We start from the raw sequence: 43907 nt of genomic DNA, 5'->3' as shown, positions 1-43907 counted from the left end.
GAATGAAGATAGGAAAGTATGATTCGACATGGAAACGGTAGTTTGTGTATGATTTTTGTTTGGCGACTAAACCATATCACTTACTACCGTTTTTTTGTTTTTAGTTCCCGCTAATCCGCGATGAACCAGAAAAAAGCCCCTTTACTACTATCGCCCGAATAGGCATAAGGTATCCCTTTGAACGATTCTATGGTGACTAAGTTAGTGTTTTGTTCTGTCTCAGAAAATGAAGATACATAGGATGAAGCTGCGACAGATGAAGAGACAACAGGGCTTATTGGTTCTTTGAGACCTTGTAAAGTCACCCCGCCAATTTGAGTTTCAAAAACAGTGGGGGTAGGCGATTCTTCTTCGGGATCTGGGGTGAAGCTGAACTCCGTCGTATCATCACGACAGCCAAAAAGGGCAACCCCCAACATAACTGCAAAAATTTTTTTCATCACTCATCTCTTAAACATAGGAGTTATAGAGCATGATCATCACAAACACTTTAACGCCCAGATAACAGACTTTAAACAGTATGAGATTTGCAAGATGACCACGGCTTCACTTCAATCTTGCCATAAATGAGAAAATAGCCATTGAGCATGGTTAGGCTACTTAAAATATAGCTGATTGAGTATTCATACATCACATGGTCACTTTGAATCACGCTCGAACACAGATTTTAACTGTAACTTATTGTTGCATATTAAACCTAATCGGTTATGTATTACACGGGTTTTGTTGCTCAAATCGATGAAACTAAATCTATAACCTACGATCTGAGCAGCTACATCCACTACTTTTCGTAACCTTATGTCTAAGCCTCGCTACAAAACAACCAACTGGAAGCAATACAACCAATCACTCATTAACCGTGGTTCTCTGACGGTCGAAGGCGAGTTTGAGTTGTTCAAGTAAGGATTGACGCTCTTGCTTCCATTACGACTCACTTTGTCTTTTCGATGACTTCGGTTTTAACGAAACCTTAAGATATTACGGTTTCGTTGAATTGTTGGCATTTGGCATAAAATGTGCTGATCACTCAGCGATTCTGTCGTGCCTTAATTACCAAGAGCCTTTGTCATATGTTTTCTATCGATTGAATTTGTCGGTGGAGTGAGGGGAGTTTAGAATCATTTTGCGTAAGAAATTTCCCGCGTAAATTTACGCTCAAATGTACTGCATCACAAAAATATTAACTTATGGTTGGATTAATACTCATTGATGGCTACTGGTTTGGTTAAACGTTGCCATTAACCAACAGACAACAAAGCACCAACCAAACTGCAATGATATTTTTAGCAGTTAAATTGATGAGATATAAAAAATCCTCCTAGTTGCCTAGGAGGATTTTTAAAGCCGAGCGGTACGAATTATTTAATTTATGTTGTACCTTTATTAAGCCAACTGAGCGTTAGTTGTTCAGTAGAGTTAACAATAGTTTAAACATTATCTTGGTGTAACTGTTCGATCGAACAGGTTTTATATATTTTAATATTGGTTAGCTTAATTTCTCCATCAACCTACGGAGAAATTCCATGACTATTTCAATATATTCACACAATTTTCAAACGGTTCCTCAAGGCGATTACGTCTCCTTACTTAAGCTGCGTTACAAAGTGTTTTCGCAACGTTTGCAATGGGAGTTAAAAACGAATCAAGGTTTAGAAAGTGATGAATATGATATTCCTGATGCTCATTATCTGTACGCAAAAGAAGATAATGGTCACCTAGTTGGATGTTGGCGTATTTTACCGACCACAACCAACTATATGCTCAAAAATACTTTTCCAGAGCTGATGGGAAACCAAGTCGCTCCCGTTGATCGCTCTATTTATGAGTTGAGTCGTTTTGCCGTCGATAAGGATTATTCAGCGCAGTTAGGTGGGGTGAGTAATGTTACTTTACAGATGTTTCAATCGCTATACCATCACGCGCAGAAGCATCATATAGAGTCGTATGTAACGGTTACGTCTGCCAGCGTTGAAAAGCTGATCAAACGAATGGGGATTCCTTGCGAACGCTTAGGTGATAGAAAGGTTCATATGCTCGGAAGCACCCGATCGGTCGCGCTGCATATCCCCATGAATGAGGTATACCGAGCAAGTGTAAATGCTTAGTGCGTTTTATAAATAAGGATTAATGTAACCGCCTAAAATGGCTTTAGTAATTGCTTGGTAGCGATTCGTCGCTCCAAGCTTTCTACACGCATTGCTGATATGGAATTTGGCTGTTCGTTCTGAAGTATCAATGATGATTGCAATTTCCCATGCACTTTTTCCTTCAGCTGCCCAAGTTAAGCATTGAATTTCACGGGCTGTTAATTTTGCTCGTGGTTCGGCGTCTTTATGGCAACGGGCAATGTTATAAATATTGTGTGCCAATAGCGGAACGATCAACTGAGAGGTTTGAATGCTTTGTTGGTTAAGTTGATAAGATTTAATGTCAGAGGTTGCAAAGCTGATCATGCCAAATTCCCCACGTAGTCCGTGGATGGGGATACTGAACCCTGCTTTTAGACCATTACAGCGTGCTTCTTCAAAAATTGTTCGGCCATCTTTATTAGCATACTTTGCATCATCCCAACTGATGGGTAAGAAGTTGGTCATGCTGTATTTCACTATGGGATCTACGTGCATAAAACCAGATTCATCATATTGCTGACGCCAACAATTTGGGTAATTGTCGGTTAAGAGTGTTTCACGGCTTCTCAATGTGGGATGCAAAGATAGACCAAATAAAAAGAATTCATGGTCAATCAGGTTATTAAGAGTAAGCAACACATTTTCCAGTTCCATGTGGCTGGTAATGTGCTGGTTTTCTTGAATAAGCCGAAGGATCTTATGCATTGATAGTTATTCTTATAGAATGGGGCAGAATAGTGATATTTATACCAAAAAAATTGGTAGTAGTACGGTCAAATGATAAAACTATTTATATTAAAATCTAAAAACAGTCATCCCACAGAGTAAAAGAAAAAAGCAAGGTGAAATATTGAGCTATATCACCTGAATAATGACTTCATTCTCACGAGCAAAAGTATCAATTTCTTCAGGGGGCTTGGCATCGGTAATGATCAAGTCCACATCAGCAATGGTACCAAGTTTGACCATCGCGTTACGCCCAAACTTACTGTGGTCCACACCTAAATAGACGCATCGGCTATTTTCGATGATTGCTCGTTTTACTCGAACTTCATGATAATCGAAATCAAGTAGTGAACCATCGTAGTCAATACCGCTGATCCCTAAGATGCCGAAATCAAGACGAAATTGTGAGATGAAATCTAGCGTTGCTTCACCCGTAACACCACCATCCTTATTGCGTACCTCTCCACCAGCTAAAATTACGTTGAAATCGGGTTTTGCCATTAGGATGGTTGCTACATTAATGTTATTGGTCACGATGCGTAAGTTTTCGTGATTGAGCATCAAGGCGCGGGCTATTTCTTCTGGTGTGGTTCCGATATCGATAAACAGCGTTGCACCATCAGGTATGTGTTTGACAAGTTCGATGGCAATTTGCTGTTTTTCTTGCTGATATGTTATTTGTCGAGTGTGATAAGAAGAGTTTTCTGAACTGGAAGCAATGGTTGCTCCACCATGATTACGACGCAATTTGTTGGCATCAGCCAACTCATTAAGATCTCGCCGGATGGTTTGCGGGCTAACATTAAAACGTTCAACTAAGTCATCAGTGCTGACAAAACCGTGAGTTTGAACTAATTCGATGATTTCTTGATGGCGTTTACCTGCTTTCATCCTAAATATCCTTATATGCTCGTCTGACTTGATTGTATGCTCCAATCTTGAACAGTGTACGTTTTACTTGAGCAAATTCAATCACTAGAGTGACGTTATTTGCGCGTTTTAAGCGACAATTCACATTAAACGAACATTCTTAGCCAAAGTTTACCTCATAACTTACCGTTGCTTTTAGGGTTGAGTCACGCGTTCGATAGTTGTCGAACGTTTGTTCTTGAGCTTTATTTGCGAAAGGATAACACCAGAGACAACCATCAATCCGCCGATAAAATGGTAGCTTTGCATGGTTTCTCCCAATAGCGTTGCCGCTAGAGAAACAGCAACAACTGGCAGTAAATTCATAAACATGGCACTGGAATCTGCACCGATAATATCTATCGCTTTCACCCACATCCATGGTGCGAGTAGCGAGGCACCGACAGCGGCATAGGCGATTAATGGAAGAGAGCCATTAGTGGGGAGTAATTGATCACTGCTGAGCCATAATGGGATCAGCATGAAAACAGCAAATAAGCCTTGCATATAAATAAGTGTCCAGTTGCTAAGTGGCATTTTCCAACGTTTAAGAAGAACACAATACAATGCATAAACGATGGCCGCTGCGACCATTAAAGCGTCACCTTGGGTGATATCTTGGTGTATAAAAAAGCTCATGTCACCCTGGCCAAGCATAAACGTGAGTCCAGAAAGAGAAAGCACTCCACCAACAATGCTTAATCCAGAAATACGCTTATTGAGCAAGGGAACACTGATAAAGACGCTCAGTAGAGGAACCAGTGATGTAATGAGTGACATGTTGGAAGCGGTTGTGGTCAGTCCTGCGTAATAACCTAGCGACTGGTTGAGCACCATACCTAGCATCGCAAGAAAAGCTAGTTTGCTTAGGTATGGCTTGATGATGTTCCACTGACGTATCACCGTCGGCAGGCAAAATGGTGTTAGTATTAGCATGGCAACAAACCAACGATAGAAGCTCATTGCACTTGGCTCAATGGTTTCGGCCGCAAGCTTATTGATGATGGAATTACCACCCCAAATAAGGACAGTGAAGAGCGGGAGAAGATATACCATGTGAGTCTCGTCGCAAAATGTGGCTAGGAATATAGTGTGGCAGGTCTATATGATTATATATATCTCTAAAACGACATTGCGAGCGATAGGAAGACAAGTTTGAAAAAAGCAGCGCGGAATCTTCACCCTTCTTTATCCATTGATAGAGCACCATCGGACGTGTTTATGAATTTCGAGGCGTTCTTATCGAACACTGAAACCCGTACTCACAGCCACCCTTGGGGTCAAGTGCAACTGATTTCGGGTGGAATACTTGAGATGGAAGCGGAAGATACTCGCTTTCTTGCACCACCGCATTTAGCGATTTGGGTCCCCGCTGGAGTAAAACACTGTAGCTATAATCGCAAACCGATTGAATATTGCTCGTTGAATATCGAACATGCTATGACTCGTCATTTCCCCAAGCAGACTAGCCTTATTAAAGTCACGCCTATCGTTTCTGCCATAATTGAAGATTTTCGTGCACGTGATATCAACGTTGCTCAAACACCAGCTGATAAGCGGTTAGTACAGGTATTGTTGGATCAACTCGCAACTCAAGAAACGCAGCATCACTTTTTGCCATCGACAGACAATAAATATTTGGCACCAATTTTAGCTGCGGTTGAAGAAAACCCCACCGATGATACCACTCTCTCTCAATGGGCCGAAAAAGTACACACCACAGAAAGAACCTTAGCAAGGCATTGCCAGACGGAGTTGGGCATGAGTTTTACTGAATGGCGTTTAAGAGTGCGCTATTTATATTCAATGGATTTATTGCGTACCGGCCATTCAGTGAAAGAAGTGGCGCTAACCTTAGGCTACAACCAAGCTAGCCCTTTTATTGCAATGTTTAAAAAATACTCCGGCCAGACACCGGAGCAGTATAAAAATCGACTACTGTAGTCATTGTTTATGCCATCAATAATTTATGTCTTTGAGTTAGATGCCAATTTGTTGTTTCCATAGTTTGGCATAAAGTCCTTCTTTCGCAACCAGCTCATGGTGAGTTCCTCTTTCACATACTTGGCCTTTGTCCAAGACAAGAATATTGTCAGCATGACGAATTGTGTTTAGGCGATGTGCGATACTAATTACGGTGCGGCCTCGACAAATTTCCTCCATATTGCTCATGATGGCTGCCTCCGAGTTATAGTCGAGTGCAGACGTTGCTTCATCGAGCAGCAAAATTCGAGGATTCACCAGCAGTGCTCTTGCCAAGGCAATACGCTGACGCTGACCACCGGATAGAGCCGATCCTTTCTCACCCACTGGCTGATTAAATCCGTGGGGAAGCCCCTCAATAAATTCCAAAGCGCCAGCGAGTTGTGCTGCATGGCGAATTTCGTCATCAGAAGCTTGTGGCTTACTTAGCCTGATATTATCTGCCACGCTACCGGAGAAGAGAATACTTTCTTGCAAGACCACACTCATATTTCGGCGTAAAGAAACGGGATCTGCTATAGCGAGATCCATTCCATCGACCAATACTTGCCCATGTTGAGGAATATACAAGCGTTGCAGTAGGCGGGTAAGTGTACTTTTACCTGAGCCTGATGGCCCTGTGATGCCGATAAATTGCCCCGGTTTAATCTCCAGAGATAGGTTGGCTAATACTTCAGGAGCATCTTCATGGTAACGGAAACGAATGTTATTAAATTCTATGCCTCCATTGAGTTCAGGGACGGAGGCTAACCCTTGTTTGCTATTTTCTCTTGGCTCGTCAAGAATATCGCCCACTCGCCTTAACGCAATGAGAGTATGCTGAAAGTCTTGCCAAATTTGCGCAAGTCGAAGTACGGGTTGAGTCACATGGCCAGCTAACATGTTGAAAGCGACCAGTTGCCCTGGTGTTAGCTCACCATTTAACACTTCGTTGACTCCCCACCACAGTAATAATGCAGCCGTGAGTTTTTGAACAAGTGCGATGCCTTGTCCTGCAATTAATCCTGATTTTTGAGCATCAAAACTGCGGTTAAGTTGTTGGCTGAGTATCCGTTGCCATTGATGTAGGAACCTATGCTCAGTTGCAGTGGTTTTAATGGTTTCAATGCCTGTGACAGCTTCAGTAAGAAAGGTTGTGGAATCGGCATCTGATTCATATTCAGACTCAACTTTTTTCCTTATTAAGGGACCTGCTATAAGCCAAAGTAAGAAATAGATCACTAACGATCCAATAACTAACCAAGTCAGAGTGCTGGCATAGTGAAACATGACAGCAATAAAAACAGTTACAAAAATTAAATCGAGCAATAGCATTAACGTCGAGCCGGTCAAAAACTGACGGATCTGTGCCATTTCACGTACTCGTGCGATAATTTGCCCTGTTTGTCGCTGTTTAAAGTAAGTTAAGGGGAGGCCAACCAAGTGACGATAAAGGCGACCTGATAGCTCGGCATTAACTTGGCTAGCAAGATGGCCAAAAACGGTGTTTCGTAAGTAGCTATAGGCAGGCTCAGCCAAGGCTAGTGCGAGCATAGCCATTGCAAGCACATGTAAACTAGAGAGACTGCGGCCTACCAGTACCTTGTCGATAACATTCTCAAACAGCATGGGGCTGACTAATGCGAATATTTGTAGCGCAATAGCATAGAAGAATACATCGCGCATTTGGCTCTTTTGTCGTAAGATTGACGGCGCAAACCAACTAATGCCAAATTTGACTTCTTTGCTGCTTAGTCTCTCATCAGCTACTAATATCACCTTATAATTCAATAAGTGATTCTCTGAATGGAGTTCTCTATGCTGCTCTGATTGAGTCGCTGGGTCGTACAAAAAACATGATCCATCAGTAGCTTGTGTGATTACTTGCCAATGATTGTCGATTTCAATCAATACAGGCAGAGGGAGAGTATTTAGATCCGTTGCTTGTATCTTTGCTACCTGACTTTTTAAGCCAATATAGTCTGCTGCTTCCCTTATTTGCATCTCACTTAAGTTGGAATGATCTACACCTAATACATGCTTAAGTTGTGTACAGGTCGACTTTCTATGAAAATGGTTGCCAGCATAAACTATAGCTTCTATTCCGTAGTTATCTTGAGTGATAAGATCACCATTTTTTTGGGACGATATATTCATACTTATCTCTCCCTTAGTGCTTCAGCTTGGTATTCACGAATTGGGCTGAGTAGGTAGTCGATAATGCGACGTTTATCTGTTTTAATCTCGGCAACAACGGACATTCCTGGTGTAAGCTCAACGCTTTGCCCATCAATTAAGATATTGTTTTGTTTTAGTTGAACTTGTGCTGGGAAAACAAGTCCTAAGCGTTCATCTGTGGTTGAATCACGCGAAATACTCAACAGTTCTGCTTCAATAGTACCGTAACGGGTATACGGAAATGCATCTACTTTCACCGTTACTGACTGTCCAGGATAAACAAAGCCTACATCTTTATTGAGAATCTGTACTTCTGCTTGCTGTACCGCATTTTCAGGTACAATAATCATCAAGTTTTGCGCAGGTTGAAGCACTGCACCTAGAGTATAAATACTGAGCTGCTGTACTGTACCATCCACAGGTGAGCGGATGATCTCTAGTTGCTCACGCTCGCGAAACTTAGAAAGTTCCTGATCCAAAGCAACTAATTGCAACTTAGCCTGCTTCCGTTTTTCGAGCCATTCTCTTTGTTTTTGTGCTTTGAAACCGGTCAGTCTTTCTTCGAGACTGTGATATTGCGACTTTAGAACGTCTAATTCTGCTCGTTGTTGAGAGACTTGGCGCTGTGCTTCCAAGAGTTCTTTTTCTTGTTCGAGATATTCTACATGCCCAATCACCTTAATCGTGTTTAGCGTTTTTCGTGCGGCCAGTCTTTGGCTAATATTTCCAGTCAAAAGAGTTAAGGCGTTGATATCGCTCTGGCGAGCCGCCTGCGATGTTTTATTCACTTGCATTTCAGCATTGATGCTGGCGATAATTGATTCAAATTCCCGTTTTTCACTGAGATAATTTTCATTGACCAACACCTGCTGTTCCAGTGGTAATACTGTAAACATGGGATCATGAGAGAGCTGTTTATTATTGATTAAGGCACGGTAACGGATGAACTCATTAGTTTGAAATTCAGATTGGGTGATCAAACGCGTAATGTCTTGATTCACGCCTAAGGTATCAAGAGTGAGAAGTGGTGCGTCCTTTTTAACACGTTGACCGTCTTTAACATGAATGTTGAGAACTCGGCTTTGTTCATAAGACTGAATTACTTGAGAACGACCAGACACAACGAAACGGCCAGTTGCTGTAGCTTGTACATCCAACTTCCCCCAATAAGCCCAAAGCAATGCAGCAAGGACTCCTAGGCTGAGAGTGATGGCCGTTATACGAGCAAACGGTGAAGGAGGGCGCTGTGATAGAGCAAGATGTGCAGGTAAAAACTCGTAATGGTTTTCAGTGGTTTGGTTTATCTTAAAATTGTTCAAGAAGCGCTTGATTACGTGGATCATGCATTAGGTTCCTCTTGTTTGAACTCTTGCTGAAGCTGCCATAATTGTTTGTATTGTTTACCAAGTTTTAATAACTGCTGGTGGCAACCTTGTTCGACGATATTTCCCTGATGAAGAACGATAATTCGGTCGCAATCTCGTACGGTAGATAATCGATGAGCGATAGTGATAACCGTACGCCCTTTAGCAATGTTCGCCATATTGGATTGAATCAATGCCTGTGATTCATCATCAAGTGCACTAGTTGCTTCATCTAAAATGATAATTTTGGGGTCAGAAAGGAGTGTTCGTGCAATCGCAAGTCGCTGCCTTTGTCCACCGGAAAGAGACTGACCACCTTCTGCCAATATCGTGTCATAGCCTATCGGTAGCTTCATAATAAACTCGTGAGCTCCGGAAAGTTTTGCCGCTTTGATAATCTCTTCCAAACTTGCTTCAGGCTTTGATTGGGCAATGTTCTCGCTAACACTTTTATTAAATAAATAATTTTCTTGCAACACGATGCCGACTTGCTGCCGTAATTGCTGAATACAGATTTGATTTAATGGAGTGCTATCAATAGTGATCACACCTTGTTCTGGGTTGTAGAGTCGCAGTAGTAATCGGGCTAAGGTACTTTTGCCTGATCCTGACGTGCCTACAACTCCGAGAGTTTCTCCAGCTCGAATATCCAGAGACAAATCATTAATCGTCGGAGGAATATCGGGTTGATAGCGAAAGACGATATTTTTGAAAGAGATAGCACCATGGATTTTGGCAATGTCATTACCGGTATGCTGTTCTACTGGCAGATTGAGCATATCTGCTAATTTTTCTAATGCTACACGGGTTTGAATAAACTGCCCCCATAGTTCAACCATGCGTGATAAAGGTTGGGCGATGTGGTTTGTCATCATGTTAAAGGCGATTAGTTGGCCGATGGTCATCTCTAATGACAATACTTCTGTTGCTCCCAACCACAAAACACCTACACTCGTTATTTTTTGTATGAGTTGGACAACATGGTTCGAACGATTGTTTAGTTGTTGAACTACGTAGCCGGTGGAGACCATTTTTTCAGTCTGTTCATCCCAGCGACGTATAAATTTTGGTTCCACAGCTAAACTTTTTAGAGTTTCACTGCCAGCAACTGTTTCTGTTAGAAATGAGGTATTTGCTGCAGCGTGTGAAAATTGTTCCTCAACAGCCGTTTGCATTCTAGGAGTTAGCCACCAAGCGAGCAATACGTAAAAAGGAATAGTTGCGATAAATAACCAAGTTAAGGATGCTGAAAGTAAGCTCATGACGTATAGAAATACGAACATGAACAAAAACTCGACAGTTAAGGTAAACATGGAACCAGTTAAAAACTCTCGAACTGTGTCGAGTTCGCGTACACGAGTTACGATGGCACCCACTTGACGTGATTTGAAAAATATCAGTGGAAGGCCAAATAAGTGTTTTACCAACTTTAATCCAAGTTGAATATCAATCCGATTGGCGGTATGCGCATATTGATATTCGCGTAACCCGCGCAGTACCACTTCGAGAATGCCAGTGATAACAAGTCCAAAAACGAGCACATCAAGAGTTGACCAAGCTTGGTGAACCAGAACTTTGTCCATCACCACTTGGAAAAAGAGTGGTGAGATCAGTGCAAGTATTTGCAACACAAAAGAGAAGAGAAAAATCTCGCTTAAGATACGTTTATGTTGAAGAAATTCAGGAATGAACCATGTTATATCGAAACGTGATTGGGACTGTTTAATTTTAATCCATTTTTTATTCCAAATGGCGTTAAGTTCATCAGAAGAGATAACTTCAGGTGTTTCTTTATTAGCTCTTTGTATTAAACATTTATCTTTATTAGATTTTGCTAGTATAAAAGGTGCATTATTGGTATCGAATAAAATGGATGGCGTATTGATTCTTTCTATGTTCTGAAATTGTGAGAATTTTGTTTTAATTTTAACCTTGTTTTCTTTTTCTATCTTATTTAATTCTTCACTGAAATTATTAGCTTTTGTCAAATTAGGATTTTCTTTATTTTTTCTGTCACTACTAATAATACTTAAGTATAGGTGTATACATATCAGCGTTAACTCTTCATTTTTGGACATAATAAATATCTTAGTCAATGCTTTTTGCAGCAAAATTAAAAAGGCTCGGCATGCTATCACTGCTTGTTATCTTGATCAATCGTCAATCGCGAAGAATTTCTGAACTAGGAATTGTTTTAATTGTTCATTTTTTGTTCAAATTGAGTTTTTTTTGGTGATGCGAGTCACCAAACAAAGAAATGAATGTAATCGTTACATAAATATGTAATTGGATGAATAACACGTAAATAATATGGAGTTTTTACTCTAATATAATGTGTTTCTGTGAGTTGATATATATGATTCAACGATGTATTATTTTTATGAAAAATAAACGTTAAAATTTATTCAAGGCTAAATTTTGATGTTTTGTTTTTTAATTATGTTTGAGAATGGAGATGTTTTTCTTTTAAGGAAACGATTTCCATCATGTCTATATAAAATAAGTAGAGGAAATTTATGACTGAGAAGTTTGTTCAAACAGTATCTAGTGTTAACTACAATAAAGGTGTTTTCTCCCTTTATTTTGTAGGTCAAGATCAGAAAAATATGGCTAACGGTGTGATGGCTGAAAATGATAACGATCTTGAACTTAAGCAAGTTGTCCATATGCCAGCCTCTGGTTTTATGTATATGGTATCGATGGTTAAGAACATGTTAGAAGATCCAAGAATGGAAGCTGAATTTGACAAGCTTGTTGCAGCCGGTTTTCTACCTGCAGGTGATGCTGCGGTAAACCAGGAGGAAGAATCACCAGCGGAAACTCTCGTGGAAGAAAAAGCCGCGCCGAAAAAACGCACTTCCCAAGCAAAAAAATAACAGCATATTGGTTGATATAGAGCAGATGTCTATTACACATCAACCAGCAAATCTCACAATAGCGCAAATGCAACAGATGATAGGTGGTGTTGTGCTGCTCAGCCAGCACTCCCCCCTTCATCGCCGATACGTGGTTGCAGAATGGCAGCAGCGTATTCTGCCTGCTTTTGAGCTAAACCAGTTTTGCTATTACGAAGATGAGTGCGGACGCCCAATTGCATTTTGTAATTGGGCGTTTGTCTCTGAGCAGATCCGAGATGAGCTGTTATCTGGAGTGCGTGAAATATCTCCATCCGACTGGCGTTCAGGCCAGCATATCTACATTCCAGAGATGATTGCTCCATTCGGGCATGGCAGAGAGGTCGTTAATGATCTTCGTCGCCGTGTATTTTTACCGTGGAAAGGGCAGAAGGTTTGCACTGTCCGCGGCAAAGTGGATGCTCAAAATGACCGCTGTATTAGAAAGATACAGTGGTTTTCTATTTAACTCCTAAAGAAGAGTTTGGCTTATGGGAAAACCATTTTGGAGAAGTGTTGAATACTTCTTTACAGGAAACTACACTGCCGATGATGGCAACAACAAAATTGAGGCTATCGGTTTGGGTGGAGTAATCCATGCCTATGGTGGTGATGATCATGTCACTGTCGGATCGATTGGCGCCAAGGTTTATACCGGCAGTGGTAACGATACGGTCGTAGGGGGGGCTGCATATCTAAAAGTGGAAGACACAACTGGACACCTTTCTGTAAAAGGTGCAGCCGGGTATGCAGACATTAATAAAAGTGGCGATGGCAATATGTCATTCGCCGGTGCCGCTGGTGGTGTATCGATTGACCACCTAGGTAATCATGGTGACATCAGTTATGGCGGCGCAGCGGCTTATAATGGCATTACCCGCAAAGGTTTGAGCGGCAACATCACCTTTAAAGGCGTAGGCGGTTACAACAGCCTTTACTCCGAAGTTTTACACGGTGACATCCATTTCTCCGGTGGCGGTGCTTATAATACTATTACACGTGAAGGCAGTGGTAGTAGCATTGATGCTAAAAGTATCGAATATGCGAAAGCGGAAGACATTGTTCTCACCGCGGCGCAGATGCACGGTTTGTCGATTGATAACGGCAACAAGTTCCATGCGGTTACCGCTGTAAAGTCAGAGCGAGAGCGAAATACTTATCTGTTTGCTATCGCAGATGGTACGTACACCAAAATCAACAAAGTTCGTCTCTATAACGATTCAGAAACGGGCAAACTCAAATATTACACTGAAGCTTGGTTCAAGCACGGTAATCATTTAACTGATCTGGCTCGGGTAATCGTATCCTATTCAAAAGGCTTTAAAGCCAACCCGATCAAGGGGGGTTATGCTCTTTCTAATATCGAAGTTGAGCATCAGCAGGCAGTCACGATTCAAGCTGTTCAAAAAGACCTCACTGAGAATAAATGGGTTACTTATGACGAAGGTGCGGGTATTGATGCGAAAGATGTTACTTTATTAGATGCAAAAATGGGTGGTTACGCAATAAGCGAAGGCTTAATTGATGTAACGGCCGTTAAATCAAATGTGCTACCCAATACATATATATTTGCCAAAGCCTTTGGGCGCTATACTAAAATAGTGACAGTTGAACTTAGGAATGATGAGAAAACAGGGAGCTTACAGTATCGTGCTCAAGCTTCTTACAGGTTTGATGAGTTTGGAAAACAAGCTCCAGACCTAGCTAATGAGTACCTAAATTCTTCGAGCGAGTATAACCAAATAGGTGTTGGCGCCTATTCATTGAGTGATCTTCGTTATAATGTGAAAACAGTAAGAAGCACCAGACACACCGTGGCCGATATCAACGAGGACGAGTACACCGCTCAAAACTTGTATAAACCAGCTACCGATAGCGGTGAAAGCTCTGGTGATGTGCGTTTCAATGGTGCGGGTGGCGGCAACGTCATTAAGTCCAATGTGACTCGCGGCAATGTCTACTTTAATGGTGGCGGTATCGCTAACGTCATCCTCCACAGTTCGCAATTTGGTAGTACCGAGTTCAACGGTGGTGGCGCAGCAAACGTGATTGTCAAAAGTGGCGAGGAAGGGGATCTAACCTTCCGCGGTGCGGGTTTGGCGAATGTGTTGGTTCACCAAAGTAAGCAAGGCAAGATGGATGTTTACGCGGGTGGTGCGCTAAACGTATTGGTTCGTATTGGCGATGGTCAATACCTTGCGCATTTGCTGGCTTTAGGCAATATTTCTGTGCACAAAGGCAATGGTAACAGCCGTGTCGTCATGTTCGGTGGTTACAACACCCATACCCAAATTGGTACTGGCAACGGCTTGTGGTTGGCGGCGGGCGGCTTCAACGTGATGACGCAAGTGGGTAAAGGTGATGTGGCATCGGTACTGGCTGGCGGCGCGAACGTGCTAACTAAAATGGGTGACGGCGATCTAACCGCTGGTATGTTGGGCGGCGCAAACGTGATTACCCACATCAGCGGCGATAACGAAACCTCGAACACCACAGCGGTAGCCTTAGGCGGTGCCAACATTCTCACCAAAAAAGGCAAAGGGAATGCCCTTGCTGTGATGGGCGGTGGCGCAAACGTGCTGACACATGTGGGTGATGGCACAACAACAGGCGTAATGGTCGGCGGTGCGAACATCCTCACCAAAGTGGGTAACGGTGACACAACAGGCATTATGCTTGGTGTTGGTAACGTACTAACGCATGTTGGTGATGGTCAAACTCTTGGCGTGATGGGTGCCGCGGGTAACATCTTCACCAAAGTGGGTGATGGAACCTCTATTGCGGTCATGATTGGTGCCGGCAACATCTTTACCCATGTGGGCGAAGGGAATGCTTGGGCGCTGATGGGCGGTTTGGGTAACGTCTTTACCAAAGTCGGCAACGGTGATGCGCTAGCTTTAATGGTGGCAGAAGCCAACGTCTTCACTCACATTGGTGATGGCATGTCGGTCGCACTGATGTTAGCCAAAGGTAACGTTGCGACAAAAGTAGGTAATGGAACCACACTGGCTGCAATGGTTGGTAACGCCAATATCTTCACTCACGTAGGCAGTGGCAGCACGTTTGCTGCAATGATCGGTCAAGCCAACATCATGACCAAAGTGGGCAATGACCTCACCGCGGCTCTGATGGTCGGTAAAGCCAACATCTACACCCATGTCGGTGATGGAACCAGCCTAGGAATATTCGCAGGCGAAGTGAACGTGATGACTAAGGTCGGTAACGGCACAACCTTGGCGGCGATGTTCGGTAAAGCCAACATCATGACGCATGTCGGCGATGGTCTAACGGGCGTGTTAGCACTGGGCGAAGCCAATATTGTCACCAAAGTGGGTGATGATTTCATGGGTGTTGTGGCGGCAGCAAAAGCCAACGTCGTGACTCATGTTGGTGATGCAACAACCGCGGCTGTGTTGGCTGGTAAAGGCAATATCCTAACCAAAGTGGGCGAAGGCACCACGGTAGGGTTGTTGATTTCCGATATCGGCAACGTGATGACTCATGTCGGAGATGGCACGACCATTGGTATTGCCAAGGGCAAGGCAAATATCATTACCAAAGTCGGTGATGGTTTGGGCGTCAATGTCGCTTGGGGGCAAGCAAACGTGTTTACCCAAGTGGGCGACGGTGATCGCTATAACTTTGCCAAAGGTGAAGCCAACGTCATCACCAAAGTGGGGGATGGCCAAGAAGTCTCCGTGGTGCAAGGTAAAGCCAACATCATTACTCATGTGGGCAATGGCGACGACTACACCGGAGCTTGGGGTAAAGCGAACGTCATTACTAAAGTGGGTAATGGCCGTAACGTGGTACTGGCAAAAGGTGAAGCCAATATCGTGACCCAAATAGGTGATGGTGACAGCTTTAACGCTCTTTGGAGCAAAGGCAACATTGTCACCAAAGTGGGTAATGGTATGCAGGTGACGGCAGCAAAAGGCAAAGCCAATATCACCACCACCGTCGGTGATGGCTTGAGCGTGACAGCCGCCTATGGTGACGCCAACATCAATACCAAAATCGGTGATGGTGTATCCGTTAACGTTGCTTGGGGCAAATATAACATCAACACCAAAGTGGGTGATGGCCTGAATGTTGCCGTGATGAAAGGCAAAGCTAACGCCAATATTCATATTGGTGATGGCCTAGGCATTAATGCTTCTTACGCACAAAATAACGTCGCAATCAAAATCGGCAACGGTGATTTCTACAGCTTGGCCGTTGCGTCAAGCAACACCAGTAGCAACAAGCTCTCGGCACTGTTTGATAATATCAAGCAAACCGTACTTGGTGTCGGTGGTAGCCAAGCGATCAACTACTTGGTTCAAGGTGATGAAGCATCGTCATCCGGTACGCAAAAAGGCCGTGGTGTGATTGCAACACCTGAAATCACTAAGTTGGATGGCTTCCAAATGGATGCCATTGAAGAAGTGGGCTCGGACTTGGGTGATAGCCTAACTAGCAGCATAACCAAGGTGGATACACCTGATCTCAGCAACGTAGAAGATGCACTCAATGTTGATTTACCTTCAGAGCCTACTGAAATTCCAAATCTCATTGTCAATGGTGACTTTGAACAAGGTAACTACGGTTGGCTAGCAACGCATGGGATCGAAGCTTCTTTGGCGGGAAGTGAATACGGGGTGGAAGGTGAAGGTCATGGCCTACGAGTTGCTGAACTGGCCACGAATACCAACACAATTCTCTACCAGTATTTGGATGACCTAGCAGAAGGCGAAGTTATCGCTTTGTGCTTTGATTTCTCGGCATATCCTGATCTTCTAGATAGTGATGGTATTAAAGTTATCTGGAACGGTGAAGTGGTCTTTTCATCGTCTGGTGATGAATCTGGTTGGCAGCAAAAACACTTAAAACTTACCGCCCGTAATGGCAGTAACCGAATCGAATTCCACGGTACAGGCGCACAGGACCACCGAGGGTATATTATAGATAACGTGGTGGCGAAATCACTAACATCACCACAAACTATGGCGGTGAATGAGTTCGCATCGCAAGATCAAGCTTCGCAGAATGCCCTATCAGATAAAGAGCGCGCAGAAGCGGATCGCCAACGTCTTGAACAAGAAAAGCAGAAACAGCTCGATGCTGTCGCGGGTTCACAAAGTCAGTTGGAGTCGACCGACCAACAAGCCTTAGAAAATAACGGTCAAGCTCAACGTGATGCGGTGAAAGAAGAATCGGAAGCCGTGACCGCCGAGTTGACAAAACTGGCGCAAGGTCTCGATGTGCTTGATGGCCAAGCAACGCATACTGGTGAGTCAGGCGACCAATGGCGCAACGATTTTGCCGGTGGTCTGCTCGATGGCGTTCAACGCCAGCTCGACGACGCCAAGCAGATCGCCAATGACAAGATTGCTGCAGCGAAGCAGACGCAGTCTGACAATAACAGCAAAGTCAAAGAGTCCGTTGCGAAGTCTGAAGCGGGTGTCGCAAAAGGTGAGCAGAATCGAGTGGGAGCAGAGCAAGACATTGCTGATGCTAAAGCCGATGCAGAAACGCGCAATGCCGATGCTGTGGCGAAAAGCAACGATGCGAAACAGGCCGAATCTGATGCACACAGCGCAGCAAACGACGCACAATCGCGTGGTGATCGCGATGCGATGAACGCCGAAAATAAAGCCAACCAAGCGCAGAATGATGCGAAAGGTACGAAGCAAAACAAAGGCGACCGCCCTGACCGGGAAGGAGCGGCTGGCAGCGGCCTTTCGGGTAAGGCTCATAGCGTGGAAGGCGCTGGCGAAACGGGCAGTCATGTAAACACAAACAATTCTACAAGTGCCGATGGCCGATTTAGTGAAGGTTTGAGCGAACAAGAACTAGAAGCCCTAGAAGATGCAATGAATGCGGTTGATCGTTTGCAAATTAACGCAGGAATTCGCGGAAAGAACCGTGGTAACACGGTCACCTCGATGTTCACCGAAACAAACGTTGACAGCATTGTGGTGCCAACCACAGTCTCTCAGGATGTGGCTCGAAAAGAGCTCCGCATTTCAGGAGTGAACTTAGAAGCGTTAGGTGACATTTCCCAAGAACTTGCAGAATCGTTGGTGGCTGCACGTGCAGAAAAAGTGGCGAATCTTTATCGATGGCTAGACAGTGATAACGAAGTGGCGACAGATAAATATGTTCCTGTCCCTGGTTTTGAACGTGTCGACGTTGATATGTCAGATGAAACTAAGCAGCGCATGATTCAATTTGTTGGCGGCTACATCGAAAACACTGACAACCAAGTACCAAAAGATCAAGTGCAAGCATTAGCCACTTTGTTTGTTGAAGCGACGCTCCATTATGACTGGGACAAGCGCGTCGAATTTCTCACCAAGCTTGAGAGCTATGGTTATAGTTTTGAAGCACCAAACGGTGAGAAAAGCATTGTTTCGTTCTGGTCTGGTAGAAACTTTAAGGAATACCGACACGTACTCGACAATGCCCAGGCTGATGGCAAAAAGGTAGTGTACGACATTGATGTTAAGGGTAATGCGTTTGCAATCGAGCTGAACAAGCAATTAATGCGTTGGGGTGGCATGTTCCTTGACCCAGATAACGCTGAGCAAAATCAATTGAAATCGTCAATTGATGCAGCAACGTTCAGCAATACGGGTTTCTGGAGTTCAGTCTATGCTACGGGCGCACAAAATGATGTTTATGTCATCGCGGAAGGTGGCATGCGTCTTGGTAACTATTTTTGGAATGTTGAGCTTCCTGCGTTGCGTCAATTGCAACACGAAGGATTAGTGGGCGAAATCCGACTGTTGGATAAACCAGTCTCAGCATACAAAGATATGCCTGCAGAAGAGATTGGGCACAGACTCACCGATGCAGGTGTTGCCGTTAAAGTACGCTTTGATGCGTTGAGTCACGAGAGACAAGCTGAGCTTTTGGCCGACAATCCAGATGGTTACGAAGCCGATACGCTGGTTGAACTGGATGTGAAGCTAAGCGCGATCGATAGCATGTTGCGTGAATCTCTACCATTCTATTCACTTCGTACTGAGCGCAACCTCTTAGTGCAAGAAGGCGAAGAAGGTTTTGAAGTTCGCTCGTGGCCGGGAACCGATGGAAAGAGCAAGACCATTCTGCTTGATAACCCAGAAGATGCAGCTCAACAAAAATCCATTGAGCGCTTTATCTTGGCAAACTTTGACAACTTCGAGCAGATGCCAGATGAGCTTCTCTTAGTGGATAACAAGGTGCTCTCGCATCACGATGGCCGCACGCGAATTTTAGCGCAAAAAGAAGACGGTGCTTGGACGTACAATGCCAATGTAGAACTGATGTCTGTGACTGAGCTGCTCGATGCTGCTCATGTAAGCGGTAAAGTTCGCGGTGAAAGTTACCAACAAGTGATCGACGCTCTGGCTGAGTATCATGTGAGTACGGCGGAACACGCAGACTATGAACTGACATCTGTGGAAAAACTGCTCAACCTACGCAAACAGATTGAAGGTTATGTACTCGGACATCCGGATTCTGGCCGTGTGGAAGCAATGAACTCATTGTTAAATCAGGTGAATTCCCGTCTGGAAGCCGTCTCTGTTCTTGCGGTATCTGAGCAAAGCATCAAAGCTCACGATAGCTTTAGCCGTCTGTATGACCAGCTTGATAACGCCAACTTGAAAAAGAGTAAACATCTGTATCTGGATGGAAACGGCGATTTCGTCACTAAGGGCAAAGGAAATCTTGCCAGTATCGATCAGCTAGGCGGCAGCGAAGCTGTTCTAGAAAAAGTGAAATCGGCAGTGAGTAATGAGTATGGTCAAGCCGTTGCTGATACGATCTTCGCAGGGCTCTCTGCAAACGATCTGGCAAAAGATGGTAAAGGCATTGACATCGCAGGTTTAAACAAAGTGCACAAAGCGCTTGAAGATCACTTGTCGCCAGTGAGCGCAACCATGTACATCTGGAAGCCGAGTGATCACAGTACGTTAGGTCATGCAGCACTACAGATTGGCCAAGGTCGAACACAGCTAGAAGGTCAAGCCGCAACTGACTTCAACAAACAGAATTACGTGAGTTGGTGGCCACTAGGTCGCAAGTCATCCAATATCCGCAATATCTTCAATGTGGCGACAAGAAATCAGCCTGATCTTAAGCTTCGTAGGAGCGATTTCAGTCAGCCCGCTCATCAAAATGATGCGCTTGAGCGCGACATGGTATCAGAAGAAAACGATGGCTTTGGTTTGTACGATGGTGAGACAAAACTGAAACGCTTTATCGAAGAACTCAATGCTGCTAAAGGTATTGATGCCTCATACAAAGACATTTCTGGAGGTTACGCGAGTGTGCTACTGTGCAACCCAAAAATGCTTGAATCGACAGGTATTCCAGCGAATGTTTTCCAACCATATGTTGACCAGTGGAATGACATAAGTTACGACATGATGGATGTGGCAAATCGTTTTGCTGAAGAGCTACAAAAACAAGCTCAAGTGAGTGGCGATCCTGACCTTTTGGAACAACGAATCGGCAATGTGGTTCGTCAGTTTGCAGAAAGTGCACTGGAAGATATCTACGACTTTAAGGCCAGCCAAGCAGATGAAGGCCGAGTGTTCCGCATTAACCTAGAAGGGTTGGATGTGGCGGCGATGCAAGCTGAATGGAACCGTCTAAGCAACGATCCGGATGCTCGCTATCAGTTGTTGACCAAAAACTGCTCAAGTACAGTCGCAAAAGTGTTGAAAGCGGGTGGGGCTGACAAACTTATCGGCCATGCATGGCGACCTAAGTTTGGTGTTTGGACACCGACAGAGTTATTCAACTTTGGTCAGGCACTGCAAGAAGCTCAGCTTGAAATTGCCGCGAAGAAGCAAAGTCATCAAGTGAGTGATGTCCTTGATACCTTGTCAGGCAACGAGAAGCAGAAAGAAAACGTGGCGATTGAAAATGATGGTACACCGCCGCGCGACAAAGAATCTCTTAGCCCGTTGACTCGATTCCTCAATAATGAGTTGTATGGTGAGAAAGAGGCTCGTCGTAAGATTGACGATATCACGCAAACGCTGCTTGACTATGCGGTAGAAAAAGGTGAATCGCAGAAAGTTACCCTGAAAGGGGAAGCGGGCCGTCTAACGGGGTATTACCATCAGGGTGCTGCGTCAGACGAAGGTGAAACGAGCGCAACAAGCGGCAAAGTCGTGTTGTTCCTGCATGGTTCTAATTCTTCTGCTGAAGAGCAAGCGAGCACGATTCGCAGCCACTACCAGAAACAAGGTATCGACATGCTGGCGGTAAACCTGCGTGGCTATGGTGAAAGCGACGGCGGGCCAAGCGAAAAAGGCTTGTATCAAGATGCTCGCACCATGTTCAACTATCTAGTGAATGATAAGGGTATTGACCCAAGCAACATCATCATTCACGGCTACTCAATGGGTGGTCCAATTGCTGCAGATTTAGCCCGTTATGCCGCACAAAATGGCCAAGCCGTTTCTGGCTTATTACTTGACCGCCCTATGCCAAGTATGACCAAAGCGATGACCGCTCATGAAGTGGCGAATCCTGCGGGCATTGTGGGTACTATCTCGAAAGCGGTTAACGGTCAATTTTCGGTGGAGAAGAACCTAAAAGGCTTGCCAAAAGAGACACCAATTCTGCTGCTCACAGACAACGAAGGCTTGGGTGAAGAAGGTGAGAAGCTACGAGCCAAACTTGTGATTTCTGGCTACAACGTTACGGGTGAACAAACCTTCTATGGTCACAAAGCAAGTAACCGTCTAATGAGTCAATACGCGGATCAAATTGTCTCGGGTCTGTTCAATGCTGCGCAAGTAGCTGTGGAAGCGGGCGAAGTTCTTAAAGGATTAAAGAGCGACTTTAAACGCTTTGGTGACGCACTGAAACCAGATACTAGCGTACCGGGTAAATCGAAAGACATTCGTACCACCCAAGATTTCCTAAATGGTTACAAAAACGACCATGCGAAGGCGATTGTTGACGGCTTCCGTTCAGATATGAGCATCAAGCAACTGGTGGATCTGTTTGTTAAAGGCAACTGGAGTGCAGAGCAAAAAGGGGCGCTTGCTTGGGAAATTGACAGTCGTGCACTGAAAGTGACGTTCCAGGACAACTCTGAGAAGTACAACCGACTGTTCCGTGAAATTGCCTCTGCTGGCGTAGTGGATGCGAAAGCGACGGAACAACTTGCGCCACAGTTAATGCTGTTGAACCTATCGAATGATGGTTATGGTGGGCGTTGTGATCCACTTTCTAAACTCATTCTGGTCGCTAAACAGCTGGAAAACGATGGGCAAGTTGGTGTTGCAAGACAACTGCTGGAGAAGATGTACTCAGCGGCAGCAGTACTGAGCAATCCAACGCGTTATTCAGATAGTGAAAAAGTCAACGCAAGCAAATTGCTTGGCAGCTTGGCGGCTATTCATACGAAGAACCCTATGTATGATACGTCGATGAAAGTGTGGCATGAAAAGCTAGAAGAGAAACAGGCACTGACTGTGAACGGTGTGGTTGAGAAGATCACTGATGTTTCGGCTAATGGTAAACCGGTGTTGTTAGAACTGGATGCACCTGAGCATGCGATGGCTGCTTGGGCAAAAGGTTCAGGTGACGAGCGAGTTTACGGCTTCTATGATCCAAATGCTGGCATCGTTGAATTTTCGTCAGCAGAGAAGTTTGGCGCCTACCTAACGCGTTTCTTCAGCAAATCCGATCTGGACATGGCTAAAAAGTACAAGCTGAATAAAAATGAAGCAGGTGAAGCGATCTTCAACCGCGTGGTGGTGATGGACGGCAATACGCTAGCGGGCTATAAGCCAACACTTGGCGATAAGACCACTATGCAGGGTATCCTTGATTTACCTGTGTTTGACGCAACACCGATTCAAAAGCCGGAAGTGAGCGATGTTCCTGAGGGCGAAGTTCTTAAAGGAGTAAATAGCGACTTTAAACGCTTTGGTGACGCACTGAAACCAGATACTAGCGTACCGGGTAAATCGAAAGACATTCGTACCACCCAAGATTTCCTAAATGGTTACAAAAACGACCATGCGAAGGCGATTGTTGACGGCTTCCGTTCAGATATGAGCATCAAGCAACTGGTGGATCTGTTTGTTAAAGGCAACTGGAGTGCAGAGCAAAAAGGTGCGCTTGCTTGGGAAATTGAAAGTCGTGCACTGAAAGTGACGTTCCAGGACAACTCTGAGAAGTACAACCGACTGTTCCGTGAAATTGCCTCTGCTGGCGTAGTGGATGCGAAAGCGACGGAACAACTTGCGCCACAGTTAATGCTGTTGAACCTATCGAATGATGGTTATGGTGGGCGTTGTGATCCACTTTCTAAACTCATTCTGGTCGCTAAACAGCTGGAAAACGATGGGCAAGTTGGTGTTGCAAGACAACTGCTGGAGAAGATGTACTCAGCGGCAGCAGTACTGAGCAATCCAACGCGTTATTCAGATAGTGAAAAAGTCAACGCAAGCAAATTGCTTGGCAGCTTGGCGGCTATTCATACGAAGAACCCTATGTATGATACGTCGATGAAAGTGTGGCATGAAAAGCTAGAAGAGAAACAGGCACTGACTGTGAACGGTGTGGTTGAGAAGATCACTGATGTTTCGGCTAATGGTAAACCGGTGTTGTTAGAACTGGATGCACCTGAGCATGCGATGGCTGCTTGGGCAAAAGGTTCAGGTGACGAGCGAGTTTACGGCTTCTATGATCCAAATGCTGGCATCGTTGAATTTTCGTCAGCAGAGAAGTTTGGCGCCTACCTAACGCGTTTCTTCAGCAAATCCGATCTGGACATGGCTAAAAAGTACAAGCTGAATAAAAATGAAGCAGGTGAAGCGATCTTCAACCGCGTGGTGGTGATGGACGGCAATACGCTAGCGGGCTATAAGCCAACACTTGGCGATAAGACCACTATGCAGGGTATCCTTGATTTACCTGTGTTTGACGCAACGCCGATTCAAAAGCCTGCGGGTGGAGTCGCGAACGATCTCGAAGCATTGGGTGATGAAACCAAGGTCGTGGTTGATTTATCGCAAATCTTTACAGCGCAAGAGCTGAAAGAAAGAGCAAAAGTTGTTGCTAAACCGATTGGCGCATCCTACCAAGGTATTCTCGATCAACTCGACCTTGTTCATCAGGTTAAAGGCCGTGATCAAATCGTAGCGAGCTTTGAGCTTAACAAGAAGATTAATGCCTACATCGCTGAACACCCGACTTCGGGGCGTAATCAAGCGCTAACGCAGTTGAAAGAGCAGGTCACCAGCGCGTTGTTTATCGGTAAGATGCAAGTTGCCCAAGCGGGTATTGATGTCATCGCACAAACAAGACCAGAGCTTGCCGCTCGTATCTTTATGGTCGCGATTGAAGAAGCCAACGGTAAACACGCAGGTTTGACAGATATGATGGTTCGTTGGGCCAATGAAGACCCATACTTGGCGCCGAAGCATGGTTACAAAGGCGAAACATCAAGTGACCTTGGCTTTGATGCAAAGTACCACGTAGATCTTGGTGAGCATTACGCAGATTTCAAACAGTGGCTAGAAACGTCTCAGTCGAATGGGTTGTTGAGTAAAGCAACGTTGGATGGATCCACTAAAACGGTTCATCTTGGCTATAGCTATCAAGAACTTCAGGATTTGACGGGTGTTGAATCGGTGCAAATGGCGTTCTACTTCTTGAAAGAAGCGGCGAAGAAAGCGGATCCGATTTCCGGTGATTCAACTGAAATGATATTGCTGAAGAAATTCGCTGATCAAAGCTATCTGTCTCAACTTGATTCCGACCGAATGGATCAAATTGAAGGCATCTACCGCAGTAGTCATGAGACGGACGTTGACGCTTGGGATCGTCGTTACTCAGGTAAAGGCTACGATGAGCTGACGAATAAGCTTGCTAGTGCAACGGGTGTTGACGAGCAGCTTTCGGTTCTTTTGGAAGATCGTAAAGGCCTCTTGATTGGTGAAGTACATGGCAGCGACGTCAATGGCCTGCGCTTTATTAATGAACAGATGGATGCACTGAAAAAACAGGGAGTTACTGTCATAGGCCTTGAGCATTTACGTTCAGACCTTGCGCAGCCGTTGATTGATCGCTACCTAGCTACGGGTGTGATGTCGACTGAGCTAAGCGCAATGCTGAAAACCAAGCATCTCGATGTCACTCTGTTCGAAAATGCTCGAGCTAACGGTATGCGCATTGTCGCGCTGGATGCAAACAGCTCTGCACGTCCAAACGTTCATGGAACAGAACACGGTCTGATGTACCGTGCTGGTGCTGCGAACAACATTGCGGTGGAAGTATTACAAAATCTGCCTGATGGCGAAAAGTTCGTTGCCATCTATGGTAAAGCGCATTTGCAGTCTCACAAAGGTATTGAAGGGTTCGTTCCAGGTATCACACACCGTCTCGATCTTCCTGCACTTAAAGTCAGTGATTCGAACCAGTTCACAGTGGCACAAGACGATGTGAGTCTACGAGTTGTCTACGATGATGTTGCTAACAAACCGAAGATCACGTTTAAGGACAGTTTGAGTGGTGCAAATACCGCTCTTCACAACCAAAATGTGAATGACTGGGAGAGTGTTGTTGTGACTCCAAATGCGGGCGGTGGCGAAACCCGCTTTGACGGCCAAATCATCGTGCAAATGGAAAACGATGCTGTCGTTGCAAAAGCGGCTGCGAAACTTGCAGGTAAGCACCCAGAAAGCAGTGTAGTGGTGCAGCTCGATTCAGACGGCAACTACCGCGTGGTGTATGGCGATCCGTCTAAACTGGATGGAAAGCTACGTTGGCAGTTAGTAGGTCATGGTAGTCGTCGTTCAGAAAACAGCAATACTCGCTTAAGCGGCTACAGTGCCGATAAGCTTGCAGTGAAACTGGCAAAATTCCAGCAGACATTTAGCCAAATGGAAAATGTTAGCATCAAGCCAGATCATATCAGTGTGGTGGGTTGTTCTTTGGTAAGTCATGACATGCTGAAAGGCTTTGGTCATCAATTTATCACTGCTATGGATAGCAATGGTCTTCGTGTGGATGTCTCTGCTCGAAATGCACTTATTCGCATAACTGAAATGGGGCGCAAACTATCTTTGGATGGTAGAGGTGGCTGGGTTCACAAAGCGGTAAATAGTAAAGTTTCGCTGAGCTGGAATGAGCAGGGACAAGTTATTTCCCGAGATGAACGCATTCGTAATGGTGTCGCTGAAGGGGATATCAATCTTTCTCGTGTTGGTGTCAGCGACGTTGACGAGCCAGCTCGTGGTGCAATCGGTGACAACAAAGATGTGTTTGATGCGCCAGAAAAACGCAAAGCGGAGACAGAGATCTCATCTTCTTCTGCAAACAACAAACTCAGCTACTCAGGTAACATTCAAGTCAACGCGGGTGATGGTGAGTTTACGGTAGTGAACTGGGGTACATCGAATGTGGGCATCAAAGTCGGCACGGGTGGCTTTAAGTCGTTGGCCTTTGGTGACAATAACGTCATGGTTCACATCGGCAATGGTGAGAGCAAGCACAGCTTCGATATTGGTGGTTATCAGGCACTAGAAGGTGCGCAAATGTTCATGGGTAATCGCAATGTGAGCTTCAACAAAGGTCGAAGCAATGATCTGATTGTGATGATGGATAAGTCAATTCCGACTCCGCCATTGGTCAACCCGTTTGACGGTGCCGCTCGTATTTCGGGTGTGCTACAAAGCATTGCCACTTCGGGTGAGGGCAAAGATTGGCTCGCGGCTCAAGAACAGCAATGGACATTGTCTGGCGCGAAGAAGTTCGTCAAAGATATGTCTGGTTTGGATCAGAGCAGCAGTGTTGATTACACCAGCTTGGTTGAACTGGACTCGCAGAATGAGCGCAGTAGCCGTGGCTTGAAGCACGATGCGGAAGCTGCTCTGAACAAGCAGTACAATCAATGGCTAAGCGGCAACGGTAATAATGACACCAGCAAGCTCAGCCGTGCAGATAAGCTGCGTCAAGCCAATGAGAAGCTTGCGTTTAACTTTGCCGTGGGTGGTCAAGGTGCGGATATCCAAGTGACGACAGGTAACTGGAACTTCATGTTTGGTGACAACATCCAGTCTATTTTGGATACCAACCTAGGTTCATTGTTTGGCCTCATGACACAACAGTTCTCTGCCACGGGTCAGGCCAAAACGACCTTCACCTACACGCCAGAAGATTTGCCTCGTCAGCTTAAGAATAAGCTATTAGGTCAGTTAGCTGGTGTGGGTGCAGAGACCACGCTGGCGGATATTTTTGGCGTGGATTACACCGCGTCAGGTCACATTGTTTCGCGTAATGGTGAAGCTGTTGATGGCGTGGCGATTCTCAAAGAGATGTTGGAGGTCATTGGTGAGTTCAGTGGTGACCAACTGCAAGCCTTTGTTGATCCTACCAAGCTAGTAAATAGCCTAGAGGCGGGTATCAACATGGGGGCGGATGGCATTAAGTCTTTTGCTGAAACTCATGGACTGAAAGAGAAAGCGCCAGAAGAGGAAGAGAGCAAGCCTTCGGTTTCTCTCAATGGTGAGACCTTGAACAGTACGCAAGGTGCGACTGTGGCTGATGGCAGCACTGAAACAACAGAAACACCAGATCGTGCCTTCGGCTTTAACTCACTTAACCTGCCTAACTTGTTTGCCACTATTTTTAGTCAAGACAAGCAGAAAGAGATGAAATCGCTGGTGGCAAATCTTAAAGAGAATCTCACCGCTGATCTGCTGAACATGAAGGAGAAAACATTTGATTTCCTTCGTAACAGTGGCCATCTCCAAGGTGATGGTGACATCAACCTCTCCCTAGGAAACTACAACTTCAACTGGGGTGGTGATGGTAAAGATCTCGGTGCGTATCTAGGAGACAACAACAACTTCTGGGGTGGACGAGGCGATGATGTGTTCTACGCAACAGGCACGTCAAACATCTTCACGGGCGGCGAAGGCAATGACATGGGCGTTCTGATGGGACGTGAAAACATGATGTTTGGTGGTGATGGCAACGACACGGCAGTGGTTGCAGGACGCATTAACCATGTCTTCCTTGGTGCCGGTGATGACCAGTCGTTTGTCTTTGGTGAAGGTGGGGAAATTGACACTGGTGCAGGCCGCGACTACGTGGTCACGTCTGGCAACTTCAACCGTGTGGATACGGGTGACGATCAAGACTACTCCGTGACGATTGGCAACAACAACCAAGTAGAGCTAGGCGCTGGCGATGACTTTGCCAATGTCTTCGGTAACTACAACCGTATCAATGCAAGCGCTGGCAACGATGTTGTGAAGCTAATGGGCTATCACGCTGTGTTGAATGGCGGTGAGGGCGAGGATCATCTTATCGCAGCGGCCATCTCTAAGTTCAGTCAATTCAACGGTGGCGAAGGGCGCGATCTGATGGTGTTGGGTGGTTATCAAAATACGTTCAAAGGTGGCACAGATGTGGACAGTTTTGTCGTAAGTGGCGATGTTATCGACAACCTTGTGGAAGACATTCGTAGCGAAGACAACATTGTTTTCAATGGTGTCGATTGGCAGAAACTATGGTTTGAACGCAGTGGTTATGACCTGAAGCTGTCGATTCTACGTGACCTTGAGGGCGATACTGATCAGGCGAACTTTGAACATATCGGCTCAGTAACTTTTAGTGATTACTTTAATGGTAATCGAGCACAAGTTGTGATTACGATGGGTGAGAAAGATACTGAAGGTGAGCGAGAGTGCACAGTTCTGTCTGATAACGCGATTGATGTGTTAGTTCAAGCCATGAGTGGCTTTGAGCCTCAGGCTGGTGATAATGGCTTTATCGATAACCTCGGTAGTAAATCTCGTGTCGCAGTGACAACAGCGTGGTCTGATGTGTCTCAAGTAAAAAGCGTTATAGCGTAACTAGTCGTATTTAATTTAAAACAATAATATGAGCCGTCTTCTTTTTTGAAGACGGCTTTTTAATTTGAAGCTAAATGTTTAAGTAGCTAGTTGTTTTTGCTTAAGGGGCCATTACTGCAATGCCTAGTATTGAAAGGACAACTGATCGGCGAAATACTATATGCCTTTAACTGCAAGCACATAATCTAGCGCACCGATAATGGCAGCTACCTGTGCATTGTTACACTCTTCATCGGTGACGGTTGGGCTATCTGGGTATACTTCAGTTGTAGTCCCATATTGACAATTGGTCATACCGCCACATAAACCTAATGCTTTCATCGGATAATTGATGACACCTTCTTGTACCACTGGTGACCCAATAATGTCGCCATGCTCATCGGCTGGGGCAATATGAGTGACTTTTTTTACTGATTCAATCACTGCTGCTTGAAACTCTGTTACTGGATTTTCACTATCACCAACGGTGTAGAAGCCATCTGGAATAGAGTCTTCAATATATTCAATACCATCACGTGCTGCGAGTGCTGGGCGAAATTCACTTTCATCAGTATTGGTGGTTTCGTGTAAATCGATATGAACCAAGACCTCTCCGATGCTTTCAACCAATGCCATTAGGTTGGCGGATTCTTCTGCGGGGCTATTAGCATAAAATGAGCGATTTGGATCCAGTGCATTGGGGTTCCAACGGTTGATGGTTTCGTATCCCCAAGGGCTTACGCAAGGCGTGCAAACAATATTAAAATGAGTTAAGTAGCGCTTGGCTTGAGTGGCTAAAAATTTCAATGCACCATGAACGCCGCTAGTCTCATAACCGTGAACACCACCCGTAATCAAGATAGTGGGTTTATCATTGCTCCAGTCTCGGCTCTTGACACAAAACAGTGGATAACGAGCGGTATCGTAAGAAAGAGCGCCGTATTGCTCAACATCAAAGTCGTTTTGAAGAGCGAGAATTTTAGGGACGACTTCGTGTTGGTATTCACGTTTAATTGTGGTTTGTGCTCGCCACGCTTGACGCTCTGCATCGCCCCATTTTTGTCCTGGGGTGCCAATCGAGTAGTGGGTGTTAATTTGCATGACATTCCTTACGGTCACTGTAATGTAGCTTTGAGCTTAATAGCCGAACTTAGCGGATGCAACCTTATTGATACTTGCGCTATCAACGATTTCTGGGCTGGTGCTGAATGTGCAATTTTTTGCATTGTGATTGTTTATCACGCCCTCATATTGGTGTTACATTTCGTTACTTCATAGTATTAAGTGAGAACAAAATATGGCAGGCGCAAGTTTATTAACCTTGTTGGATGATATTGCCACCGTACTGGACGACGTGGCACTGATGTCAAAAATGGCCGCGAAGAAAACGGCGGGCGTATTAGGTGACGATTTAGCATTGAATGCTCAACAAGTGTCTGGCGTAGCGGCTGAACGTGAAATACCCGTTGTATGGGCGGTTGCAAAAGGTTCATTTCGCAACAAGCTGATATTGGTTCCCGCAGCACTGTTGATGAGCTCGTTAATCCCGTGGTTAATTGTGCCCTTGCTGTTATTGGGTGGGCTGTTTCTCTGTTTTGAAGGCGCTGAAAAGATTTTGGAGAAGTTTTTTCATTCCCATAACAGTCATCAGCCAAGTTCTGATGAGGCGGAATTGGGTAGCACCTCCATTGAAGAGTATGAGAAACGCAAAATCGCTGGTGCAATTCGTACGGACTTCATCTTGTCGGCTGAGATCATCGTGATAGCGCTGGGTACAGTACAAGGGCACGATATGATCACTCAGATCTTAGTGGTGAGCTTAATTGCCGTCATCATGACAATCGGCGTGTATGGGCTGGTTGCTGCCATCGTTAAGCTTGATGACTTAGGTTTTTATTTAGAACGTATTTCAAACGGTAGCGGGTTAAAATTTCGTCTTGGCAAAGGGTTAATTAGTTTCGCACCAAAATTAATGAAAGGACTGACTATTGTTGGAACTGCCGCGATGTTTTTAGTCGGTGGTGGTATTGTGGTGCACAATGTGCCGTGGGTGCACCATGCGCTGGAACCGATAGTTTCTGCATTACCCAATCTTTCTTTATTGACCGCCCTTGTCCCTGTGGTGTTGAATGGCGTTGTCGGTTTGTTGGCTGGTTTAGCGGTGGTTGTGGTGTGGAGTATTGCCAACCAATTAAGACCTTCACGCTAAAATATTTTTGTGGTGAAGATAATGAACCTAAATGGTGATTTGCTATTAGATGAATAAACTAGCGTTTTTCTTTTTTTGGCAATTACTACCATGCAGTGTGAATTCTATAATCAGCACCAGTGCCGCTCTTGCACTTATTGTCCGCTGCCTTACGCCACTCAAATTGCTAACAAAGATTTCGCACTGAAATCATTATTTTCTGCAAACATGCCAGAGCAATGGCTTGAACCTGTCATGAGCCAAGACACAGCTTTTCGTAATAAAGCGAAAATGGTTGTGCTTGGTGCTGCGCATGCGCCGATTCTCGGTGTAGAAACGTTATCCAATGGTGAGTCAATCTCCGTTTCACTGGTTAATTGCCCGCTTTATCCTCAAGACATGCAAGCGTTGCTAGCGTATTTGCAAGAGTGGATTCGTACATCGGGTATTCCTCCTTACAATAAAACAAAGAAAAAAGGAGAGCTGAAATTCGTCTTGTTAACTCGTAGCGCACACAGCGGTGAATTTATGTTGCGTTTTGTGCTTCGAAGCCGAACTGCGATGGCACGAATTGAGAATAACTTAGCGCGCCTTATTGCTGAGTTTCCATCAGTGAAAGTGGTTTCGGTCAATCTTCAACCGATCCATATGGCGCGACTTGAAGGTGAAGAAGAGATCTTTTTGACAGCTAGTGAACACCTTGTTGAACAATTTAACCAGGTCCCAATGGTGATTCGTCCCAAGAGCTTTTTTCAAACTAATCCGCAGGTTGCTGAACAATTGTACGCGACAGCAAGGGAGTGGGTGAGCGACATTAAACCCGCCTACATGTGGGATCTCTTTTGTGGTGTGGGTGGGTTTGCCCTGCACTGCGCGAGTTCTGAGACGGCCGTTACTGGAATTGAGATAGAACCAGAAGCGATAGCCAGTGCTAAGCGTTCGGCGCAGGCAATGGGGGTCACCAATTTAGATTTTGCTGCACTGGACTCCGCGCAGTATTCATTAACTCAATCACACGCGCCAGAATTGGTGTTGGTTAACCCCCCACGGCGTGGATTAGGAATACAATTAGTTGAGCAGTTGGTTGCTTTATCACCAAAGCATATTATCTACTCAAGCTGTAACCCGGAAACGTTATTAGCGGATATGCAGGGCATGCCTGATTATGTGCCAAAAAAATTGCAATGGTTTGATATGTTTCCACATACTGACCACAGTGAAGTGATGGTGTTACTTGAGTATCAACCTAAACTCACACCCTGATCGTCGAGGCAAAGTGGTAGAGAAAAGGGAAGCTGCTGCTTCCCTTTTTCGTCTTTGTAATGTTATTTAACCGTCCAAGCGACGGTTTCACCACCTCGAATCGGCACTACGGTGTCTGAGCCAAAAGGCATGCTGTCAGCCACAGACCATGGTTCGTTGACGAGCGTTACGGTATCGCTATTGCGTGGTAGGCCGTAAAAATCTGGGCCATTATGGCTGGCAAACGCCTCAAGATTACCAAGCTGATTCACTTGCTCAAAAACTTCCGCATAGAGCTCAAGTGCAGCGTGGGCAGTATAGGAACCTGCGCAACCACAAGCCACTTCTTTTTTGCCTTTTGCATGTGGCGCTGAATCGGTACCAAGGAAAAATTTCTTACTGCCAGATGTTGCTGCTTGAATTAATGCAAGCTGGTGGGTATTACGTTTTAAGATCGGTAAGCAGTAGAAATGAGGACGAATACCACCGGCAAGCATGTGATTGCGGTTATACATTAGATGGTGCGCGGTGATAGTGGCTGCCACATTGTCGTTCGCATTTTTCACAAATTCTACCGCTTCGGCAGTCGTGATATGTTCCAACACAATTTTGAGCTTAGGGAAATCATTAACGATAGGAGCAAGAACCGTATCGAGGAAGGCTTTTTCTCGGTCAAAAATATCCACATCGTGAGCCGTCACTTCTCCATGGATCAGTAATAGCATGCCAACATCTTGCATCGTTTCTAACACCGGATAAATGTTTTTCGCACAAGTGACACCAGAGTCTGAGTTTGTCGTAGCACCAGCAGGGTAGAGTTTAGCGGCGACAATGGCACCGGATGCTTTCGCTTTACGGATTTCATCGGCAGTGGTGTTATCGGTGAGATAAAGCGTCATCAGTGGTTTGAAAGAATCGCGTGGTTTTTGCGCCATAATACGTTCTTGGTAGGATAACGCTAATTCAGTGGTAGTAATTGGTGGGACGGTATTTGGCATTATCAGTGCGCGGCCATTGTAACGGCTGATATCTCGAACAGTATCTGTCAGTACATCACCATCACGTAAGTGTACATGCCAGTCGTCAGGACGAGTGATCGTAAGTGTTTTCATTGAATGCTCCCACCGGAAAAATTGGCTGATTGGAGCCTAAACATATTCTTCATTACTGTGCGCGCAATCGCTTACGTTTAGGCGATAGGATGATAGAGGAAAAGGGGAGGGATTTCATCTTTTTATTTCCAGCCAGAGGAATCACATCTCTTTGTAGAGTTAGTCACGTTGACGGTTTTGCATTATCATCACCGCATAAAATAGAAATAAAAAACGTATAAGGATCAGCCATGTCGTCAGCGCAACTTTCTCAAATCAATATCTACCCTGTTAAATCGGTGGCGGGAATTTCGCAATCAACCGCTTGGGTTGAAAAGCAAGGTCTCGCTTTCGATCGACGTTTCATGATGGCATTGGCTGACGGCTCAATGGTCACCGCTCGCAAATATCCGAGTATGGTAAAAATCAGTTCAACGCTGGTGGCAGATGGTTTGATTTTTACTGCGGCTAACCAATCTCCGTTAAAGCTGCGTTATGCAGACTTTAAAATGCAGCCTGCTTCAGCGCAGGTGTGGAGCGATAACTTTACTGCTTATACCACTACCGACGATGCCGACGATTGGTTTAGTGAGGCTTTAGGCCAGCGAGTAGAGTTGTTGTTTACTGGTGAACAGTCTAATCGAGTACGAGAAAAAATTGGCCATAACGTCAGTTTTGCTGACGGTTATCCAGTTTTGGTGATTAGCCAAGCATCATTGGATGAGCTAAACCGTCGTAGCCCCGAACAGCATAGTATGGATCAATTTCGGACTAACCTCGTGGTGACGGCCAATGAGCCGTTTGCGGAAGATGGATGGAAACGAATTCGTATCGGAGATGTTGAATTTGAATCCGTAAAGCCTTGTGAACGATGTATTTTGACGACAGTTGATGTCAATAAGGGCGAATTCCGACCAACCAAAGAGCCGCTCAGAACCTTATCTCAATTTCGTGCCAATGAACGCGGTGGCGTGTTTTTTGGCCAAAATTTAGTGGCGAAAAATGATGGGATGATTCGGGTTGGTGATACTGTTGAAGTACTTGAATATAAAGAAAAAGAAATTTATCTCGATCACGGTATGACTCATCATCTTATGACATGTGTTGAGCGTGAAGAGATCGCCCGTGACTTCATAACCTTCTGGCTTGAGCCGAAGCAGGGTGATGTTCCTCATTATCAACCCGGTCAGCATTTACCGATCGAAGTGGTGATTGATGGTGAAAATGTGGCACGACGCTATACGTTGTCTTCAAGTCCATCGCGTCCCGGGCGCTTAGCTATCTCTGTGAAGCGTATTGATGGTGGACGAGTTTCTAATTGGTTGATTGATCATTTACAAGTGGGTAGTACGCTAAGCACCCAGTATCCAGATGGATCATTTCATTTATCTGGCCATCAACAGCAGCCATTATTACTGCTTTCCGCAGGAAGTGGTGTTACGCCAATGCTTTCCATGTTGCGTTACCTTGCGGATCATCAAAAAATTCAAGATGTGGTCTTTTATCATCAATGTCGTAGTGTTGAAGATATTCCATGCCGCGAAGAGCTCGAGTTATTGAACCAACAACATGATGGACTAAAAGTACTCCTTTCATTGACCCAAGCCCCGCAAGATTGGTTTGGGTTAAAAGGACGACTCTCTTTATCTCATATCAAGCAGATCAAAGATGTGGCTGAGCGTCAGGTGTTTGTATGTGGGCCGGATGGTTTTATGCAAAAAGCGAAAAACTTGTTATTGAAGAAAGGGGTAGCGGAAGAGTCTTATCACCAAGAAGCATTTGGCGTGGCGCAAAAAGTGACGGCTGAATTTAAAACGTTGCGGCTAAGTGTTAATGGTAATCTGTTTGAAGGCAACAACCAAACGACTCTGCTTGAGCAAGCCGAAGCGGCCGGAATCCCAATTGCGAATAGCTGTCGAGCTGGTTTTTGTGGAGCCTGTAAGGTAACGGTTGAGTCAGGCAAAGTGCATCAACCAGAAGTACCAGCATTACAAGATCATGAACGTCATATGGGCATCGCGTTAGCGTGCAGCTGTGTGCCTGAAACTGATTTGGAAGTCGTAAACTAACTCCTTTCAGTTTGAAACTACATTAACTATATTCGCTGCCTGCAACGCCAGACCGTTTGGTATGAATGCGCTTAACCAGCCCGGTTTATAAAAATGCCTCTTGGGTCAAATGACCACAAGAGGCGTGACGTTGCTAGTGATTTTTATTTAGAGCATGTTAGGAGACCTAAATAAAGTTAGTCACAAAATCGGATAAGTACGAATTAATTACTGTTCACTTCGCTTATTTTATTTCAGTGTGTGATTTTCATTCCAATTTAACCGTTTCTGTTTTGTCATTAAATCCTCGCTGTGAGGTTCGTCCATTTTTATCGCGTATGACACGTTTGGAATTGCTTTCCTTGCTGGCGGGCATCATGTCTGCTGCGGGTAGTTTGATGTGGTGAAAATCGTTGATACGTTTGCCTTGTGTGGATTGATGCGCCTTGAGCAACGCAGTAATCGTAAAAAAAACTGATTTATAGCAAATACTGTTTCAAATGAGCGCGTAGTATAGGATGCAATTAACTGCGTATATCATTATTGAAATACGCTGATGTTTTCACTTCTTGAGTATTTGCTATGGAAAATCTTGTCGACCGTTTTCTGCGTTATGTTACTTTTGATACACAATCAAATCCTGCCAATTCACAATGTCCAAGCTCGTCAGGTCAAAAGCCTTTCGCTCATAAGTTGTGTGATGAGTTGATAGATTTAGGTCTAACTGAAGTGAGCGTAGACGATCACGGTTATGTGATGGCTAAGTTAGAATCAAACGTGGATTATCCCGTTCCTGCCATTGGTTTTATCGCGCATATGGACACTGCTCCTGATGCTTCTGGAAAAAATGTTAAACCACAACTTGTTGAAAATTATCAAGGTGGCGATATTGCGCTTGGAAAAGGTGATGAAGTGTTGTCGCCTATTCAGTACCCAGACTTGCACCAATTGCATGGTCATAACTTAATTACGACCGATGGCACCACACTGCTTGGTGCAGACAATAAAGCCGGTATTGCCGAAATTATTACCGCGATAGAGGTGTTGATTGCGGATCCGAGTATTGCTCATGGTGATATTTGTATTGGTTTTACACCAGACGAAGAAATTGGTCGCGGTGCTGATTTATTCAATGTGGCAAAATTTGGGGCGCAATGGGCTTACACCATTGATGGAGGGCCAGTTGGTGAGCTTGAATACGAAAACTTTAATGCAACCAGTGCCGATGTGATTTGTCACGGTATTAATGTGCATCCTGGAACTGCAAAAGACAAAATGGTCAATTCGATGAACATTGCTGCGCAATTTCAGTTGATGATGCCAATGGATGAAACACCTGAAACAACTGAAGGTTACCAAGGTTTTTACCATCTGAAATCTGCGGAGATGAGTGTTGCTCGTTCAGAATTGGGTTATATTATTCGAGACTTCGACCGTGAAGGTTTGGATGCTCGTAAAGCATTTATGCAAAAAAAAGTAGCAGAACTGAATGATCGTCTTGAAAAAGGTCGTGTTGAACTGGTGTTAACGGACAGTTATTTCAACATGAAAGAGATGGTCGAGCCTCATCCACAAGTGATTGAACTTGCAAAACAAGCGATGATTGACTGCGATATTGAACCATTGATTAAACCAATTCGTGGCGGTACTGATGGCGCAAGGCTCTCATTTATGGGACTACCATGTCCGAACATCTTTACTGGTGGCTATAACTTCCACGGCATCCATGAATTTATCAGCGTAGAAGGGATGGAAAAGGCGGTCAATGTGATCGTTAAACTGGCGGAAAAAACAGCACTAACCAGTCAACCAAATTAAGACATACCTTCTTTAGCGTTTCCGAACGAGCACTAAAGAGGGGTATCCCATTACAAAGCTTTGACAGGGCGCATATTAATTGTGCCCATATCCTTTTTTATCCTTTCATTCAGTTATAATGCAAATCAATAATAAGCGAAATAACGCTAACAGATGGTCGTCGTTCGATACAGTAATGAAGGGGATTAGTATGGAGAAAGCAGTCGCGGTTTGGGACTTTCTTCTCACGCATAAATTGGTATTCACCACGTTAATAATGGTGCTGATCATTTTGATTCGTCGTTTGGTGCTATCCCAGATTCGAGGTGATGTCGCTTTCATTACAGAGGAACAACGTAAATGGATGTCACGAACCAAGAATGGAATATTTGGTTTGACGATCGTCATCTTGTTCGTGTTATGGCAGTCCGAGATCAACCAATTTGCATTGTCAGTGACTGCTATTGCGGTTGCGATTGTTGTGGCATCGAAAGAGATTATCCTCTGTTTTACGGGCTCAATTCAGCGTGCAAGTTCTCGTTCATTTCGAATAGGTGATTGGATTGAAGTGGGAAAATTAAGTGGTGAGGTGATCGAGCACAACTTAATGGCAACGGTGATTCAAGAAATTGACCTTAACCATGGTCAATATCACTATACGGGCAAAACAGCGACTCTTCCTAATAGCATGTTTTTTACTTTCCCAGTCAAAAATCTTAATTTTATGAAGCGTTATGTGTTTCATAATTTCTCGATTGTGGTGCCAAACTTCGTTAACTTGTTTCCGCTTCTACCAATCATGCATGAGAAAATTGAAGCGCATTTTGCCCATTTTATTGATGTTGCACGGCGCTACAATAATATGATCGAAAAACACGCGGGTGTAGATTTGCCCAATGCAGAGCCCCATATTCAGATCAGCAGCACTGCTGCAGGTGAACAAGTCGTTCACTTTATGATTTTCTGCCCAACCGAAAGAGCCAACCATCTTGAGCAGTTGATCCGTGAAGATTTCATGCAAGAGTACGAAAAAGCCTTTCCTCGAGAAATGAATGGTGTGGCTAATACGTTGGTGGATTAGCCACACCATAATTGTATCGATTGAAGCGAGTCATATGACTCGCTTTATTTAACGTTTAATTGAATGTGTTTTTGTCACTGAGATACCAAGTCTTTTTGCGAGTCGAGTTAAATTAGCTCGATCGATTTGTAGCTGTCTTCCGGCTTCTGCCCAGTTAAAATCGGCTCGAGTTAACGCTTCACTGATTACCTTTCTTTGGAATTCATCTGTGGCTTCACGTAAGCCTACGCGCCAGTTAATGTTGGCCTCTTCTGTTTGCGGTATTTGTTCATTTGAAGTGTTGAACGAAATGCCATTATCCAGTTCACCAATATCGTGGCAGGTTACAGTAACTAGGTTAGATGCATTTTTCTTAGCACGAGCCTTTAGTGCTGCACGATTAATAACATGCTCAAGCTCTCGGACATTACCCGGCCAGAAGTAATGCAGCAGCGACTCCAAAGCCAGCGGGTCAATTTTAAGTTGTACAATACCAAGTTTTCGCCGAGCCTGCTCTAAGAAATAACCAGCGAGTAATGTAACATCACCATTGCGTTCGCGCAGAGATGGCACATGGATAGGGTAAACACTGAGCCTATGATAAAGGTCAGCACGAAAGCGTCCGGCTTCGACTTCTACTTTTAGATCTCGGTTTGTCGCAGCCAATATTCGTACATCAATGGTTTGTACGTGATCTTTTCCGACCGGTTGAATCTCATTATTTTGTAACGCTCTTAGGATCTTGCTTTGCGCGGTAAGTGGAAGCTCGCCGATTTCATCTAAAAACAGGGTACCACCATCGGCTAAGGCAAATTTGCCTAAACGATGTCGATCTGCACCTGTAAATGCGCCTTTTACATGGCCAAATAGTTCACTTTCCACTAAGTTTTCAGGAATAGCGGCGCAGTTTACGTAGATCAAAGGCTGACGTTTTCGAGATGAAAGATGATGAATGGTACGCGCCACTAATTCTTTACCAACCCCTGTTTCGCCGTGAATCAAAATGTTGAAATTGGAAGGAGCAACCACTTCGAGATCGGCTTTCATTATTTGCATTGCCGTGCTAGAACCAATGATTTCACCGCCGTCTCTGTCCCATACTTCTTCGTTGAGTTCTTCGAAGCGTTGTTGGGATTGTTTAGCTTGGGCTTCTAATTGTGAAAAAGTCAATGCCATTTTTAGTGTCGAGGCGGCAATAGCCGATAACACTTCAAGGCTTCTTGTTGGTATGTGGTCAAACACATTTGGTGTCAGGCTATCGAGCGTCAGAATCCCTAGCAATTCGTCGCCAAAGAGTAGTGGTAAGCCCATGCAGGAATGCATTGGAAGATCGCCATCATGCATCATTAACAGGCCATCAAAAGGATCTGGTAGCGGAGAGTGCGTATCAAACCTTATCGGCGATTTGGCTTGGCAGATCTGTGTAAAACGAGGATGCTCTTCGATTAAAAATCGGCGACCTAATGTATCTCTAGTCAGACCTTGCATAGCAAGAGGAATAAGTAACTCCCCCTGGCGAGAAAGGAGTACCACACAGTCACACTGGATGGTTTTGCGGATCGCATCGAGTAGGCGATTGAATCGATCGTGATCATTTGAGCCACTGGCTAACCCAATCGTCATTTCGACTAGAGTGGAGATAGAGATATCTTGCATAGAAATAATATTCGTGATGTTTTTCTGATATTGTAGTGTCAATATGACCTATTTGAAAGGGTTTTATTGACTTGTTTACTTAAGGTTTTTGATACTATTTTTATTAAAATCAATGACGTATGATTTGGCACGTGTTGTGCAATTAGATGAGAGTGAAAAACATCATCTTATAAATAACAAAAAATAAAATCTGAGGAGAATTTCAGTCATGCTCAACGACCACCATATCAACGTTGTAAAAAGCACCATACCGTTACTTGAATCTACAGGACCGGCCTTAACCAAACATTTCTATGAGCGAATGTTTTCACATAATCCTGAGCTGAAAGATATTTTTAACATGACACATCAACAGACCGGGCGCCAAGGTGTGGCTTTATTTGAAGCGATTGCAGCTTATGCAAAAAATATTGATAACCTAGCAGTGCTGACCAGCGCAGTTGAGCGAATTGCCCACAAGCACACCAGCTTTAACATTCAACCCGATCATTACCAAATTGTTGGTCTTCACCTTATCGAAACATTACGAGAACTCGCCAGTGAAGCTTTTACGAGTGAAGTTGAAGAGGCTTGGACTGCTGCCTACCTGTTTTTAGCTCAAGTATTTATTTCTCGGGAAGGCGAGTTGTACTTACAACGTAAACAAGCGTTAGGTGGTTGGGAAAATGCACGCGAGTTTATCGTTCAAGAGAAAGTAAAAGAATCGGAATTGGTGACGAGTTTTATCTTTGCTCCTACCGATAAAGAAAGCGTATTAGATTACCAAGCGGGGCAGTACATAGGTATAGAAGTGAAACCTAAATCATCTCAATATAATGAAATACGCCAGTATTCGTTGTCACAAAAATCAAATGGTAAGGACTACCGAATTTCAGTCAAACGAGAAGGCTTTAATACGCAAAATCCCGGTGTTGTCTCGAATTATCTGCACGATGAGTTGTGTGTGGGAGATTGTGTGAAATTGTATGCGCCAGCGGGAGACTTTTTCTACGTAGAACGTGAAGCATCTGTAGTGCTGATTTCTGCGGGAATTGGCGCGACGCCAATGCAAGCGATGTTGCAACACTTTGCTCAGGTCAAAAAGCGTGACGTAACCTATTTACATGCTTGCAACAGCCCTGCTCAACATTCGTTTATTGATGAAACGGCAGAGCTGATTAAGTCCAATGACTGGAAACAAAAGGTTTGGTATCTAAATAGCGATTTATCGACTGAAGGAAATGGACAAATGCAGTTGGATAAAGTGCCGTTGCCACTACACAATGGTGATTTCTATGTTTGTGGGCCAATTGGATTTATGCAGTTTATTGTTGAGCAGTTAGAAAGCCTAGGTGTCGATAAATCTCGTATTCACTATGAAGTTTTTGGTCCTCACGCTAACTTGTAAATCACCATAATGTTCAAGGCTCGAAAGAGCCTTGATATCACAGATAATGAGCATCAATAGACGCCATCAAGCGCTCTTGATTTGTAATTCTTGCCACACAATTTCATGTGAGCCGTTTTCTCCATCGACGAAAATAGAAGATCCGCTGATCATCACAGAGAGTTCCATTCCTCGGGTGAGAGTTGATGCCAGTTTTTCAATTGATTCTGCTTCAAAGCGAATAACATCGACGTTGATATAACCAAATTTGCCTTTATTTTGTTCCCACCAAACATTCGATTTAGTGTTGAAGCTATAGATTTTTACTTGCTTGGCTAGGCGAGTTGCCTTTTTGACGCGATCGGCATCAGGTTCACCGACTTCTAGCCATAACTGGATTTGGTCATCTAAAGACTTAAGCCAGATATCGGGTTCTTCGATGGATGATAAGCCTTTAGTAAACATCAGGTCTGGCGATGCATTGAGGCAAAAAGCTAAAATACGTGCGATCATGCGCTCGTTATTTTCTGAAGGATGCTGAGCAATAGTCAGATTGAGAGAATCATAGTGATCACGGTTGATATCAGTGAGCGAGATACGGAATTTATAGATAGTTGGTTTGAGGGCCATGGTATTGATTTCTGAGAGACAAAAACGAAAATAGCCAGCAAGATGCTGGCTATTAGAATGCTTAGTAAAAAAATTATACTAGGCGGATGTTGTCAGCTTGAGGGCCTTTTTGACCTTGAGATACTTCAAACTCAACTTTTTGACCTTCAGCAAGAGTACGGAAACCGTCACCTTTGATTGCGCTGAAGTGAGCAAAAACGTCTGGGCCGTTTTCTTGTTGAATGAAGCCGAAGCCTTTAGTTTCGTTGAACCATTTTACTGTACCAGTAACTGTGTTAGACATTTTAATATCCTAATGAAAAAATTTTTACAGCCGATTACGGCGCGGATAGCGTGGAAAAGTAGATTGCTATTGCGTACGACACGACGGGGGAGTTACAAGTAATCCAACGAAACGTATTTGTATACAACGAACTGCTTTCTAGCTACGGCAAAGTCTAGTTTAAACTTTTATCTTGTCAATCATAACTAGACAAATCTCGAAAAACTTTCCAAAAATAGTCATGTTTTATGCTCTATTTGGCATTTTATTGCAACTGTACTTGAAATGGGCTCAATTATTCAAATCGTCAGCAACAAAATTTGTGATTGACAGTGGTGGTTTTTAGAGCAAAATCGCCACCACTATCGTTCACTCTTTGTTTTTAATGGAGGCAATATGAAAAACAAAAAAAACAAACGAATGAGTTGCAAAACCAATCAATTATGTTTTGAAGATAATAAAATTTTGAACGCAGAGCTCGGCCGTGGACAGATTAAAGATCATGCACTCAAAGCCGTGGTCACAAGCCAGCTATTTAGAATACGAGTTGAAAAAGCGAAGAAAGGCAAAGGAAGCTACAGCCGTGAAGAAAAGTACGCAGCCAGAGAGTCTTACTCAAAAGTTGCTTGAAGTTATTTTTGAATAAGGCTCTGCTTTACGGCTCCACACTCCCGCTAAAAATGCAAATTAGTTGAACACATCAACGATTGAGAATGTGCTTTGTTGTTTATGTACTTGTCTCGCAAAATTCTAATTTTAGCGAAAAAACCTCAATGGTTAATGGTTTGTTATCATTTGTTCCATTTTGATGCTTTTATCTATGTAATGCATTGTTACACCTAATTTCGTGTGTATTTTATTGTTAACCATTGATTAACAATTGTATTTTCTCACCCGTCACAAGCAAAATTGTTCAATATTTGAACTTGATATTATTAGTGAATGGAGGAAAATATACGCAAAATGAGATTTCAAAAATGAATGGATGCTTTTTTATTAAAAAGAGGTGTACAACATGAAACTGATATTAATTTTGATGGCGTCTGTATCTGCAGGTGTTGCTTCTGCGGAACACCTCCACTCCTTTTTACTCGGCTTGTATGTATCTTCCTTAGCGGTAGGCTCCTGTTACTGGTTTGCCTTCAGAAGCACTAGAGTGCCAGAATTCGCACTATTTCTATTAATTTGCGGCCTATTCGCCAAACTTTCCATCACTGTTGTGGGCGTAATGTGGGGAGTGTCGGCTGATTTGATAACGTCTCCTATCGTGTTTGCTTTGTCATACATGTTTTTCTCTATCGTTGTAACTTATATTTGGTTCAGCTATCGAGATAAAAAGACGCCAACACCTAAGCTTTCTACTCAGGTATAATCGTCGCTGTTTAAGATTTGAGTATCAATGTAGAACAAGGGTTTTTTCAGCAAAGCCCTTTTTTAGGTTCATCGCGGCTTTCCGGGGAAAGCCGCTTTTATCTTCAAGAAGAAGTAGTCTGTATCTCGATACCCATAACCCATTCGCTTGATTAGCTTTATCTTGTTGTTCATCCCTTCCAGTGTGCAG

26 protein-coding genes are annotated in these 43907 nt (G+C 44.3%); 13 read left to right on the top strand and 13 right to left on the bottom strand.

The window, feature by feature from the left end:
- Positions 1-110: 110 nt before the first annotated feature.
- Positions 111-440 (bottom strand): hypothetical protein, encoded by a 330-nt coding sequence (locus AACW06_RS14410; protein WP_238336721.1) that lies wholly within the window; start codon positions 438-440, stop codon positions 111-113.
- Between the two features lie 1083 nt (positions 441-1523).
- Between AACW06_RS14410 and AACW06_RS14405 the strand changes: the two genes are divergently transcribed.
- Entirely contained in the window at positions 1524-2105 is a 582-nt protein-coding gene (locus AACW06_RS14405; protein WP_192075597.1) for an acyl-homoserine-lactone synthase, read from the top strand.
- A 6-nt stretch (positions 2106-2111) separates the two neighbouring features.
- On the opposite strand, the gene AACW06_RS14400 is transcribed toward AACW06_RS14405, so the two are convergent.
- From AACW06_RS14400 to AACW06_RS14390, 3 genes are all read right to left on the bottom strand, one after another.
- The gene (locus AACW06_RS14400) at positions 2112-2834 is read right to left on the bottom strand and encodes a LuxR family transcriptional regulator (protein ID WP_192075596.1); all 723 of its coding nucleotides are present in this window, start codon (positions 2832-2834) and stop codon (positions 2112-2114) included.
- Between the two features lie 150 nt (positions 2835-2984).
- On the bottom strand, positions 2985-3746 hold the full coding sequence (locus tag AACW06_RS14395; protein ID WP_192075595.1) for a DeoR/GlpR family transcriptional regulator: 762 nt from the start codon (positions 3744-3746) through the stop codon (positions 2985-2987).
- A 174-nt stretch (positions 3747-3920) separates the two neighbouring features.
- Entirely contained in the window at positions 3921-4820 is a 900-nt protein-coding gene (locus AACW06_RS14390) for a DMT family transporter (RefSeq protein ID WP_192075594.1), read from the bottom strand.
- 99 nt (positions 4821-4919) lie between these two features.
- Between AACW06_RS14390 and AACW06_RS14385 the strand changes: the two genes are divergently transcribed.
- Entirely contained in the window at positions 4920-5708 is a 789-nt protein-coding gene (locus AACW06_RS14385; RefSeq protein WP_053311134.1) for an AraC family transcriptional regulator, read from the top strand.
- 36 nt (positions 5709-5744) lie between these two features.
- On the opposite strand, the gene AACW06_RS14380 is transcribed toward AACW06_RS14385, so the two are convergent.
- The 3 genes from AACW06_RS14380 to rtxB are packed head-to-tail and all read right to left on the bottom strand — an operon-like array spanning position 5745 to position 11346.
- On the bottom strand, positions 5745-7883 hold the full coding sequence (locus AACW06_RS14380) for a type I secretion system permease/ATPase (RefSeq protein ID WP_192075593.1): 2139 nt from the start codon (positions 7881-7883) through the stop codon (positions 5745-5747).
- A gap of 2 nt (positions 7884-7885) precedes the next feature.
- On the bottom strand, positions 7886-9247 hold the full coding sequence (locus AACW06_RS14375) for an HlyD family type I secretion periplasmic adaptor subunit (protein ID WP_192075592.1): 1362 nt from the start codon (positions 9245-9247) through the stop codon (positions 7886-7888).
- On the bottom strand, positions 9244-11346 hold the full coding sequence (rtxB, locus tag AACW06_RS14370) for an RTX toxin T1SS ABC transporter subunit RtxB (protein WP_192075600.1): 2103 nt from the start codon (positions 11344-11346) through the stop codon (positions 9244-9246). Before rtxB ends, AACW06_RS14375 begins: the two co-directional genes overlap by 4 nt.
- Before the next feature lie 438 nt (positions 11347-11784).
- On the opposite strand from rtxB, the gene rtxH reads away from it, so the two are divergent.
- From rtxH to rtxA, 3 genes are read left to right on the top strand one after another with little or no spacing between them, the layout of a single operon-like run.
- A complete protein-coding gene (gene rtxH / locus AACW06_RS14365) occupies positions 11785-12144 on the top strand; it encodes a protein RtxH (RefSeq protein WP_192075591.1) in 360 nt (119 codons plus the stop codon).
- Positions 12145-12169: 25 nt separating this feature from the next.
- Entirely contained in the window at positions 12170-12631 is a 462-nt protein-coding gene (gene rtxC, locus AACW06_RS14360) for an RTX toxin-activating lysine-acyltransferase RtxC (RefSeq protein WP_064625460.1), read from the top strand.
- Between the two features lie 22 nt (positions 12632-12653).
- Entirely contained in the window at positions 12654-29027 is a 16374-nt protein-coding gene (rtxA, locus tag AACW06_RS14355; RefSeq protein ID WP_192075590.1) for an MARTX multifunctional-autoprocessing repeats-in-toxin holotoxin RtxA, read from the top strand.
- A gap of 156 nt (positions 29028-29183) precedes the next feature.
- Here rtxA and AACW06_RS14350 read toward each other — a convergent pair whose 3' ends face one another.
- A complete protein-coding gene (locus AACW06_RS14350) occupies positions 29184-30107 on the bottom strand; it encodes a M14 family metallopeptidase (RefSeq protein WP_192075589.1) in 924 nt (307 codons plus the stop codon).
- A 196-nt stretch (positions 30108-30303) separates the two neighbouring features.
- Between AACW06_RS14350 and AACW06_RS14345 the strand changes: the two genes are divergently transcribed.
- Entirely contained in the window at positions 30304-31215 is a 912-nt protein-coding gene (locus AACW06_RS14345) for a DUF808 domain-containing protein (RefSeq protein WP_192075588.1), read from the top strand.
- Between the two features lie 90 nt (positions 31216-31305).
- Positions 31306-32457: a 23S rRNA (uracil(747)-C(5))-methyltransferase RlmC gene (rlmC, locus tag AACW06_RS14340; protein WP_192075587.1), complete on the top strand. Its 1152-nt coding sequence runs from the start codon at positions 31306-31308 to the stop codon at positions 32455-32457.
- A gap of 62 nt (positions 32458-32519) precedes the next feature.
- Here the strand turns inward: rlmC and pyrC are convergent, their stop codons facing one another.
- Positions 32520-33548: a dihydroorotase gene (gene pyrC, locus AACW06_RS14335; RefSeq protein ID WP_192075586.1), complete on the bottom strand. Its 1029-nt coding sequence runs from the start codon at positions 33546-33548 to the stop codon at positions 32520-32522.
- Between the two features lie 230 nt (positions 33549-33778).
- On the opposite strand from pyrC, the gene AACW06_RS14330 reads away from it, so the two are divergent.
- The 3 genes from AACW06_RS14330 (at position 33779) to AACW06_RS14320 (ending at position 38453) form a co-directional block, all read left to right on the top strand.
- Positions 33779-35596, top strand: coding sequence for a hybrid-cluster NAD(P)-dependent oxidoreductase (locus AACW06_RS14330; RefSeq protein WP_192075585.1), 1818 nt, complete (start codon positions 33779-33781; stop codon positions 35594-35596).
- Positions 35597-36157: 561 nt separating this feature from the next.
- Entirely contained in the window at positions 36158-37393 is a 1236-nt protein-coding gene (gene pepT, locus AACW06_RS14325; RefSeq protein WP_192075584.1) for a peptidase T, read from the top strand.
- 190 nt (positions 37394-37583) lie between these two features.
- Positions 37584-38453 carry a mechanosensitive ion channel family protein gene (locus AACW06_RS14320; protein WP_192075583.1) on the top strand — a complete coding sequence of 290 codons (870 nt, stop codon included), beginning with the start codon at positions 37584-37586 and terminating at the stop codon, positions 38451-38453.
- A gap of 48 nt (positions 38454-38501) precedes the next feature.
- On the opposite strand, the gene norR is transcribed toward AACW06_RS14320, so the two are convergent.
- A complete protein-coding gene (norR, locus tag AACW06_RS14315; RefSeq protein ID WP_192075599.1) occupies positions 38502-40088 on the bottom strand; it encodes a nitric oxide reductase transcriptional regulator NorR in 1587 nt (528 codons plus the stop codon).
- Positions 40089-40296: 208 nt separating this feature from the next.
- On the opposite strand from norR, the gene hmpA reads away from it, so the two are divergent.
- Positions 40297-41475 (top strand): NO-inducible flavohemoprotein, encoded by a 1179-nt coding sequence (gene hmpA / locus AACW06_RS14310; protein WP_192075582.1) that lies wholly within the window; start codon positions 40297-40299, stop codon positions 41473-41475.
- A 66-nt stretch (positions 41476-41541) separates the two neighbouring features.
- On the opposite strand, the gene AACW06_RS14305 is transcribed toward hmpA, so the two are convergent.
- Together AACW06_RS14305 and AACW06_RS14300 are read right to left on the bottom strand one after the other, a co-directional pair.
- Entirely contained in the window at positions 41542-42084 is a 543-nt protein-coding gene (locus AACW06_RS14305) for a YaeQ family protein (protein WP_192075581.1), read from the bottom strand.
- A gap of 73 nt (positions 42085-42157) precedes the next feature.
- Positions 42158-42367, bottom strand: a complete 210-nt coding sequence (locus AACW06_RS14300) for a cold-shock protein (protein WP_053311123.1) — start codon at positions 42365-42367, stop codon at positions 42158-42160.
- A 399-nt stretch (positions 42368-42766) separates the two neighbouring features.
- Between AACW06_RS14300 and AACW06_RS14295 the strand changes: the two genes are divergently transcribed.
- The gene (locus AACW06_RS14295; protein WP_192075598.1) at positions 42767-42976 is read left to right on the top strand and encodes an alternative ribosome-rescue factor A; all 210 of its coding nucleotides are present in this window, start codon (positions 42767-42769) and stop codon (positions 42974-42976) included.
- Positions 42977-43361: 385 nt separating this feature from the next.
- Positions 43362-43718 (top strand): NADH:ubiquinone oxidoreductase, encoded by a 357-nt coding sequence (locus AACW06_RS14290; RefSeq protein WP_192075580.1) that lies wholly within the window; start codon positions 43362-43364, stop codon positions 43716-43718.
- A gap of 68 nt (positions 43719-43786) precedes the next feature.
- Here the strand turns inward: AACW06_RS14290 and AACW06_RS14285 are convergent.
- A partial coding sequence (locus AACW06_RS14285; protein ID WP_192075408.1) for a transposase occupies positions 43787-43907 on the bottom strand: 121 nt, incomplete at its 5' end.

It is taken from the genome of Vibrio sp. S12_S33, from assembly GCF_963889785.1.
Classification (GTDB): domain Bacteria; phylum Pseudomonadota; class Gammaproteobacteria; order Enterobacterales; family Vibrionaceae; genus Vibrio; species Vibrio aestuarianus.
Note: the sequence above shows the minus strand (reverse complement) of the source record. Positions and strands in the feature narration are given on the sequence as shown.

Excerpts from the sequence above, each read along its gene's own strand:
- AACW06_RS14410 (WP_238336721.1), bottom strand. The coding sequence starts at position 440 with ATGAAAAAAATTTTTGCAGTTATGTTGGGGGTTGCCCTTTTTGGCTGT.
- AACW06_RS14405 (WP_192075597.1), top strand. The coding sequence starts at position 1,524 with ATGACTATTTCAATATATTCACACAATTTTCAAACGGTTCCTCAAGGC.
- AACW06_RS14400 (WP_192075596.1), bottom strand. The coding sequence starts at position 2,834 with ATGCATAAGATCCTTCGGCTTATTCAAGAAAACCAGCACATTACCAGC.
- AACW06_RS14395 (WP_192075595.1), bottom strand. The coding sequence starts at position 3,746 with ATGAAAGCAGGTAAACGCCATCAAGAAATCATCGAATTAGTTCAAACT.
- AACW06_RS14390 (WP_192075594.1), bottom strand. The coding sequence starts at position 4,820 with ATGGTATATCTTCTCCCGCTCTTCACTGTCCTTATTTGGGGTGGTAAT.
- AACW06_RS14380 (WP_192075593.1), bottom strand. The coding sequence starts at position 7,883 with ATGAATATATCGTCCCAAAAAAATGGTGATCTTATCACTCAAGATAAC.
- AACW06_RS14375 (WP_192075592.1), bottom strand. The coding sequence starts at position 9,247 with ATGATCCACGTAATCAAGCGCTTCTTGAACAATTTTAAGATAAACCAA.
- rtxB (WP_192075600.1), bottom strand. The coding sequence starts at position 11,346 with ATGTCCAAAAATGAAGAGTTAACGCTGATATGTATACACCTATACTTA.
- rtxH (WP_192075591.1), top strand. The coding sequence starts at position 11,785 with ATGACTGAGAAGTTTGTTCAAACAGTATCTAGTGTTAACTACAATAAA.
- rtxC (WP_064625460.1), top strand. The coding sequence starts at position 12,170 with ATGTCTATTACACATCAACCAGCAAATCTCACAATAGCGCAAATGCAA.
- rtxA (WP_192075590.1), top strand. The coding sequence starts at position 12,654 with ATGGGAAAACCATTTTGGAGAAGTGTTGAATACTTCTTTACAGGAAAC.
- AACW06_RS14350 (WP_192075589.1), bottom strand. The coding sequence starts at position 30,107 with ATGCAAATTAACACCCACTACTCGATTGGCACCCCAGGACAAAAATGG.
- AACW06_RS14345 (WP_192075588.1), top strand. The coding sequence starts at position 30,304 with ATGGCAGGCGCAAGTTTATTAACCTTGTTGGATGATATTGCCACCGTA.
- rlmC (WP_192075587.1), top strand. The coding sequence starts at position 31,306 with ATGCAGTGTGAATTCTATAATCAGCACCAGTGCCGCTCTTGCACTTAT.
- pyrC (WP_192075586.1), bottom strand. The coding sequence starts at position 33,548 with ATGAAAACACTTACGATCACTCGTCCTGACGACTGGCATGTACACTTA.
- AACW06_RS14330 (WP_192075585.1), top strand. The coding sequence starts at position 33,779 with ATGTCGTCAGCGCAACTTTCTCAAATCAATATCTACCCTGTTAAATCG.
- pepT (WP_192075584.1), top strand. The coding sequence starts at position 36,158 with ATGGAAAATCTTGTCGACCGTTTTCTGCGTTATGTTACTTTTGATACA.
- AACW06_RS14320 (WP_192075583.1), top strand. The coding sequence starts at position 37,584 with ATGGAGAAAGCAGTCGCGGTTTGGGACTTTCTTCTCACGCATAAATTG.
- norR (WP_192075599.1), bottom strand. The coding sequence starts at position 40,088 with ATGCAAGATATCTCTATCTCCACTCTAGTCGAAATGACGATTGGGTTA.
- hmpA (WP_192075582.1), top strand. The coding sequence starts at position 40,297 with ATGCTCAACGACCACCATATCAACGTTGTAAAAAGCACCATACCGTTA.
- AACW06_RS14305 (WP_192075581.1), bottom strand. The coding sequence starts at position 42,084 with ATGGCCCTCAAACCAACTATCTATAAATTCCGTATCTCGCTCACTGAT.
- AACW06_RS14300 (WP_053311123.1), bottom strand. The coding sequence starts at position 42,367 with ATGTCTAACACAGTTACTGGTACAGTAAAATGGTTCAACGAAACTAAA.
- AACW06_RS14295 (WP_192075598.1), top strand. The coding sequence starts at position 42,767 with ATGAGTTGCAAAACCAATCAATTATGTTTTGAAGATAATAAAATTTTG.
- AACW06_RS14290 (WP_192075580.1), top strand. The coding sequence starts at position 43,362 with ATGAAACTGATATTAATTTTGATGGCGTCTGTATCTGCAGGTGTTGCT.